Origin of the sequence: Streptomyces sp. NPDC051180, assembly GCF_040689545.1 — a bacterium.
GTDB lineage: Bacteria > Actinomycetota > Actinomycetes > Streptomycetales > Streptomycetaceae > Streptomyces.
The window spans coordinates 282,009-335,756 of sequence record NZ_JBFBBC010000005.1 but is presented as its reverse complement, the minus strand read 5'-3'; the positions used below and the strand labels follow the sequence as shown (position 1 = coordinate 335,756).

Here is a 53,748-nt window from a genome sequence, read left to right as displayed (position 1 = left end):
CGGATACGCCTTCCACGTCTACGACTTCCGGGGCAAGGAGGCGCTCTTCGGGCTCGTCCTCCTCGGCGTGCTCGTCCCCACCACCGCGCTCGCCCTGCCGATGTACCTCCTCGCCAGCGAGGTCGGGGTCGTCAACACCTACTGGGCCGTGCTGATCCCCGTCCTCGTCAACCCCTTCGGCGTCTACCTCTCCCGGGTCTTCTGCGCCGGCTACATCCCCGACGAGGCCCTGGAGGCCGCCCGCATCGACGGCGCCGGCGAACTGCGCGTCTTCTGGTCCATCGGCCTGCGCATGGTCATGCCCGGCTTCGTGACCGTCTTCCTCTTCCAGTTCACCGCCGTCTGGAACAACTTCTTCCTCCCCCTGGTCATGCTGTCCGACCAGAAGCTCTACCCCCTGAGCCTCGGGCTGTACGCGTGGAACAGCAACGCCCACGCCGAACCCGACTTCTACCCCCTCGTCGTCACCGGGTCGCTGCTCGCCGTCGTCCCCCTCGTCGTCGCCTTCGTCTCCCTTCAGCGCCACTGGAAGGCCGGCCTCACCGCCGGCAGCGTCAAGTGAGGAAGGCCGGATCCCCCATGCGCCCCGCCCCCGACCACCGTCCCGCCCTCCTCCTCGCGATGGGCCCCGGCGTTCCCGAACGCCTGCTCACCGACGCCCACCGCGACCGGCTCGCCGCGCTCACCCGCACCGACCCGCACCTCGTCGCCCACGACCTCACCGCCCCCGACGCCCGGGTCGCCGCCGCCCTCGCCGACGCCGAACTCCTCCTCACCTGCTGGGGAGCGACCCCCCTGACCCCCGAGGTCCTCGACCGCGCGCCCCGCCTCAAGGCCGTCGTCCACGCCGCCGGCTCCGTCAAGCACCACATCACCGACGCCTGCTGGGACCGCGGCCTCCGCGTCACCTCGGCCGCCTCGGCCAACGCGCTGCCCGTCGCCGAGTACACGCTCGCCGCCATCCTCTTCGCGGGAAAGCGGGTCCTCGGCTCCGCCCGGCGCTACGCCGAACTCCGCGCCGACCACACCTGGCTCGTCGAGTCCGCCCCCTGGGGCAACTACCGCCGCACCGTCGGCCTCGTCGGCGCCTCCCGCATCGGCCGCCGCGTGATCGACCTCCTGAGCCCCTTCGACATCGAGGTCCTCCTCTACGACCCGTACGTCGACGTCGCCCCGCCCGGCGTGGAACTCGTGACCGACCTCGACGACCTCTGCGCCCGCAGCACCGTCGTCTCGGTCCACGCGCCCCAACTCCCCTCGACCCGGCACATGATCGGCGCCTCACAGCTCGCCGCCATGCCCGACGGCGCCACCCTGATCAACACCTCCCGCGGCTCCCTGATCGACGAGCAGGCCCTCCTCCCCCACCTCGTCTCCGGCCGCCTCCACGCCACCCTCGACGTCACCGACCCGGAACTCCCGCCCCCCGACTCCCCCCTCTACACCCTCCCCAACGTCCTCCTCACCCCCCACGTCGCCGGCTCCCTCGGCAACGAACTCCACCGCATGACCGACCAGGCCCTCGACGAGATCGCCCGCTACGTCCACGGCGAACCCTTCGCCGAGGAGGTCCTCGTCGACGACCTGACGCGCTCGGCCTAGCCGCCCGGTCCCGGTGTCCGCGCTCCCCCTGCCCCCCGCAGGCACCCCACCTAGACTGGAGAGGTCCCACCGCGGTCGGGAGGCGTCATGACGTTCGTACAGATCATCGACTGCAAGACGAGTCGGGTGGACGACCTGAACCGGCTCATGGATCAGTGGGTCGAGCAGACCGAGGGGAAACGGACCGCGACCCACAGCATGGTCGGGAAGGACCGGTCGGACGGCTCGCACATCGTGGAGATCGTCGAGTTCCCGTCGTACGACGTGGCCATGCGCAACTCGCAGCTTCCCGAGACCGACCGGATCTTCCGGGAGATGGTGGCGCTCTGTGACGAGATGCCGACCTTCACGGACCTGGACGTGGTCCGGGACGAGGCGATGTACAAGAACAACGCCCGGCGGCTGCTGGAGATGTTCGCGACGGAGCGGGAGCTGGCGCTGATGGACGAGGTGCTGGCGGAGGGGTACCACGACCACGATCCGACCAACGAGCAGGACGTGATCGGCATGGACGCGGTCCGGCGCGAGGTGGAGATGTGGCGGGGCGGCTTCGACTTCGCGTTCACCGTGGACGACCAGATCGCGGAGGGCGACCGGGTCTGCACCCGCTGGACGTGGAAGGGCAGCCACACCGGCGACTTCATGGGGCTCCAGCCGACCGGCATGGAGGTGACGATGACCGGGACGGTCATCCACCGGTTCCGGGACGACGGGAAGATCGTCGAGGGCTGGTGGCAGTACGACCTGCTGGGGCTGATGGGCCGGCTCGGCGCCATCGAGGGCTAGGGCCGCCGCCCCTCCGGATCCGAGGCGGCGGGTCCCGGGCGCCCCGCCCAGGACGCACCGAGGCCCGGTGCCCCCGCGACGGGGGCACCGGGCCTCGTTACCTGCTGTGGGCTATGCGCCTCAGTGGGAGTGACCGTGGCCGTGGCCGTGGCCCGCGTCCGCCGGCTCCTCTTCCTTCTTCTCCACCACGAGGGTCTCGGTGGTGAGCAGGAGGGAGGCGATGGAGGCGGCGTTCTCCAGGGCGGAGCGCGTCACCTTGACCGGGTCGATGACGCCGGCCTTGACCAGGTCGCCGTACTCGCCGGTCGCGGCGTTGAAGCCCTGGCCCTTGTCGAGCTCCGCCACCTTCGAGGTGATGACGTAGCCCTCGAGGCCGGCGTTCTCGGCGATCCAGCGCAGCGGCTCGACGGCGGCACGGCGGACGACCGCGACACCCGTGGCCTCGTCGCCGGTCTTGTCGAGGTTGCCCTCGAGGACCTTGACGGCGTGGACCAGAGCGGAGCCACCACCGGAGACGATGCCCTCCTCGACCGCGGCGCGGGTCGCGGAGATGGCGTCCTCCAGACGGTGCTTCTTCTCCTTCAGCTCCACCTCGGTGGCGGCGCCGACCTGGATCACGCACACGCCGCCGGCCAGCTTCGCGAGGCGCTCCTGGAGCTTCTCGCGGTCCCAGTCGGAGTCCGTGGACTCGATCTCGGCCTTGATCTGGTTGACGCGGCCCGCGACGTCCTCGGAGTTGCCGCCACCGTCGACGATGGTGGTGGAGTCCTTGGTGATGGTCACGCGGCGGGCGGTGCCCAGCACGTCCAGACCGGCCTGGTCGAGCTTGAGGCCGACCTCCTCGGCGATGACGGTGGCACCGGTGAGGGTGGCCATGTCGCCGAGCATCGCCTTGCGGCGGTCGCCGAAGCCGGGGGCCTTGACGGCCACCGCGTTGAAGGTGCCGCGGATCTTGTTCACGACCAGGGTCGACAGGGCCTCGCCCTCGACGTCCTCGGCGATGATCAGGAGCGGCTTGCTGGCGCCGGCCTGGATGACCTTCTCCAGGATGGGCAGCAGGTCCTGGATCGAGGAGATCTTGCCCTGGTTGATCAGGATGTACGGGTCGTCGAGGACGGCCTCCATACGCTCCTGGTCGGTCACCATGTACGGGGACAGGTAGCCCTTGTCGAAGGCCATGCCCTCGGTGAAGTCGAGCTCCAGGCCGAAGGTGTTGGACTCCTCGACGGTGATGACACCGTCCTTGCCGACCTTGTCCATGGCCTCGGCGATGAGCTCGCCGACCTGCTGGTCCTGCGCGGAGAGCGCGGCGACGGCGGCGATGTCGGACTTGTCCTCGATCGGGCGCGCGGTGGCGAGCAGCTCGTCGGAGACGGCCTTGACGGCGGCGTCGATGCCCTTCTTCAGGGCGGCCGGGGAGGCGCCGGCGGCGACGTTGCGCAGACCCTCGCGGACCAGGGCCTGGGCGAGCACGGTGGCGGTGGTGGTGCCGTCACCCGCGATGTCGTTGGTCTTGGTCGCCACCTCCTTCACCAGCTGGGCGCCGAGGTTCTCGTACGGGTCGTCGATCTCGACCTCGCGGGCGATCGTGACACCGTCGTTGGTGATGGTGGGGGCGCCGAACTTCTTGTCGATGACGACGTTGCGGCCCTTGGGGCCGATCGTCACCTTGACCGTGTCGGCAAGCTTGTTGACGCCGCGCTCAAGGGCGCGACGGGCGTCCTCGTCGAACTTCAGGATCTTCGCCATGGGAGCGGTTCAGCCCTCTCGGATTCAGGTGGAACGAACTGCGCCCCGGGGCGCCTGGAAGGGGCCTCGGGGCGCAGCTCAAAGCATCTGCTTCAGGTACTTCGGGTACTTCGGTGAATTACTTCTCGACGATCGCGAGCACGTCGCGAGCCGAGAGGACGAGGTACTCCTCGCCGTTGTACTTCACCTCGGTGCCGCCGTACTTGCTGTACAGCACGATGTCGCCGGTCTTGACGTCGAGCGGCAGACGCTCGCCGTTCTCGAAGCGGCCCGGGCCCACGGCCAGGACGACGCCCTCCTGGGGCTTCTCCTTGGCGGTGTCCGGAATGACCAGGCCAGAGGCGGTGGTCTGCTCGGCGTCGAGCGGCTGGACCACAATGCGGTCCTCGAGCGGCTTGATGGCAACCTTGGAGCTGGTGGTCGTCACGATCCGACCTCCCCCTTCGGAGATCTCACGGGGCTAACTGTCTGAGGTGGCGACCAGGTCGATCCGTCGTCGCGGGTGCCGGACCTGCCTGTCGCTGTGTTGGCACTCTCCAGTGGGGAGTGCCAGAGCCGAGACTATGACCGCGATTAGCACTCGGTCAAGCGGAGTGCCAATTCATCGCTCCGTGGCGTGACCGGCCGGCGTTCCGGCAGGTCGTGCGTCCGGCTCTCGCACCCCCGGGCGTCCGCCGCGTGGGGGACGCCTTCCGGCCTCTCGTCACGCGCCTCCTCGCGGGTCGGTGCGGGCCGGTGGCCGACCCGTTCCACCGCCTTCCGGCCGAGCCGTTCGATCGGGTCGACCGAGGAGGCGCAGGCCGGGAGGGCGAGGAGCGTGCCGGTGACGGCGAGAGCGGCGGTCCACCGCCGCGCCCGGGTCCTCACACGTAGTCCTCCAGCTTCGCGACGGCGTACCCCTTGGAGGTGATCACGTCCATCACCCGCCGGATCATGTCCGGCATGGTGCCCTTCCAGTCCTCCTTGCCGCGGAAGTGGGTGAGCACGATGTCGCCGGGGTGCAGGTCGCGGTCCCACTCGCGCCACTCCATGTGGTCGGGGAACGCCTCGGCGGCCCAGAGCGGGACGGCCTTGACCCCGCAGGACGCGGCCGCGCGCAGGGTGTCCTCGTTGTAGTTGCCGTAGGGAGGCCGGAAGAGCGGCGGCCGCTTGCCGAACTTCTTCTCGATGACCTCCTGCATGCCGCAGATCTCGCGCTTCTGCTTGGCGTAGGAGAGGGCGGGCAGGTAGCGGTGGTTCAGCGTGTGGTTGTGCAGGGAGACGCCGGACTTCTGCATCTTCGCGAAGTAGCCGTAGTCGTCGCTGACGACGTAGTCGCTGAGGAAGGCGCTGTAGGGGATCCGGAGTTCGTCCATCATCCGCAGCAGGGCGGGGTCCTTCTCCGCGCCGTCGTCGATGGTGAGGAAGACGACCTTCTGCTGGGTCGGGACGGTGGTGAAGACGGGCGGGAGGCCCTCGCCGTCGGTCTCGAAGCCCTTGCGGGTGGTGATCTTCGGCTTGACGGCGGGCGGGGCGGGCGCCTCCAGCGGGGTCCGGGTCAGGCCCCACTTCTTGGCGGCGAGCGCGCGGGCGGCGCGCTGCTTGCGGACCTTCTCCAGCTGGGCGTTGAGTGCGCCGGAGGCGCCCTGGACGGCCGGGGCCTGCTGTCCGGCGGCGGGGCCGGGGGCGCCCCGGTCCGGTTCGGCGGCGCCGGAGCAGGCCGTGGCCGTCGCGGCGAGGGCGGCGACGAGGAGGGCGGCCCCGAGGGCCCGAGGACGGGGGTGGGGCGCGCCGATTGCCATCAATTCTTCCTTTTGTCGTACGAGCTGCATGGCGCCGCATCCTGTCAGCGCGGAACCCCCTTCACCCGGCGCGACACCGCCGTACGGCCCCGCCGTCCCCCGGCCGGCCCACAGCGGCGCAGGGCCCACAATGGGACGGGTGACCGACCTCGCCTCCTTCGCCTCCCTGCTCGGCCCCGAGGGCCAGACGCTCCTGACCGCCCTGCGCGACCACGACCCCGCCCAGGAGCTGGCGGTGGTCTCCCGGCTGCGCCGCGACCATCCCGCCGAGCTGGTCACGGCGGCGATCGGCCAGGCACGGCTGCGGCAGCGGGCGGTGGCGAAGTTCGGCGCCGAGGACGCGTACCGCATGTACTTCACGCCGAACGGCGTCGAGCAGTCGACCCGCGCCTCGGTCGGCGCCTACCGGGCGGCCCGGCTGAAGGCGCTCGGCGTCGGCAGCGTCGCGGACCTCTGCTCCGGGATCGGCGGCGACGCGATCGCGCTCGCCCGCGCCGGGATCTCCGTCCTGGCGGTCGACCGCGACCCGCTGACCGCCGAGGCGGTCAGGGCCAACGCGGCGGCGCTCGGCCTCGCGGAGCTGATCGAGGTCCGCTGCGCGGACGTGACCGAGATCGACACCAGCCCGTACGACGCGGTCTTCGTCGACCCCGCGCGGCGCGGCGGGCGGGGCCGGATCTTCGACCCGGAGGCGTACTCGCCGCCGCTGTCCTGGGCCGTCGAGGCGGCCCGCAAGGCCCGGCACGCCGCCCTGAAGGTGGCGCCCGGCATCCCGCACGAGGCCGTCCCCGCGGACGCCGAGGCGGAGTGGATCTCGGACGGCGGGGACGTGAAGGAGGCGGTGCTCTGGTTCGGCACGGAACCGGGCGCCCGGCGCGCCACGCTGCTGCCCTCCGGCGCCGGACTCACCGGCCGGGGACTGTCCGACCCGGCGGTCCGGCCGGTCGGCCGCTACCTCTACGAACCGGACGGCGCGGTCATCCGCGCGCACCTCGTCGCCGAGGTCGCCGAGGAGCTGGACGGCGGTCTGATCGACGAGACGATCGCGTACGTCACGGCCGATTCGCTCGTCCCCACCCCGTACGCCGCGGCCTACGAGATCACCGACGAACTCCCCTTCAACCTGAAGAAGTTGAAGGCGTTGCTGCGGGAGCGGGAGGTCGGCACGCTGACCGTGAAGAAGCGCGGCTCGGCGGTCGAACCCGAGGAGATCCGGCGCAGGGTGAAGCCCAAGGGCCCCAACGCGGCGACGGTGCTGCTCACTCGGGTCGCGGGAGCCCCGACGATGCTGATCGGCCGGCCCGCGGGCGGGGGCCGGTGAGCCGCACCGCGAAGCGGTAGTGGCCGAGGGCCTTCGTCAGGCCGGTGAGCCCGATGACCCAGAGGATCAGGGCGGCGCCCATGCCGTACGCGACCAGGCCGTAGCCCCCGTCCTCCCACCGCGCGCCCGCGGGCACGGCGAAGCCCAGCCAGAGCCCCGTCCCGCACATCGCGAAGGAGAGCAGCAGCCAGCAGGCGCTGAGGGCGGGGGCGCGCAGCCGGGCGTCCGTCGGGCCGTGCCGGTCGAGCGCCGCCCACCGGACGGTCAGCTCGCGGACGGTCCGGTCGCGCCGCAGGCCGCGGACGGTCAGCCAGCCGACCGGGACGAGGACGCCGATGCCGAGGACCGTGGCGAAGACCCCCGTCATGACGGTGAGCGGGTCGGGCGCCGGTCCGCCGAGCGAGGTCAACAGCACGCCGACCAGTCCCCAGCCCAGCTCCAGGAGCGCGCACCACACGAGGAACATCGCGAGCCGTCCGGGGCCCAGCAGGCGTCGTCCCAGCTCGTCGAGTGCGCGCGCCCGGTCGGCGAGCAGCGCCTCGCGGTCGGGCCAGCTGCGGAGTTCGGCGGGCGGGGGCGGCGGGGGAAGGGGCGTGCGCGGGGACATGCCCCGACCCTAAGCGCCGTCGGCCGGCCCCCGCGACGGACTTCCGGGCCTCCGGTCCCCGGGCTCCCCCTCCGCGGCCCGCGCCCGCAGCAGAGCCCGCTCGCTCTCGTTGCGGGTGAGGGCCGCCGCCCGTTCGAACTCGGCGCGCGCCTCCGCCGTCCGCCCGAGCCGTTCCAGCAGGTCGCCCCGGACGCTGGGCAGCAAGTGGTAGCGCGCGAGGGCGGGTTCGTCGGCGAGGGCGTCGACGAGGGGGAGGGCCGCGGCCGGGCCCTCGGTCATCGACACGGCGACGGCGCGGTTCAGTTCGACCACCGGGGAGGGCGCGAGGACGCCGAGCCGGCCGTACAGCGCGGCGATGGTCGCCCAGTCCGTCACCTCGTACGAGGCCGCCCGCGCGTGGCAGGCGGCGATCGCGGCCTGGAGGGCGTACGGGCCGTAGGAGCGCCCGTCCCCGGCCCGCGCCAGGGCCGCGAACCCGCGCCGGATCAGCAGCCGGTCCCAGCGCCGCCGGTTCTGCTCGGCGAGGAGCACCGGCCGGCCGCCGGCGCCGGTCCTGGCGGCCGTCCGGGACGCCTGCAGTTCGAGGAGGGCGGCGAGGCCGTGCACCTCGCTCTCCTCGGGCATGAGGACGGCCAGCCCGCGGGCGAGCCGCAGCGCGTCCTCGCACAGGCCGGGCCGCAGCAGGTCGTCGCCGGCGGTGGCCGCGTACCCCTCGTTGAAGATCAGGTAGACGACCTCCAGGACGGAGCCGAGCCGGGCGGCGCGCTCCTCCCCGTACGGCACCTCGAACGCGACGCCCTCCCGGGCGAGGGTCCGCTTGGCACGGGTGACGCGCGCCGCGACGGTCGCCTCCGGGACGAGGAAGGCGCGGGCGATCTCGTCGGTCCTGAGCCCGCCGACGAGCCGGAGCGTGAGCGCCGCCCGCGCCTCGGCGGAGAGCACGGGGTGGCAGGCGGTGAAGACGAGCCGGAGGACGTCGTCGTCGATGTCGCCGGGGCCGGACGGCTCGGGGTCGTACGACGCCTCCGTGAGCGTCCGGCCGACCTCGGCGAGCTTCCGGGCGTACGTCTCGCGCCGCCGCACCAGGTCGACGGCGCGGTGCTTGGCGGCGGCCGTCAGCCAGGCACCCGGCCGTTCCGGGACGCCCGACCGCGGCCACTGCTCAAGGGCGGAGACGAGGGCGTCCTGCGCGATCTCCTCGGCGATGCCGACGTCGCGGACGATCCTCGCCACGGTGGCGATGATCCGCGCCGACTCCATCCGGAAGACCGTCTCCACCGTGCTCTGCACCGTCACGGGTCACATGACAGCACACCGCGGGTCAGCCCTCCGGCATCTCCTCGACCTCGCGGACCTCCAGGCCGACCTTCCAGTGCGGCGGGTGGACGGCGAGGAAGCGCTTCCCCCACTCGACGGCCTCGGCCATGTCCTTGCACTGGAGCATCGCGTAGCCGCCGACGACCTCCTTGGTCTCGGTGAACGGTCCGTCGGTGTACGACAGCTTCCCGTCCGACCAGGTGATCCGGGTGGCCTCGGCGGTCGGCCGCAGACCGGCGGTGTCCACCATCGCGCCGGCCTTGCCGATCTCCTCGAAGAGCGCGCCCATCCGCTCCTCGAAGCCGGGGTCGGCGCTCTCCATGTCGATGGTGTTCTCCTCGATGCGGACGAGGGACAGGAAGCGGGGCATGACGACTCCTCGGTGGTGCGGTGGCGGGGCCGTTCCCCGCCTTCCACACATACGTCGAACGGGGAGGGGCCGCATCGACACCACGCCAGGAGAAGTTCTAGACGTAGTCCTCCAGGCGGGCCACGGTGAAGCCCTGTTCCTGGATGCGGCGCAGCATGGTCGCCGTCATCTCGGTCATCGTGCGGCCCTTGAGCTCGGAGGGGCCGCGGAAGTGGGCCAGGACGATGTCGCCGGGTCGGAGCTTCCGGTCGCCGCGCTGGTACTGCATGTTCTTGATCTGCATGGACTCGCGCCACAGGACGATCGCGTCGACCCCGCACTCCCCCGCCGCCGCGCGCGTGGCCTCGTTCCAGTTGCCGTACGGGGGTCGGAAGAGGCGGGGGACCTGGCCGTACCGCTCCCGCAGCCGGGTCTGCTGGCCGCATATCTCGCGGCGCTGGGCCTCCTGGGAGAGGGTGCGCAGGTTCGGGTGGGTGAGGGTGTGGTTGGCGAGGCCGTGGCCCTGGGCGACGAGCGGCGCGAAGTACCCGTAGTCGGCGCGGATGGCGGCGTCGGTGAGGAACATCGTGAAGGGGATGTCGAGGTCCCTCATCATCTCGACGAAGGCGGGGTCCTTCTCGGCCCCGTCGTCGATGGTGAGGAAGACGATCTTCTCGCGGGTGGGTATCTCGCTGATGACCGGCACCGGTCCGCCGGGCGGGCGGACCACGGGCTTGACCGCGGGCGGGGCGGGCGGTGCCGCGAAGGGCCGGAGACCCCACTTGCGGTACGCGGCCGCGCGGGCGCCGCCGGCTCCGGGCGCCCGGTGCGCGCCGGCCGCCCCTCCGGCCGACCCGGCGGACGCCCCGTCGGCGCCTCCGCCGGACGCACCGCCGGTCGGGGTGGCCACGGGGGCGGGAGCGGCGGCGGGACCGTCCTCGGCCGTGCAGCCGGTCACCAGGAGGGCGACGGCGGTCAGGGCCGCCCACAGCGCGATCGTCTTCTTCACGCGCTGTGGGATGCCCCCAGCGGTCGAATGGTTGCCCGAAGCTCGCTTATTCGACCGATCCCGTCATGCGGCCGACGTGGCCCTCGGGCCCGAAGGCCGCCTGTGCGACCGCTCGTGCGACCGCCTATGCGACCGATTCGAAGCGCCAGCGGTGGACCGGGCGGGTGATCAGATCGGCGTCCGGCTCCGGCAGTTCGGGCAGCTCGGCGTCGAACGCCTCCGCCTCCCACCAGGTGAGGACGAGGACCCGGTCCTGGGGGGCCCGGAAGATCTCCCGGCGGACCGGCTCCCGGGCGAGGACCTGCGCCCGCGCCCACTCCAGGAGCTCGGCACCCCGGTCCTGGGCGGCCCGCGCCTCCCACATGAGGGTGAGCCTCACGAGTACAGGTTCTCCTTGCTGACCTCGTGCACGTGGTCGTGACCGTGGGCGTGGTCGTGCGCGCTGCCGGGCACGTGCGGGTCGGTCACCGGCAGGGACGAGTCCGCCGACAGCTCCAGGTCGGAGGCCGGCCGGTTGCGGGCCACCATCTCCGAACCGAGCGCCGCGACCATCGCGCCGTTGTCCGTGCACAGACCGGGACGGGGCACCCGCAGCCGGATGCCGGCCCGCTCGCAGCGCTCTTGGGCGAGGGCCCGCAGCCGCGAGTTGGCGGCGACGCCGCCGCCGATCATCAGGTGGTCGACGCCCTCGTCCTTGCAGGCCCGGACGGCCTTGCGGGTGAGCACGTCCACGACCGCCTCCTGGAAGGACGCGGCCACGTCCCGGACCGGCACCTCCTCGCCGGCCGCCCGCTTGGCCTCGATCCAGCGGGCCACGGCGGTCTTGAGGCCGGAGAAGGAGAAGTCGTACGCGGGGTCCCGCGAGCCGCTCAGACCGCGCGGGAACGCGATGGCGGCCGGGTCGCCCTCCTTGGCGAGCCGGTCGATGACCGGTCCGCCGGGGAAGCCGAGGTCGAGCACGCGGGCGATCTTGTCGAACGCCTCGCCGGCCGCGTCGTCGATGGTCGCGCCCATCGGGCGCACGTCGGAGGTGATGTCGGCGGAGAGCAGCAGCGAGGAGTGGCCGCCGGAGACCAGCAGGGCCATCGTCGGCTCGGGCAGCTTGCCGTGCTCCAGCTGGTCGACGCAGATGTGCGAGGCCAGGTGGTTGACGCCGTAGAGCGGCTTGCCGAGCGCGTAGGCGTACGCCTTGGCCGCCGAGACGCCGACGAGCAGCGCGCCCGCCAGGCCGGGGCCCGCGGTGACGGCGATGCCGTCGAGGTCCTTCGCCGAGACGCCGGCCGTCTTCAGGGCGCGCTCGATCGTCGGGACCATCGCCTCCAGATGGGCGCGGGAGGCGATCTCGGGCACGACGCCGCCGAAGCGGGCGTGGGTGTCGACGCTGGAGGCGATGGCGTCCGCGAGGAGCGTGGTGCCGTGGACGATGCCGACGCCGGTCTCGTCACAGGAGGTCTCGATGCCGAGTACGAGCGGTTCGTCAGCAGCCATCAGTCATTCCAGCCATGGTCGGTACGGACATCAGATCTCTGTCCCGGTTCCTTGAACGGTCAGTCGCATCACGAGCGCGTCCACGTTTCCGGGCTGGTAGTAGCCGCGCCGGAAACCGATGGGCTCGAAGCCGAAGCGCTCGTAGAGCTGCTGGGCCCGGGTGTTGTCCACGCGCACTTCGAGGAGGACCTCGTCGCACTCGAAGGCGGTGGCGTGGTGGAGCAGGTCGGTGAGGAGCCGGGCGCCGAGCCCGGTCCCCCACTGGTCGCGGGAGACGGCGATCGTCTGCACGTCGCCGAGTCCGCCGGCGGCGGCGAGTCCCGCGTAGCCGACGAGCCGCTGCCCGCCGTCCCCGTCGGGGGTCTCCGCGACGATGTAGCGGCGGGTGGCGCCCGGCCCCCGGGAGTGCGCCAGCTCGGACCAGAACATCCCCGCGGACCAGGCGTCCTCGGGGAAGAGCTCCGCTTCGAGGGCGAGCACGGGGGCGATGTCCCACCAGCGCATCTCCCGCAGCACGGCGGTCACTGGGGGGTGACCACCTTGTAGTTCTTCGGCACCTGCGCGTCGGGGCGCCGCAGGTACATCGGCAGCGGGTCGAGGAAGCCGTCCCCGCCGGCGGCGAGCCGCTCGGCGGCGAGGGCGGCGAGCGCCGCGGCCGACTGGTGCTCGGGGTCGCGGGCGTCGGGGAAGGCGTCGGGGTAGAGACGGGCGCCCGCGCCGACGACCGGGAGGCCGGCGAGCCGCTCGGCGATGTCGGCGGGCCGGTCGACGGCCGCGTCGGTCACCCGGGTGCGGGAGTCGTCGTAGCGCGCCCAGTAGACCTCCTTGCGCCGCGCGTCCGTGGCGACGGCGAAGGGCTCGTCGAGGCCGGCGGCGTAGGCGAGGCCGTCGAGGGTGCACAGTCCGTGGACGGGCACGCCGAGGGCGGAGGAGAAGGTGGCGGCGGTGACCAGACCGACGCGGAGACCCGTGTACGGGCCGGGGCCGACGCCGACGACGACGCCGGTGACCGCGTCGAGCGCGAGGCCGGCCTCCTTGAGGACCCGGTCGACGGCGGGCAGCAGCAGCTCCCCGTGACGGCGGGCGTCGACCTGGCTCGACGAGGCGACGACGGCCTCGCCGTCGTGCAGGGCGACGGTGACGGCGGGGGTGGCGGTATCCATGGCGAGCAACAGCACGCGAACAGCCTACGGCTCCCGGGCCCGGTGCCCCGAACCTCGGGGCGGCGGCTGCTACCGTCACCCTTCGATACGTTCGTACGAGAGGTGGGCACGGTGGCACGGAGCAGCTCGGGATTCGTGGCCGGGCTCACGGCGGCGGCCGTCGCCGCGGTCGCGTTCCTCGCCTACCAGGCTTCGGCCAGCGCTCCCGCCGATCTCTCGGTGAAGCCCCGGAACCCGGGCGCGTCCGTCCCCTCCGGCTCGCCGACCGGCGGCCCGAAGCGCCCGGCCGCGGACCCGCTGGCGGTGCCGGCGGCCTCGGGCACCGGCGAGCGGGTCGTGTACGCGCTCACCGACCGCCGGGTGTGGCTGGTCGACGCCAAGGGCAAGGCGACCCGCACGTTCGCGGTGATGCCGAGCACCGTGAACCCGCTGCCGGGCGCGTACCGGGTGACCTCGCGCTCGGGTTCGGTCCGCGGCTCGGACGGCGTGCAGATCGAGCACGTGGTCCGGTTCGCGAACAACCAGGACGTGGCGATCGGCTTCAGCGCCGCGGTGGACGGCTCGACGCCGGCCCCCGACCCGACGAAGAAGACCGGCGGGATCCGCATGAAGCGCGCCGACGGCGACGCCCTGTGGACCTTCGCGGTCATCGGCGCGAAGGTCGTCGTCGTCGCCTGAGACGGCCCGCGGCCTCCCGCGCCCGCACCGCCGTCCGCGACGGTGTCCGGGCGGCTCATGGCAGGGTGTCCCGCCGGTCGGGGTGTCCCTGCGGTCGGGTTGTCCCTGCCGGCAGGAGTGTCCCGGCGGTCGGCGTGTTCCTGCCGGTCAGGCCGCTTCGTCGCGCACGGCCGACGGCTCCGCCTCGGCCCGGTCGCGCTCCTCGGCGGTCTTGGCCGGCGGTGTCGAGAGCGCCCGGGCGGCCACGCAGGACGCCAGCAGCTCACTCATCGAGACGTGGTCCCGGCCGGGTTCCGCGCGCTCCGGCGTCGCCATGCATGCCTCCCGTAGGTTAGGTACGCCTAACCAGCTCGTGCGTCCATGTGACCACGGCTCGTACGACCCACGCAACACCTTGCCGACACGTTGTCGGAACCTACGGGCGGCACGCCGCCCGTCCGGCCCCCTCCGTTCAGAGCGCGGCCAGCTCCTCGCCGGCCCAGCGCGCCCCGATCCCGCGCAGCACGACCGTGCGCCGGTCGTCGTCGGTGTCGCCGGTCACCCGGTGGATGAGGAGGTGCAGCCGGTCGTCGGTGAGCTCCTCGACCTTGCCGTCGCCCCACTCGACCACCACCACGGACTCGGGCAGCGAGACGTCGAGATCGAGGTCCTCCATCTCGTCGAGGCCGCCGCCGAGGCGGTACGCGTCCACGTGCACCAGGGCCGGGCCGCCGACCAGGGACGGGTGGACGCGGGCGATGACGAACGTCGGGGAGGTGACGGCGCCACGCACGCCGAGCCCCTCGCCGAGGCCGCGGGTGAGCGTGGTCTTCCCGGCACCGAGTTCGCCGGTGAGCATGACGAGGTCTCCGGGGCGGAGGATCTTCGCGAGCCGGCGGCCGAGCTCCTGCATCTGCTGCGGGGAGTCCACGGAGAGGGTCGCGCCGGAGACGGGCGGGTGCGCTGCTTCCATACCCGCAAACTTAGCTCTTGCGGGCGTCCGCCCTCACCGCGGCCGGGCCGCCTCCGGGACCGCTCCGGCCCGCACGAGCAGGTCGGCGAGCCGGTCGGTGACCGCCTCGGGGTGCTCCAGCATCACCAGATGGCCGCCGTCGGGGACGATGACCAGCTCCGCGTCCGGGAGCAGGTCGCCGATGGCCTCGGTGTGGGAGCTGGGGGTCACCAGGTCGTTGTCGCCGGCCAGCGCCAGCACCGGAACGTCGCGGAAGGCGGCGAGGGCCGCCGCCTTGTCGTGCTCGGCGAAGGCCGGGTAGAACGCGGCGACCACGTCGATCGGGGTCGACTCGATCATCCGCTCGGCGAACCGGGCCACCGCCGGGTCCACGTCCTTCGAGGAGAAGGAGTACTTCTTGATCAGCCCGGCGAAGAGGTCGGCGGTCGCCCGCCGCCCGCGCTCGACCAGCTCCGCCTGGGAACCCAGCGCCCGCAGGACCCCCGGCAGGACCCGCCGGACGGCGTTGACCCCGGCGATCGGCAGCCCGTAGGACACCTCGCCCAGCCGGCCCGCCGAGGTGCCCACGAGGGCGACGCCGACCACCCGGTCGCGGATCAGCTCCGGCCACCGCTCCGCGAGCGCCATCACCGTCATGCCGCCCATCGAGTGCCCGACGAGCACCAGCGGGCCCTCGGGCGCCGCCGCGTCGATGACCGCCCGCAGGTCCCGGCCCAGCCGGTCGATGGTGACGGGCACCGCGTCGGGACCCGTCTGGGCCACCCCCTGGCCCGACCGGCCGTGGCTGCGCTGGTCCCAGTGGACGCTGCGGACGAGACCGCGCAGCGCGGCCCGCTGGAAGTGCCAGGAGTCCTGGTTGAGGCAGTAGCCGTGGCTGAACACGACCGTGACGGGGGCGGGTTCCTTCCGCCCGAAGAGCCGGCGGCGGCGGCCGGCCGGCGGATCCGGCTCGACCTCGTCCACCTCGTAGTACAGGACGGTCCCGTCGTCGGCGGTCGCCCGGCCGGGCGTGCCGCGCAGACCGCCGTACGGCTCGGTGGCGTCCAGGGCCAGTCGCGCCTTCTGCCGTACGGACCGGCCCACCGTGAGCCGCTCGACCGCGACTCCGGCGGCCGCGCCCGCGGCGAGCACGCCTATCGCGGCACCGGCGAAACCCGCCCGCCGCCAGCTGCTGGTCTCGCCCACGCCATCCCCCTCGTGCGTCGCTACGCGTCCAGATAGACGCGCGGCACGCGCGCGCCGATCCGGGTGACGATCTCGTACGCGATGGTGTCGGCCGCCACCGCCCAGTCCTCGGCCGTCGGCTCGCCCCGCTCCCCGGAACCGAAGAGCACCGCCTCGGTGCCCGGCTCGGGGGTGTCGCCGCCCAGGTCGACCACGAACTGGTCCATGGCGACCCGCCCGGCGACCGTACGGACGGTGTCGCCGACCAGGACGGGCCCGCGGCCCGACGCGTGCCGGGGGACGCCGTCGGCGTACCCCAGGGGGACGAGCCCCAGCGTGGTCTCGCGCTCCGTGACGTAGTGGTGCCCGTAGCTCACCCCGTGACCGGCCGGCACCTCCTTGACCAGCGCGATGCTCCCCTTCAGCGCCATGACGGGCCGCAGGCCGAGCTCGGCGGAGGTGCCGAGCTCCGGGCTCGGCGACACGCCGTACATCGCGATGCCGGGCCGGACCAGGTCGAAGTGGGCCTCGGGCAGGGTGAGGGTGGCCGGCGAGTTGGCGATGTGCCGCACCTCGGGCTCGACGCCCGCCTTCTCCGCGAGGTCCAGCATCGAGCGGAAGACGTCGAGCTGCGCGGCGATCGACGGGTGGTGGGGCTCGTCCGCACAGGCGAAGTGCGACCACAGCCCCGTCACCTTGACCAGGCCCTGCGCCTCCGCCTTCAGGGCCTCGGTGACGAGCTCCGGCCAGTCGGCGGGCTGACACCCGTTGCGCCCGAGCCCGGTGTCGGCCTTCAGCTGGATCCGCGCGCGCCGGCCGGTCGCCTCCGCGGCGGCGACGACCTCCCGCAGCGCCCACATCCCGCTCACGGACATGTCGAGACCCGCCTCGATGCCCCGGTCCCACGGGTCGCCGGGCGTCCAGAGCCAGCACATCACCGGCACGTCCGTGATCCCGGCGGCCCGCAGCGCCAGCGCCTCCTGCGGGGTGGCCGTGCCCAGCCAGTCGGCGCCGGCCTCCAGCGCGGCCCGGGCGCAGGGCACGGCGCCGTGTCCGTACGCGTCGGCCTTGACCACGGCCATGAGCCGGACGTGGGGGGCGACGCGGGCGCGCAGCGTGCGGACGTTCGCACGCAGCGCACCGAGGTCGATCTCGGCGCGGGCTCTGCGGGGCGGCGGTGTCTCAGTCATCGCGCCCAGTCTCTCAGGTGTCAGCTGCCCGGCCGCTTCCCCCAGATGTAGACCCGGTCACCCTTCTTGAGGACGCCCCAGAGTTTCTCCGCGTTCCGGTAGCTCAGATTGACGCAGCCGCGGCTGCCGGTCGGCGTGGCGAGCTGCCCGTACACGGCGTGGAACGCCTGGCCGCCGTCGAAGAACTGGGCGAACGGCATGGGAGTGTCGTAGAGGGACGACCAGTGGTCCTTGTGGCGCCAGTACACGGACTTCCAGCCCTTCCTGGTCGCGTACCCGGGCCGCCCGCTGCGGATGTTCACCACGGGGAAGGTCACCTTCTTCCCCTTCCGCACCCACATCAGCTGCCGGTCCAGGTCCACGCACGCCACCGGGTACGTCCTCACCGGGCACCGCTTCGCCGGGTCCAGCGACCTCCGCGCCGCCAGCAGCTCCGCCCTCGCCCACGTCACCGGCCCCGCGTACCCGTTCGCCGGCTTGATCCGCTCCTTCACCTGGAAGGCCCGGATCGCCCTGCAGTCCGCCGCGGACTGCCTCCCGTCCGCCTTCAGCCCCAGCAGCCGCTCCACGCGCCGCTGGTGCCTCCCCGTGCTCGCCGTGCAGGCCGCGCCCACCGCGCTCCTCGGCAGGTACTCCACCTCCCCCTCCTCCCCGGCGTCGGGGAGCGGCACCGGGACCTCCCCCTCCGGATCCAGCGGCGGCAGCACCTGGTCGGGCGTGTCCATCGGGTACTCCGGCCTCCCGCCCCCCTCCACCCCGGGCACCAGCTCGACGTCCGCCTGCTCCCCGGACCCGGGCCCCTCGGCCACGGGCACCGGGACCGCGGGCGCCGCCGCGGCGGCCCCCACCGGCCCCCAGACCATCACCGCGGCCAGCACCCACACCATCTGCGCTCTGCGCCTTCTCCCATTGATCACCCCACCCACCCCATCCCCCCGCCGCCCGCCCCGCGCGCCGGACGCCGCCTCTGGCCCAACGACTTCCCCCGACCGGGGCCCCGGGCAGGGTCGGGCCGGGCAGGGTCGGGGTTACGAGGCGGGCCGGTCGGGGGTCGTCACGTCGTGCCAGGCCGGCCGGAGCGCGTCGGCGACGTCGCCCGCCGTGATCGGCGCGGAGTGCGCGGAGGCCCGGCGGGCGGCGAGGCCGTGGAGGTAGGCGCCGCAGGAGCCAGCGTCCAGGGCGGGGAGCCCGGCGGCGAGGAGGGAGCCGCAGAGGCCGGACAGGACGTCGCCGCTGCCCGCGGTGGCGAGCCACGGGGTGCCGGTCGGGTTGACCCGTACGGGACCGGCGTCCGGGCCGCACACGAGCGTCGTGGAGCCCTTGAGCAGGACCGTCGCGCCGAAGCGGGCCGCGAGCGCGCGGACGGCTTCGAGCCGCCCCGCCTCGACCGTCTCCCGGGCGACGCCGAGGAGCGCCGCCGCCTCGCCCGCGTGCGGGGTGAGGAGGGTGGGCGCGGTGCGGCCCCGCACGACGGCCGGGTCGAGACCGCGCAGTCCGTCGGCGTCGACCAGGACGGGGACGTCGGTGGCGAGGACCTCGGCGACGACGCCGGTGTCGTCGCCGATGCCGGGACCGACGACCCATGCCTGGACCCGGCCCGCCCTGGCAGGCGGTCCGGCGTGGACCAGCGTCTCGGGGTGGGCGGCGATCACCGCGTCGGCGGCGGGCCCGACGTACCGGACGGCCCCGGCGCCGCCCCGCAGCGCCCCGGCCACGGCGAGGACGGCCGCGCCGGGGTAGCGGGCGGAGCCGGCGACGACGCCGAGGACACCGCGGCGGTACTTGTCGCTCTCGGCGCCGGGCGACGGCAGCAGCCGGGCGACGTCCTCGTGCTGGAGCGCCTCCAGCTCGGGGACGCCCGGCAGGACGGGCCCGAGGCCGATGTCGACGAGCCGCAGCGCCCCGGCGTACTCGCGTGCGGGGTCGACGAGCAGCCCCGGCTTGTACGTGCCGAAGGTGATCGTGGCGTCGGCCCGCAGCGCCTCCCCGCCGACCTCGCCGGTGTCGGCGTCGACCCCGCTGGGCAGGTCGACGGCGACGACGACCGCGCCGGAGCCGCGCGCGGCCCGGGCGACGGGGACGGCGTCGGGGCGCAGGCCGCCGTGTCCGCCGATGCCGGTGATGCCGTCGAGGACGAGGTCGGCGGCGGCGAGGGCGTCGAAGGGGTCGTCGGTGGTCCGGCCGCCCGCCGCCCGGAGGGCCGCGAGCCCGCCCTCGTGGGCCCGGGCCCCGAGCAGCACGGCCGTGACGCCGGCGCCGCGCCGGGCGAGCCGCGCGCCGGCGTACAGCGCGTCGCCGCCGTTGTCGCCGCTGCCGACGAGGAGGACGACCCTGGCCCCGTACACCCGCCCCTTGCCGAGGAGGGAGAAGCAGGCCGCGGCGAGTCCGGCGGCGGCCCGCTGCATGAGGGCGCCCGCGGGCAGGCGGGCCATGAGGGCGGCCTCTGCGGCCCGTACGGTCTCGACGCGGTGAGCGGTTCGCATGGTCCGCAGTCTGCCGCAGTCCCCGGGCACCCGCCCGGGACGAACCGCCGACGGCCGGGGCGGGCCGGGAGGCCCCACCCGCCGCCCTGCACCGACGAGGCCGGACCCGGCCCGTCGCCCCGGACCGGCAGGGGCCCGGCCGTCCGAGGACGGCCGGGCCCCTGGTGCCCCCGCGGGAGCGTCAGCCCTCGGCGATCACCACGGCCGAGGCCACCCCCGCGTCGTGGCTCAGCGAGACGTGCCAGTGCCGGACGCCGAGGTCCGCCGCACGGGCGGCCACGGTCCCCCGGACGCGCAGCCGCGGCTGACCGGTGCCCTCGACGTACACCTCGGCGTCCGTCCAGAGCAGCCCGCCCGGCGCCCCGAGCGCCTTCGCCAGTGCCTCCTTCGCGGCGAACCGCACCGCGAGCGAGGCCGGGCCGCGCCGCTCGCCGCTGGGGAGCAGCAGCTCGCTCTCGACGAAGAGGCGCTGGAGCAGCCCGGGCGTGCGCTCGATCGACGCGGCGAAGCGGTCGATCTCCGCCACGTCGATCCCCACCCCGATGATCATCTGTTACCTCACTCCACGGTCACGGATTTGGCCAGGTTGCGCGGCTGGTCGACCTCGTTGCCCCGCGCGGTGGCGAGCTCGCAGGCGAAGACCTGGAGCGGCACCGTGGAGACCAGCGGCTGGAGCAGCGTAGGCGTGGCCGGGATCCGGACGAGGTGGTCGGCGTACGGAACGACGGTCTCGTCGCCCTCCTCCGCGATGACGATGGTGCGCGCGCCCCTGGCCCGGATCTCCTGGATGTTGGAGACGATCTTGTCGTGGAGGACCGAGCGGCCCTTGGGCGAGGGGACGACCACGACGACGGGCACGTCCTCCTCGATGAGGGCGATCGGCCCGTGCTTGAGCTCTCCCGCGGCGAAGCCCTCGGCGTGCATGTACGCCAGTTCCTTGAGCTTCAGGGCGCCCTCCAGGGCCACCGGGTATCCGACGTGCCGGCCGAGGAACAGGACGGTGTCCTTGTCGGCGAGGGAGCGGGCGAGGGCCCGTACGGGCTCCATGGTCTCCAGGACCCGCTCGACCTCGTCGCCGATGCGGGCGAGCTCGCCGATGACGGCGTGGATCTCGTCGCCCCACTTGGTGCCGCGGACCTGTCCCAGGTAGAGCGCGAGGAGGTAGCAGGCGACGAGCTGGGTGAGGAACGCCTTCGTCGACGCGACGGCGACCTCGGGTCCGGCGTGCGTGTAGAGCACGGCGTCCGATTCCCTGGGGATCGTGGAGCCGTTGGTGTTGCAGACGGCGAGCACCTTGGCGCCCTGCTCGCGGGCGTGGCGCAGCGCCATCAGGGTGTCCATGGTCTCGCCGGACTGGGAGATGGCGATGACGAGGGTCCGCCGGCCGAGGATCGGGTCGCGGTAGCGGAACTCGCTGGCGAGCTCGACCTCGCACGGGATGCGGGTCCAGTGCTCGATGGCGTACTTGGCGATCATCCCGGCGTGGAAGGCGGTGCCGCACGCGATGATGACGATCTTGTCGGCCTCGCGGAGCACGGTGTCGGGGATGCGCACCTCGTCGAGGGTGAGCCGGCCGGCGGCGTCGATCCGTCCCAGGAGGGTGTCGGCGACCGCCTTGGGCTGCTCGGCGATCTCCTTGAGCATGAAGTAGTCGTAGCCGCCCTTCTCGGCGGCGGAGGCGTCCCAGTCGACGTGGTAGGCGCGCACGTCGGCCGGTGCCCCGTCGAAGTCGGTGACGGTGACGCCGTCCCGGGTGAGTTCGACGACCTGGTCCTGGCCGAGCTCGATCGCCGAGCGGGTGTGGGCGATGAAGGCGGACACGTCGGAGGCGAGGAAGTTCTCGCCCTCGCCGACGCCGACGACGAGGGGCGAGTTGCGGCGGGCGCCGACGACCACGTCGGGCTGGTCGGCGTGGACCGCGACGAGGGTGAACGCCCCGTCGAGGCGCCGGCACACCAGCCGCATGGCCTCGGCGAGGTCGCCCGCGGAGGAGAACTCCTCCGCGAGGAGGTGGGCGACGACCTCGGTGTCCGTCTCGGAGCGGAGGTCGTGGCCACGGCCGGCGAGCTCCTCGCGCAGGGCGGCGAAGTTCTCGATGATGCCGTTGTGGACGACGGCGACGCGCCCGGCGTTGTCGAGATGGGGGTGCGCGTTGGCGTCGGTCGGCCCGCCGTGGGTGGCCCACCGGGTGTGTCCGATGCCCACGGAGCCGCCGGCGAGCGGCCGGTCCACGAGCTCCTTCTCCAGGTTGACGAGCTTGCCCGCCTTCTTGGCCGCGGCGAGCCCCCCGTCGGAGAGCACCGCGACACCGGCCGAGTCGTAACCCCGGTATTCGAGCCGCTTGAGGCCCGCGACCACTACGTCAAGTGCCGACTGCCCGCCGGCATATCCCACGATTCCGCACATGGCGGCAGCCTAGGGGGTGTCTTGTCGATCGGGCCGGATCAGGGAGCGGTGTCTGGTGCCGTGGCTCGCAAGGCGGAGGAGGGAGCCAACGCGGAGCGTCGGCGACCGACGACAACGCGGCGAGGCATGGTGCCAGGCGCCGCGAGCCCGGCCCGATCGGCAAGACACCCCCTAGGACGGATGCCGGCCGGAGGGCCGGAGTCGGGCCGGTTCGACGGCCGCGCGTCGGACCGGGGCCGGGGGGGGCGCCCCGGCCGCCGGGTGGCTCAGCCGAGCTTGGCGGCCTGGGCCTCGACGACGGGCGTCGGCAGCTCCTTGACGCCGCCGGGCGCGAAGCTGATGGTCGAGAACGAGGCGAGCGCGTTCCCCTTGCGGAAGACGACGAGCTTGCTGACGAACGGCTCGCCCTCCATGTCGGTGGTGACGGTGAAGGCGACCGCCTCGTCGCCCGCGGTGACGCTCTCGGCGGCGACCTTGGCGACCTTCGTCCTCTCGGCGCCGTGGACCACGGAGAAGCCGCCGGCGCACTCGGTGCCGGCCGCCTTCACCGAGGCGAAGGCGGACTGGGCGCCCTGACCGTCGTACGAGCCGAGGGTCACCGCCGTCATCTGCACGCCAAGCGCCCCGAGGACGGCATCCTCCGGCGCGGCCGAGGCGTCCTTCTTCGGCTCGGCGAGCACCTGGCGCGTGGCCGTCGCGGCGGCCGAGCCGGGCGAGACGAAGGACATGGCGTGGGCGATCGGCACGCAGGCGGCCTTGTCGGAGGTGACCTTGTCGGCCGTGACGACGTCCTCGGCGTCGGCCTTCTGCACCTGGTAGCCCTTGAGGTCGGCCGTCCCGACGACGAGCTTGTCCAGCTCCGCCGCGGACAGTGCCTTCGCCGGGGGCGCGGCGGCGGTGGCGGAGGCGCTGGGCGCGGCGGTCCCGCCCGCCTCCTTGCCGTCGCTCTTCCCGCCGCCGCACGCGGTGACGAGCAGGGCGAGGGAGACGGCGGTGGCGGCGACGGCGGCGGTTCTGACGGACGTACGCATCGGTGGTGACTCTCTGTCTCTCGTGGTTCCTCAGCGTGCCGCCGGCGGCGGCTCCCCCCGCGTGAAGGACGGGAGCCCACGCGGCATCAGCATGATCGCCCCGGGACGGTGGCCGGACAACGGCTTTTGCGGCGTGACCGACCCCACCATCCACGGACGCCGCCGACCCCCGACAATGGCGGGGTGATCACTTCGCCGCCACGAAGCTCCAACGGAGACGGCCGCCGCGACGGCGCCGCGCACGGACCCGGCCACCGCCGGCCGGCCGAGGCGACCCCGTACGTCGACTTCACCCGGGCCGAGTGGAGCGCCCTGCGCGACAAGACGCCGCTTCCGCTCACCGCCGACGAGGTCGAGCGGCTGCGCGGTCTGGGCGACGTCATCGACCTCGACGAGGTCAGGGACGTCTATCTGCCGCTCTCCCGGCTCCTCAACCTGTACGTGCAGGCCACCAGCGGTCTGCGCGGCGCGCTCAACACCTTCCTCGGGGAGAGCGCCGAGCAGCCGGGCACGCCGTTCGTCATAGGGGTCGCCGGTTCGGTGGCCGTCGGCAAGTCGACGGTCTCCCGCCTCCTCCAGGCCCTGCTCGCCCGCTGGCCGGAGCACCCCCGGGTGGAGCTGGTGACCACGGACGCCTTCCTCTATCCGATGGAGGAGCTGAAGGCGCGCGGCCTGATGTCCCGCAAGGGCTTCCCCGAGTCGTACGACCGCCGGGCGCTGACCCGGTTCGTCGCGGACATCAAGGCGGGCAAGGACGAGGTCACGGCCCCGGTCTACTCGCACCTGATCTACGACCGGGTGCCCGGCGAGCGGCTCGTCGTACGCCGTCCCGACATCCTCATCGTGGAGGGGCTGAACGTCCTCCAGCCGGCCCTGCCCGGCAAGGACGGCCGCACCCGGGTGGGCCTGGCCGACTACTTCGACTTCTCGGTGTACGTGGACGCGCGCGCGGAGGACATCGAGCGGTGGTACCTCAACCGCTTCCGCAAGCTCAGGGACACCGCGTTCCAGAACCCGTCCTCCTACTTCCAGCGCTACACCCAGGTCTCCGAGGAGGAGGCGCTCGACTACGCCCGCACCATGTGGCGGACCATCAACAAGGTGAACCTGCTGGAGAACGTGGCCCCGACCCGCGGCCGCGCGACGCTCGTCGTCCGCAAGGGCTCGGACCACAAGGTGCAGAAGCTGAGCCTGCGCAAGCTCTGAGGTCCGTAAGCTCGGCCCATGCTGCATCTGCGGATCATCGTCCCTGCGGACCGCACCGCCGCCGCGGTCGAGCTGATCGAGTCGACGGTCGGCACCACGCACCTGGTGGTGCTGCCGGGCGTGGCCAGGGAGCCCGTCGGCGACCTGGTCCTGTGCGACACGGCCCGCGAGGCGGCCGACGAACTGCTGCACAAACTGCGGGAGATGGGAATCGACCGGGACGGGTCGATCGCGGTGGAGAGCATCGACCTGTCGATGTCCACGCGGGCGGACACGGCCGAGGAGGAGGCCCCGGGCGAGGGCGCGGACGCCGTCATCTGGGAGCAGCTGGCCGAGGCGACCCACGAGGAGTCGACGCTCTCCTTCACCTATCTGTCGTTCATGGGGCTCGCGACGATGATCGCGGCCTGCGGCGTCGTCCTGGACAACGCGATCCTGATCGTGGGCGCCATGGCGGTCGGGCCGGAGTTCGGGCCTCTCGCCGGGGTGTGCACGGCGATCGTGCAGCGGGCGCCGAGACTGGCGGCCCGCTCGCTGATCGCGCTGCTCATCGGCTTCGCGACGGCGATCCTGACGACGACCCTGTTCAGCGTGGTGATGGACTGGATGGGCCTGTTCAGCCAGTCCATGCTCGACGCGGACCGTCCGCAGACCAGCTTCATCTGGCAGCCCGACCTGTTCTCCTTCGTGGTGGCGCTCCTCGCGGGCGCGGCCGGCACCCTCTCGCTGACCTCGTCCAAGTCGGGCGCCCTGGTGGGCGTGGCGATCTCGGTGACGACGGTCCCGGCGGCGGCGAACGCCGCGGTGGCGCTGAGCTACGGCGAGTACGCGCAGATGAGCGGGTCCATCGGGCAGCTGCTGCTCAACCTGCTGGGGATCATGCTGGCGGGTACGGCGACCCTGGCCCTGCAGCAGCGACTGTGGCGGACCCACCGCGGGCGGCTCAAGCGCCGGCTGCGCAGGGGCTGACACCGGCCCGGCCGCCTCGTACGAAAGGGCCCGCCGCACCGTGGATCCGGTGCGGCGGGCCCTCACGCGTCTGCATGACGGTGCCTCAGAAAGGTTATCCCAGCGCGGACTTCACCGCGTCCGCGAGGCGCTGCGCGACCGCGCGGGCCTGCTCGATGTCGGCCGCCTCGACCATGACGCGGACCAGCGGCTCGGTGCCGGAGGGGCGCAGCAGGACGCGGCCGGTGGCGCCGAGCTCCTGCTCGGCGGCGGTGACCGCGGCGGCGAGGTCGCCGGAGGTCGCCACCCGGGACTTGTCGACGTCGGGGACGTTGATGAGGATCTGCGGCAGCCGCTCCATCACGCCGGCGAGGTCCGCGAGGGACTTGCCGGTGGCCGCGACGCGGGCGGCCAGCATGAGGCCGGTGAGGGTGCCGTCGCCGGTGGTGGCGTGGTCGAGCACGATGACGTGGCCGGACTGTTCGCCGCCGAGGGCGAAGCCGTTCTCCTTCATGGACTCCAGGACGTAGCGGTCGCCGACCGCGGTCTGGACGAGGGTGAGGCCCTCGCGCTCCATGGCGAGCTTGAAGCCCAGGTTGGACATGACGGTCGCGACGACGGTGTCGCCGCGCAGCGTGCCGGCCTCGCGCATGGCGAGCGAGAGCACGGCGAGGATCTGGTCGCCGTCGACCTCGTTGCCCGCGGCGTCCACGGCGAGGCAGCGGTCGGCGTCGCCGTCGTGGGCGATGCCCAGGTCGGCGCCGTGCTCGACGACGGCGGCGCGCAGCGGGCCGAGGTGGGTGGAGCCACAGCCGTCGTTGATGTTGAGGCCGTCCGGCTCGGCGCCGATGGTGACGACCCGGGCGCCGGCGCGGGCGAAGGCTTCGGGCGAGACGTGGGCGGCGGCGCCGTGGGCCTCGTCGAGGACGATCGTGAGGCCGTCGAGCCGGTTGGGGAGGACGGACATCAGGTGCGAGACGTACGTCTCGAAGCCCTCGTCGTAGTCACGGACGCGGCCGACGCCGGAACCGGTGGGGCGCTCCCAGGGGGCGCCGGTGCGGTGCTCCTCGTACACGGCCTCGATCTTGTCCTCCAGCTCGTCGGCGAGCTTGTGGCCGCCGCGGGCGAAGAACTTGATGCCGTTGTCGGGCATGGCGTTGTGGCTCGCGGAGAGCATCACGCCGAGGTCGGCGCCGAGGACGCCGGTGAGGTGGGCCACGGCCGGGGTGGGCAGCACGCCCACGCGCAGCACGTCGACGCCGGCGCTGGCCAGCCCCGCCACGACGGCCGCCTCCAGGAACTCTCCGGACGCGCGGGGGTCACGCCCGACCACGGCGGTCGGCCGGTGGCCCTCGAAGGTGCCCGCCTCGGCCAGCACGTGCGCCGCCGCGACCGACAGGCCGAGCGCCAGCTCCGCCGTCAGGTCCGCGTTGGCAACGCCGCGTACGCCGTCCGTGCCGAAGAGTCGTCCCACAGCTGTCCTCCGAGAAATACGTGCCCGAGCCGAAAAGAAAGAGGTTATGAAAAAACGTACGCCCCGACGGCACGGGCAGTGCCGCCGGGGCGTACGAGAACAGTCCGAGCAGGCGATTAACGCTTGCTGTACTGCGGGGCCTTACGGGCCTTCTTGAGACCGGCCTTCTTGCGCTCGACCGCACGGTCGTCGCGGGAGAGGAAGCCGGCCTTCTTCAGCGCCGGGCGGTTGTTCTCGACGTCCGCCTCGTTCAGCGCACGGGCCACGCCGAGGCGCAGGGCGCCGGCCTGACCGGAGACACCGCCACCCGCGATGCGGGCGATGACGTCGTAGCGGTTGTCGAGCTCGAGCACCTTGAAGGGCTCGTTGACTTCCTGCTGGTGCACCTTGTTGGGGAAGTAGTCCTCAAGGGTGCGACCGTTGATCTTCCACTTGCCGGTGCCCGGAACGATCCGGACGCGGGCGATGGCGTTCTTGCGACGGCCCAGGCCGGCGGCCGGCTGCGGGTCGCCGAAGCGGGACGCGAGCGACTCGGAGGTGTACTCACCCTCGACGAGCTCGGTCTCGGTGGTGTACTCCTCGACGCCCTCGAACTCGTCGACGGGGGTCTCGGGGGTGGTCTCGGCCACGATGCTCCTCAGATTTCTTTCGTTCTTAGGGGGTGTGGCCGGAACTACTGCGCGACCTGGGTGATCTCGAACGGAACCGGCTGCTGCGCAGCGTGCGGGTGGTTCTCGCCCGCGTAGACCTTCAGCTTCGAGATCATCTGACGGCCCAGGGAGTTCTTGGGGATCATGCCCTTGATGGCCTTCTCGACGGCCTTCTCGGGGTTCTTGTCCAGCAGCTCGTCGTAGCGGACGGAGCGCAGACCACCCGGGAAGCCGGAGTGGCGGTACGCCAGCTTCTGGGTCTTCTTGTTGCCGGACAGGTGCACCTTGTCAGCGTTGATGATGATGACGAAGTCGCCCATGTCCATGTGCGGGGCGTAGACCGGCTTGTGCTTGCCTCGCAGGAGGTTCGCAGCCGTGGTCGCCAGACGGCCCAGGACAACGTCCTGCGCGTCGATGATGTGCCACTGGCGAGTGACATCGCCGGGCTTGGGGCTGTACGTACGCACTTCGTAGCCTTCGCTTCTTCAGTGGATGGAGTCCAGACACACCTGAAGCGATCATGCAGCTGGGGCCTGCACTGCCGGGAACATCGCCCGTATGCGAGCCACTGGTAACTGCTCCAGGGAACCTGCGTGAGGCTTCTCCGTCGGAGGACGACGAAGCCCACACGCATAACAAACCGCAACAGTACCCGCGCCGCCCCCGACGGGTCAAAACGCCCCGAGACCCGCGGCAGCCCCGCCGCGGGCTACCGACCACCGGCCGCCCCGCCGCCGGCCGCCCGGCCGCGGGCTCCCGAGGTCAGCGCTCCCGCTCGACCCGACGCTCGTCCCACACCGGCTCGGTCGTCTCCCGTACGACGCCGTCCGATCCGAAGACCAGGAAGCGGTCGAAGGACTTCGCGAACCACCGGTCGTGCGTGACGGCCATCACGGTCCCGTCGTAGGACTCCAGGCCGTCCTGGAGGGCCTCGGCCGACTCCAGGTCCAGGTTGTCCGTCGGCTCGTCCAGGAGCAGCGCGGTGGTGCCCGCGAGCTCCAGGAGCAGGATCTGGAAGCGGGCCTGCTGGCCGCCCGAGAGCTTGTCGAAGGGCTGGTCGCCCTGGCGCTCCAGCTCGTACCTGCGCAGCACGGACATGGCCTGGCCGCGGTCCTTGGCGTGCTCCGTCCACAGGATGTCGACGAGCGGCCGGCCGGCCAGCTCCGGGTGGGCGTGGGTCTGCGCGAAGTGTCCCGGCACGACCCGCGCGCCGAGCTTCCAGACGCCCGTGTGGGCGACCGACTCGTCGCCGGCGAGCAGCCGCAGGAAGTGTGACTTGCCCGACCCGTTCGAGCCGAGGACCGCGACCCGCTCCCCGTAGAAGATCTCCAGCGAGAACGGCTTCATCAGACCGGTCAGCTCAAGGTTCTCGCAGGTCACGGCACGCACACCGGTCCGGCCGCCGCGCAGCCGCATCCGGATGTCCTGCTCGCGCGGCGGCTCCGGCGGCGGACCCGCCTCCTCGAACTTCCGCAGCCGGGTCTGCGCCGCCGCGTACCGGGAGGCCATGTCATGGCTGACGGCCGCCGCCTGCCGCAGGTTGAGGACCAGCTTCTTCAGCTGGGCGTGCTTCTCCTCCCAGCGCCGCTTCAGCTCCTCGAAGCGGGCGAACCGCTCCCGGCGCGCCTCGTGGAACGTGTCGAAGCCGCCACCGTGCACCCACACGTCCGAACCGGCCGGGCCGGGCTCGACCGCGACGATCTTCTGCGCGCCCCGGGAGAGCAGCTCCCGGTCGTGGGAGATGAAGAGCACGGTCTTGCGGGTCTCCCGCAGCCGCTCCTCCAGCCACCGCTTGCCGGGCACGTCGAGGTAGTTGTCCGGCTCGTCGAGGAGCAGCACCTCGTCGGGGCCGCGCAGCAGCGACTCCAGGACGAGCCGCTTCTGCTCGCCGCCGGAGAGCGTCCGCACCTGCCGGAACTGGGCCTTCTCGTACGGCACGCCGAGCGCGGCCATGGTGCAGATGTCCCAGACGGTCTCCGCCTCGTAGCCCTGCACCTCGGCCCAGTCGCTGAGGGCCTGCGCGTACTTCATCTGCGCGGCCTCGTCGTCGACGGTCATGATCAGGTGCTCGGCCGCGTCGACCGCCTTCGCGGCCTCCCGGATCCGGGGCTGGGCGACCGAGACCAGCAGGTCGCGGACGGTCGACTCGTCCCGTACGGAGCCGACGAACTGCGGCATCACGCCGAGCCCGCCGCTGACGGTGACGGTGCCGCCGTGCGGCTGGAGCTCCCCGGAGATCAGCCGGAGCAGTGTGGTCTTGCCGGCGCCGTTGGCCCCGACGAGGGCGACGACGGCGCCCTCCCCGACCCGGAAGGAGGCGTCCCCGAGCAGGACCCTCCCGTCGGGAAGGTAGTACTCAAGATGCGCGGCCTCGACATGTCCCATGGGGTGCATTGTCGCCGCCCGCGTCCGCTCCGCCCAACCGGTTTAGGATGCGCGGCATGAGCTTTGGGGGACCGCAGTGGCCGCAGGAGCCGCAGCAGCAGGGGCAGCAGGGGTACGGACAGCAGCCCGGGCAGGGACAGCAGGGGTACGGCGGACAGCAGGGGTACGGGCAGCAGCAGCCGTACGGCGGGCAGCAGGGGTACGGTCAGCCGAACCCCTTCCCCGGCGCGCAGGAGCCCTTCCCGGGCGCCCAGGGCGGCGGTCCTACCCCTGACTGGGGCGCCCTCGCCGACGCGTCCGCCCACCGGGGCCGCCGCAAGCGCTGGCTGCTGATCGGCGGCGGGGTCCTGGCCACCCTGGCGGTGGGTGCGATCGTCGCCACCGCGGTGGTCGCGACGAACAAGAACAACGACGCGTCGAAGAACGGCGGCGGGGACCCCACCGGCGCGGTCTCCCCCACCGGCACGCCCACCCCGGAGCCGACCTTCTCCTCGGTGGCACCGCCGCCCCCGCCGAACCCGATGGACTACATCTCGGACCCGAAGAAGGACAAGGCCCCGCTCTCCGCCGAGGGCCTCTTCCCCGGCAAGCAGCTGACCTGGAACAAGCGCCCCTACAAGAAGGGCGCGACCTCGGCGACGACGAACTGCGCGGCGGTCACCCAGGGCGGCCTCGGCGCCGTCCTGAAGAACAACGGCTGCCAGCGGGTGCTGCGCGCCACCTACGTGAAGGACGGCGTGGCGATCACCGTCGGCGTCGCCGTCTTCCCCTCCGAGGCGGCCGCCCTCAAGGCGAAGACCCAGGCCACCGGCGGCATCGCCCCGCTCGTCGGCGCCGGCGTGGGCGACTTCTGCCACGCCACCGTCTGCCTGCGCCGCTCGAACTCGATCGGCCGGTACGCGTACTTCACCCAGGCCGGTTTCACCGACGGCAAGAAGGTCACCAAGGCCGACCAGCCCGTCTTCCGGGCCAGCGACGACCTCGGCACCTTCGCCTTCAACCAGATCTACGCCCGCGGCCGCGCCCAGGCATCAGCAGCAGCCGGCGCTCCCGGGGAGTGACCGCTTGTTCCTGGCCTCCACGCTGCGGGCGGCCAGGAGCTCGTCAGCCGGGTAGCCGACCTCTTCGAGGGTGAGGCCGTGCGGCCGTACGACGTGCACGGCCGAGTCCCGGACGCCGGCGGCGAGCACCTTGCCCGGCCAGTCCGCCGGACGGTGGCCGTCGCCCACGAACAGCATCGCGCCGACCAGCGAGCGGACCATGTTGTGGCAGAAGGCGTCCGCCTTGACGGTCGCCTCCAGGATCCCGTCGTCCCGCCGCTCCCAGCGCAGCTCCTGGAGGGTGCGGATGGTGGTCGCGCCCTCGCGCTTCTTGCAGTACGCGGCGAAGTCGTGCTCGCCGACGAGGGCGGCGGCCGCCTCGTTCATGGCGTCCATGTCGAGGGCCCAGTCGTGCCACAGGACGTGCCCGCGCAGCAGCGGGTCGACGCCGCCGGGGTCGTCCGTGACCCGGTAGGCGTACCGGCGCCAGATCGCGGCGAACCGGGCGTTGAAACCGGCCGGCGCCTCCTCGACCCGCCACACCCGGACGTCGTGGGAGAGCCGTCCCGCGAGCCGCCGCAGCAGCTTGTCGCGGTGCTCGGCCCACAGCTCCAGGGGCAGGTCGACGTGGGCGACCTGGCCGCGGGCGTGCACCCCGGCGTCGGTCCGGCCCGCGACGGTCAGCTCGTACGTCTCCTTGGAGCGGGTCACGGTCCGCAGGGCGTCCTCGATGTCCCCCTGCACGGTCCGCCGCCCCTGCGACTGCTTGGCCCAGCCGGAGAAGTCCCTGCCGTCGTACGACAGGTCAAGCCGTACCCGTACGTATCCGTCCTGCACGTCGTCGCTCACGCGGAAATCCTCTCAGAGACACGGGAGCGGGCCCGCACCCCAGGGGGTACGGGCCCGCACACGAGAAACGTCGGGAACGCTTACGCGTCCTTCGACTCCTCGGCCGGAGCCTCGGCGGCCGCGTCGGCCTCCTTGACGGCGCGCACGGTGGCGGCCTCGGCCTCGGCGACGGTCGCCTTCTTGGCGATCTCGCCCTCGACCAGCTCGATCACGGCCATCGGGGCGTTGTCGCCACGACGGTTGCCGATCTTGGTGATACGGGTGTAGCCACCCGGACGCTCCGAGTAACGCGGGGCGATCTCGGTGAAGAGGGTGTGGACGATCCCCTTGTCGGTGATCGACTGCAGCACCAGGCGACGGTTGTGGATGTCGCCCTTCTTCGCCTTGGTGATCAGGCGCTCGGCGACCGGACGCAGGCGACGGGCCTTGGCCTCGGTCGTGGTGATGCGGCCGTGCTCGAAGAGCGACTTCGCCAGGTTGGCGAGGAGCAGCTTCTCGTGCGCGGCGGAACCGCCGAGGCGGGCACCCTTCGCGGGACGCGGCATGGTGTTTCTCCTTGTGATCTGCACCGGCCGTGTGAGGTACCGATGTCAGTGTCCGAGCGGGCGGTCACCCGTCGGAGATCCGGGTCCCCGAAGGGGCCCGGAGAAGGGCGCGGGGACCGTGCGACGAAGCACGATGCACCCGCACCCGGGTACGGACCGTGAGGCCCGAGTTCTCAGTACTGCTCGGTCTCGACGAAACCGGCGTCCGCGTCGTCGTCGGCGCCGAAGGCGTCGGCGGCGGCGGTCGGGTCGAATCCGGGCGGGCTGTCCTTGAGGGCCAGGCCCATGCCGGCCAGCTTCGCCTTGACCTCGTCGATCGACTTCGCACCGAAGTTGCGGATGTCGAGCAGGTCGGCCTCGGAACGCGCCACGAGCTCACCCACGGAGTGGATGCCCTCGCGCTTGAGGCAGTTGTACGAACGAACGGTGAGCTCGAGCTCCTCGATCGGCAGCGCCAGGTCGGCGGCGAGGGCGGCGTCCGTCGGGGACGGGCCCATGTCGATGCCCTCGGCGTCGATGTTGAGCTCGCGCGCCAGACCGAACAGCTCGACCAGGGTCTTGCCGGCGGACGCCATGGCGTCACGCGGGCGCATGGCCTGCTTGGTCTCGACGTCGACGATCAGCTTGTCGAAGTCGGTGCGCTGCTCGACACGGGTCGCCTCGACCTTGTACGTGACCTTGAGCACCGGGGAGTAGATGGAGTCGACCGGGATACGGCCGATCTCCTGGCCCGCCTGCTTGTTCTGCACGGCGGAGACGTAGCCGCGACCGCGCTCGACGGTCAGCTCCATCTCCAGCTTGCCCTTGCCGTTGAGCGTGGCGAGGACGAGGTCGGGGTTGTGCACCTCGACACCGGCCGGGGGCGCGATGTCGGCGGCGGTGACCAGACCCGGGCCCTGCTTGCGCAGGTACATCACGACCGGCTCGTCGTGCTCCGAGGAGACGACCAGCTGCTTGATGTTGAGGATGAGGTCGGTGACGTCCTCCTTGACACCCGGCACGGTGGTGAACTCGTGCAGGACGCCGTCGATGCGGATGCTGGTGACAGCGGCACCCGGGATCGAGGAGAGGAGGGTACGGCGGAGGGAGTTGCCGAGGGTGTAACCGAAGCCCGGCTCCAGCGGCTCGATCACGAACCGGGAGCGGAACTCGTCGACGACCTCTTCGGTCAGCGACGGACGCTGAGCGATCAGCATGTCTCTTTGTCCTTCAGTCGTGGACGCCCACTATTTGACGCCCGACGGATCACTTCTCGTACTGCAAGGGTACGGGCGGCACGGTCCGAAGAGCCGTACCGCCCGAAGTCCTGAACAAGCAGCCGTGCGTCAGACGCGGCGGCGCTTGGGGGGACGGCAGCCGTTGTGCGGCGTGGGGGTGACGTCCTGGATCGAACCGACCTCGAGGCCCGTGGCCTGGAGGGAGCGGATCGCGGTCTCACGGCCGGAGCCGGGACCCTTGACGAAGACGTCGACCTTGCGCATGCCGTGCTCCTGCGCGCGGCGGGCGGCCGACTCGGCGGCCATCTGCGCGGCGAAGGGGGTGGACTTGCGCGAGCCCTTGAAGCCGACGTGGCCGGCGGAGGCCCAGGAGATCACGTTGCCCGAGGGGTCCGTGATCGAGACGATCGTGTTGTTGAACGTGCTCTTGATGTGCGCGTGGCCGTGAGCGACGTTCTTCTTTTCCTTGCGGCGCACCTTCTTGGCAGCGCCCTGACGACCCTTGGGGGGCATCTATAACTCCTACGGGAGGTGGTCGGTCCTACAGCGAAGACCGCTTGGTCAAGCGTCCGCTGAGGACTACTTCTTGCCCGGCTTCTTCTTGCCGGCGATGGCGCGACGCGGGCCCTTGCGGGTACGAGCGTTCGTGCTGGTGCGCTGGCCGCGGACGGGCAGGCCACGACGGTGGCGGAGGCCCTGGTAGCAGCCGATCTCGACCTTGCGGCGGATGTCGGCGGCGATCTCGCGACGGAGGTCACCCTCGGTCTGGAGGTTGGCGTCCACGTACTCGCGGATCTTGACGAGGTCTTCCTCGGCAAGGTCGCGGACACGGGTGGACGGGTTCACACCGGTCGAGGCGAGGATCTCCTCGGACCGGGTACGCCCGATGCCGAAGACGTAGGTGAGTGCGACCACCACACGCTTTTCGCGCGGGATGTCAACACCGGAAACGCGTGCCATTCAATGGCTCCTGTGTTCTCGGGGGTCTGCTGCAGAACCGTTCCCGGCTGCCGTATGAGGTACAGGTCGGGTCCCCGGCCCCCGCCGGAGGTGCCGTCAACCGTGGGACACGGTCGGACGGGCTCTGCGTATGTACGTATTGCTATGCGTCGCGCGAAGAACTGCGAAATGCAGGTCGGTCGGCGTGCGTCAGCCCTGGCGCTGCTTGTGGCGCAGGTTGTCGCAGATGACCATGACCCGGCCGTGACGGCGGATCACCTTGCACTTGTCGCAGATCTTCTTGACGCTCGGCTTGACCTTCATGGGATGTGAGGTTCTCCGGGTCAGTGCCACCACCCGCGCACGAAGGCGGGGTGCGGGCAAGATCTACTTGTACCGGTAGACGATCCGGCCACGCGTCAGGTCGTAGGGAGAGAGCTCCACCACGACCCGGTCGTCCGGAAGGATTCGGATGTAGTGCATCCGCATCTTGCCGGAGATGTGCGCGAGGACCTTGTGACCGTTCTGGAGCTCCACCTTGAACATGGCGTTCGGGAGGGACTCGATCACGGTGCCCTCGATTTCGATGGCACCTTGCTTCTTGGCCACGCTTCGCCTTTCGAATCGGCTACCTTGATCGACTCTCGACGCCGCATGCGGACACACGGGTACACGAGAGCCGACGCATCAGTCTACGTCAGGCCCCAGGAAAAGACGAATCGGGAAGTCTGCCCACGCGAGGAGATCCTTACGCAAGCCACCACGCCGAACTCACGAAGCCTTTTCCGCGCCTACGCCAGCGGGTCCGGCGCCGCCGTGACGCCCAGCTCCGCCAGCTTCGCCTTGCCTCCGTCGACCGCGGTCAGGACCAGCGGGCCCTCCTCCGTCAGCGCGATGGAGTGCTCCCAGTGCGAGGACCAGGTGCCGTCGGTGGTGATGACGGTCCAGTCGTCCTTGAGGACCTCGGTGTGCGGGGTGCCGAGGGACACCATGGGCTCGATGGCGAGGCAGAGGCCGGGGACCAGCTTGGGGCCCTTGCCGCGCTTGCGGGAGACGTAGTTCAGGAGGTGCGGGTCCATGTGCATCTCGGTGCCGATGCCGTGGCCGCCGTAGTCCTCGATGATCCCGTACCGGCCGAGGCTGTGGTCGCCGACCGCGGGCCGCGGCTGGCGCTTGATGTACGTCTCGATCGCCTTGGAGATGTCCACCAGCCGGTTGCCGAGCTTCATGGCCGCGATGCCGGCCCACATCGACTCCTCGGTCACCCGGGAGAGCTCGACGAGCTCGGGCGCGTGCCCGGTGCCCACGAACGCCGTGTACGCCGCGTCACCGTGCCAGCCGTCGATGATCGCGCCGGCGTCGATGGAGATGATGTCGCCGTCCTTGAGGACGGTCTTGTCGTCGGGGATGCCGTGGACGACGACCTCGTTCACCGAGGTGCAGATCGTCGCGGGGAAGCCGCCGTACCCGAGGAAGTTCGACTTCGCCCCGTGGTCGGCGATGACCTTCCGCGCGACCTCGTCCAGGTCCTTCGTCGTGGCGCCCGGGACGGCCGCCTCACGGGTCGCCGCGTGGATGGCGGCGACGACCAGGCCCGCCTCGCGCATCTTCGCGATCTGCTCGGGGGTCTTGATCTGCACCATCGTGGCCGGGGCCTTTCCATCGAGAACGGGGAACAGAACAACGATACGGCCGCGGCGCCCCCGAGGGGCACCGCGGCCGTATCGAACGAACGGGGGTTACTTCTTGAGCGCGGCCATCGCCTTCGCCGTGACCTCGTCCACCTTGCCGAGCGCCGAGATCGTCACGACCAGGTTCTGCGCCCGGTAGTAGTCGATGATCGGCTCGGTCTGCGTGTGGTAGACCTCCAGGCGCTTGCGGACCGTCTCCTCGGAGTCGTCCGCACGCTGGTACAGCTCGCCACCGCAGACGTCGCAGACGCCCTCGGCCTTCGGAGCGTTGTACTCCACGTGGAAGACGTGCGCGCTGTCGTTGCGGCAGATGCGGCGACCCGCGATCCGCTTCACGACCTCGTCCTCGGGGACCTCCAGGTCCAGCACCGCGTCGAGCTGCATGTCCTCGGCCTTCAGGACCACGTCCAGGGCCTCGGCCTGAGCCACGTTGCGGGGGAACCCGTCCAGCAGGAAGCCGTTGACGGCGTCCGGCTGCTCCATCCGGTCCTTGGCCATCCCGATGGTCACCTCGTCGGGCACCAGGTCACCGGCGTCCATGAACGCCTTGGCCTTGAGACCCAGCTCCGTGCCCTGAGAGATGTTGGCACGGAACAGGTCACCCGTGGAGATGTGCGGGATGTCCAGGTTCCTGGCAAGGAACGCGGCCTGCGTACCCTTGCCGGCACCGGGCGGTCCGACGAGGACGATTCGCATCAGCGGAGGAACCCTTCGTAATTGCGCTGCTGGAGCTGGCTCTCGATCTGCTTCACGGTCTCCAGCCCCACACCCACGATGATGAGGATGCTCGTCCCACCGAAGGGGAAGTTGGCATTGGCGCCACCGAAGCCTGCCAACGCCATCGTCGGCACAAGAGCGATCAGACCCAAGTACAGCGAGCCCGGCCAAGTGATCCGGTTGAGCACGTAGCTCAGGTACTCGGCAGTAGGTCGACCAGCCCGGATACCCGGGATGAAGCCACCATACTTCTTCATGTTGTCGGCGACTTCCTCGGGGTTGAACGAGATCGCCACGTAGAAGAAGGCGAAGAACACGATCAGGAGGAAGTAGGCGGCGATGTAATACGGGTGGTCACCCTTGACGAAGTGGGCTTCGATCCAGGTCTTCCACCCCGCGGTGGAGTTCGAGAACTGCGCGATCAAGGCCGGGATGTAGAGCAGCGACGAGGCGAAGATGACAGGAATCACACCCGCCTGGTTCACCTTCAACGGGATGTAAGTGGACGTTCCGCCGTAGGAGCGCCGACCGATCATGCGCTTCGCGTACTGCACCGGGATGCGGCGCTGGGCCTGCTCGACGAAGACGACGAGGGCCACCATCACGAAGCCGATGAGGATGACGGTGCCGAACTCGATCCAGCCCTTGGCGAGCTTGCCGCTCTCCTTGATGGCCCAGAGGGCACCCGGGAAGCCGGCGGCGATCGAGATGAACATCAGGATGGACATGCCGTTGCCGATGCCGCGGTCGGTGATGAGCTCACCGAGCCACATGACGACGCACGTGCCGGCGGTCATCGTGATGACCATCGTGGCGATGGTGAAGATCGACGGGTCCGGGACGACCTGGTCGGCCACCGAGCAGCCGCTGAAGAGCGCACCGCTCTTGGCGGTGGCGACGAGACCGGTGCCCTGGAGGATGGCGAGCGCGACCGTCAGGTAACGGGTGTACTGCGTGATCTTGGCAGTGCCGGACTGACCCTCCTTCTTGAGGGCCTCCAGGCGCGGGATCACGACGGTCAGCAGCTGCAGGATGATGCTCGCCGTGATGTACGGCATGATGCCGAGCGCGAAGATGGTGATCTGCAGCAGCGCGCCGCCACTGAACATGTTGACCAGGCCGAACAGGCTGTTGTTGCCCTCGCTGGCCTGCTTGACACACTGCTGGACGGCCTCGTAGCTGACGCCGGGGACCGGGATGTGGGCCCCGAGGCGGTACAGCACGATGATGCCGAGCGTGAAGAGCAGCTTCTTGCGCAGGTCGGGCGTCTTGAACGCCCGGGCGAACGCGGTGAGCACGGTGCCTCCTGCGACCCCCGCGCTATGCGTCAAGGGTGACGGTCTTGAGGTTCGACGATTGGGTATCGGTCATCAATTCCGTGCGGGCATACCGCACGGAGCCTAGACAGTGCACGCCACCTTACCGGCGACCGTGCCCCCCTAGGAACGACCAATCGGGGATGCCCCATTTGAGAGGCATCCCCGATCGGATGTTCAAGCCATCGAGTCGTCTCAGACGAGCTCGGTGACGGTGCCGCCGGCGGCGACGATCTTGTCCTTGGCGGAGCCGGAGACGGCGTCAACCGAAACCTGCAGCGCCACGGTGATCTCGCCGGTGCCGAGCACCTTGACGAGCTGGTTCTTGCGAACCGCGCCCTTGGCGACCAGGTCGGCCACCGTGACCTCTCCACCCTCGGGGTAGAGAGCGCCGAGCTTGTCCAGGTTCACGACCTGGAACTCGGTGCGGAACGGGTTCTTGAAGCCCTTGAGCTTCGGCAGACGCATGTGGAGGGGCATCTGCCCACCCTCGAAGCGCTGCGGAACCTGGTAACGGGCCTTCGTGCCCTTGGTACCACGACCGGCCGTCTTACCCTTGGACGCCTCACCACGACCGACACGGGTCTTCGCGGTCTTGGCGCCCGGGGCGGGACGGAGGTTGTGGGCCTTCAGCGGGTTGGTCTCCGCCATGTCAGTCAACCTCCTCGACCGTCACGAGGTGGCGGACGGTGTGCACCATGCCGCGGAACTCGGGGCGGTCCTCCTTGACAACCACGTCGTTGACCTTCTTGAGGCCAAGCGAACGCAGGGTGTCGCGGTGGTTCTGCTTGCTGCCGATGTACGACTTCGTCTGCGTGACCTTGAGGCGAGCCATTACGCACCCGCCCCGGCACGCGCACGGAGCAGAGCCGCGGGAGCGACGTCCTCGAGGGGCAGACCACGGCGAGCCGCGATCTCCTCGGGACGCTGCAGGCCCTTGAGGGCCTCCACGGTCGCGTGCACGATGTTGATCGCGTTGTCGGAGCCGAGCGACTTCGACAGGATGTCGTGAACGCCGGCGCACTCGAGCACGGCACGCACCGGGCCACCGGCGATGACGCCGGTACCGGGGGAAGCCGGCTTGAGCAGGACGACGCCCGCGGCCTTCTCGCCCTGGATCGGGTGAGGGATGGTGCCCTGGATGCGCGGAACCTTGAAGAAGTTCTTCTTGGCTTCCTCGACACCCTTGGCAATGGCCGCGGGAACTTCCTTGGCCTTGCCGTAACCGACACCTACGGTGCCGTCACCGTCGCCCACCACGACCAGCGCGGTGAAGCTGAAGCGGCGACCACCCTTGACAACCTTGGCGACGCGGTTGATCGCGACAACGCGCTCAACGTACGCGGTCTTCTCGGCGGCAGCGCCACCGTCGCGGCCCTTCCGGTCCCGCCGCTCGCCGCCACCGGCACCGCTTCCGCGGCGCTGGGGTCCAGCCATTGGATTACCTCTCTCTGTTACGTCCGTTAGTCCCGGAACCGGGGCTTAGAACTTCAGCCCGGCTTCGCGGGCGGCGTCAGCCAGAGCGGCAATGCGCCCGGCGTACCTGTTGCCACCACGGTCGAACACGACAGCCTCGACACCGGCGGCCTTGGCGCGCTCGGCGACCAGGGAACCGACCTGCTTGGCCTGCGCGGACTTGTCACCCTCGCCGCCGCGGATCGACGCGTCCAGGGTCGACGCGGACGCAAGGGTGTGGCCCTTGAGGTCGTCGATGACCTGAGCGGTGATACCGCGGTTGGAACGCGTCACGACGAGGCGCGGACGCTCCGCCGTACCCGACACGTTCTTGCGGATGCGGATGTGGCGGCGCTTCTTGGCGGCACCCTTGTAGGCGTCACCCTTGGCGATCTTCACACCGTATGCCATGGCTTACTTACCAGCCTTTCCGACCTTGCGGCGGATGACCTCACCCGCATACTTCACGCCCTTGGCCTTGTAGGGGTCGGGCTTGCGAAGCTTGCGGATGTTGGCGGCGACCTCGCCGACCTTCTGCTTGTCGATGCCCTCGACCGAGAACTTGGTCGGCGACTCGACCTTGAACGAGATGCCCTCGGGCGCCTCGACCAGGATCGGGTGGCTGTAGCCGAGCTGGAACTCCAGGTTGGAGCCCTTCGCGGCAACGCGGTAACCGACACCGCTGATCTCGAGCGCCTTGACGTAACCCTGGGTCACACCGGTGATCATGTTGGCCACCAGCGTGCGGGACAGGCCGTGCAGGGCCTTGTTCTGACGCTCGTCGTTCGGACGGTTGACGTTCAGCACGCCATCCTCGCCCTTAACGATCTCGATCGGCGCGGCGACGGTGTGGCTCAGGGTGCCCTTGGAACCCTTGACCGTGACCGTGCGGCCCTCGATGGTGACGTCCACGCCGGCGGGAACCTGGATAGGCAGCTTGCCAATACGCGACATTAGCTATTCCTCCGTTCCCGACTACCAGACGTAGGCGAGGACTTCCCCACCTACGCCCTTCTTGCCTGCCTGCTGGCCGGTCAGGAGACCGTGGGACGTGGAGATGATCGCCACGCCCAGGCCGCCGAGGACCTTCGGCAGGTTGGTGGACTTCGCGTAAACCCGGAGGCCGGGCTTCGAGATCCGCTTGATGCCCGCGATGGAGCGCTCACGGTTCGGACCGAACTTGAGCTCGAGGACGAGGTTCTTGCCGACCTCGGCGTCCTCGACCTTCCAGCCCGTGATGAAGCCCTCCTGCTGGAGGATTTCCGCGATGTGAGACTTGATCTTGCTGTGCGGCATCGTCACGGAGTCGTGGTATGCCGAGTTCGCGTTACGCAGACGAGTCAGCATGTCCGCGATCGGATCAGTCATGGTCATGAATTGGCCTTCGGCCTCTCTCGCCGGGGTTTCCTGTATGCGCCATCCCTCTCCCCACACAGGGGCGGGACGGGTGCGGCGCGGGGACCTACGGCGTAGTAAGTCGTACGGGCGGCGGACGCCCAACCCCACTAGCCTAAGGCATGCGGGGGTGGGCTTCCGCCGACCCAATGCTTACCGAGAGTCTCCGGATACCCCTAACGTCCTATGGACGGAAGGGAGTTACCAGGAGCTCTTGGTCACGCCCGGCAGCTCGCCACGGTGAGCCATCTCACGAAGGCACACGCGGCACAGGCCGAACTTGCGGTACACGGAGTGGGGACGACCACAGCGCTGGCAGCGCGTGTAGCCACGCACGCCGAACTTGGGCTTGCGGGCAGCCTTCGCGATGAGAGCCTTCTTCGCCATCTCGCTTACGCCTCCTTGAACGGGAAGCCGAGGTGACGCAGAAGGGCACGGCCCTCGTCGTCGTTGGTCGCCGTGGTCACCACGGTGATGTCCATACCCCGGACACGGTCGATCTTGTCCTGGTCGATCTCGTGGAACATGACCTGCTCCGTGAGACCGAAGGTGTAGTTGCCACGCCCGTCGAACTGCTTGGGGGACAGACCACGGAAGTCGCGGATGCGCGGAAGCGCGAGCGACAGGGTGCGGTCGAGGAACTCCCACATGCGGTCGCCACGGAGGGTGACGTGCGCACCGATCGGCTGGCCCTCACGCAGCTTGAACTGCGCGATGGACTTGCGGGCCTTGGTGATGGCTGGCTTCTGACCGGTGATGGTGGTCAGGTCACGGACGGCACCGTCCATGAGCTTCGAGTCACGGGCGGCGTCGCCGACACCCATGTTGACCACGATCTTCACGAGGCCGGGGATCTGCATGACGTTCTCGTAGGAGAACTCCTCACGCAGCTTGCCCGCGATCTCCTCGCGGTACTTCGTCTTGAGACGCGGAGTGGTGGTAGCCATCAGATGTCCTCACCCGTCCGCTTGGCAACGCGGATCTTGTTGCCCTCGTCGTCGAAGCGGTAACCGACACGCGTGACGACCTTCTTGCCGTCCTTCTCCACGACCAGCTGGACGTTGGAGACGTGGACCGGAGCCTCGGTCGTGACGATGCCACCGGCCTGCGACGGGCCGGCCTTGGTGTGCTTCTTGACCCGGTTGACACCCTCGACGAGGACGCGGTTCTCGCGGGGGAAGGCCGTGATGACCTTGCCCTGCTTGCCCTTGTCCTTACCGGTGATGACCTGGACCAGGTCGCCCTTCTTGATCTTCATGCTTACAGCACCTCCGGCGCGAGCGAGATGATCTTCATGAACTTCTTCTCGCGCAGCTCACGGCCGACCGGGCCGAAGATACGGGTGCCACGAGGGTCGCCGTCGTTCTTGAGAATGACAGCGGCGTTCTCGTCGAAGCGGATGTACGAGCCGTCCTGGCGGCGGCGCTCCTTGACGGTGCGAACGATGACCGCCTTGACGACGTCACCCTTCTTCACGTTGCCACCGGGGATCGCGTCCTTGACGGTGGCGACGATGACGTCACCGATGCCCGCGTAGCGGCGACCCGAGCCACCGAGAACACGGATGCAAAGGATCTCCTTGGCACCAGTGTTGTCGGCGACACGCAGTCGCGACTCCTGCTGGATCACGTCTATCTCCTGATTTGTCTGCCGGTTCCCGGCCGGGGCTTCGCATGGAAGCCCCGGCCGAGCCTGGCGGAACGAACTTGAAGGGTTACCCCTACAAGAATTACTTGGCCTTCTCGAGGATCTCGATGACGCGCCAGTGCTTCGTGGCGGACAGCTTCCGGGTCTCCATCAGGAGGACGCGGTCGCCGATGCCGGCAGCGTTCTGCTCGTCGTGAGCCTTGAGCTTGTTCGTACGGCGGATGACCTTGCCGTACAGCGCGTGCTTGACGCGGTCCTCGACAGCGACGACGACGGTCTTGTCCATCTTGTCGCTGACGACCAGGCCCTCGCGGACCTTGCGAGCGTTGCGCTCGGTCTTCTCAGTCACGTTGCTCTCGCTCATCAGGCGTTCTCCACCGTCTCGATGCCCAGCTCACGCTCACGCATCAGGGTGTAGATCCGGGCGATGTCCTTACGGACGGACTTGAGCCGACCGTGGTTCTCGAGCTGGCCCGTCGCCGCCTGGAAGCGGAGGTTGAACAGCTCTTCCTTGGCCTCGCGGAGCTTGTTGAGAAGCTCCTCGTTGCCCAGCTCGCGCAGCTCGGACGCCTTGGTACCGGCCGACATCACAGCTCACCTGCTTCGCGCTTCACGATCTTGCACTTCATCGGCAGCTTGTGGGCCGCACGGGTGAGGGCCTCGCGCGCGATCTTCTCGTTCGGGTAGGACAGTTCGAACATCACCCGACCCGGCTTGACGTTCGCGATCCACCACTCCGGAGAACCCTTACCGGAACCCATGCGGGTCTCGGCGGGCTTCTTCGTCAGCGGGCGGTCCGGGTAGATGTTGATCCAGACCTTGCCGCCACGCTTGATGTGGCGGGTCATCGCGATACGAGCCGCCTCGATCTGGCGGTTGGTCACGTACGCCGGCGTGAGGGCCTGAATGCCGTACTCGCCGAACGCAACCTGCGTACCACCCTTGCTGGCGCCGGAGCGCTTCGGGTGGTGCTGCTTGCGGTGCTTGACCCTACGGGGGATCAGCATTTCGGTCAGGCCTCCGTTCCGGTGCTCTCAGCCGGAGCGGCAGCGGCGGCGGGAGCGTCGGCCTTGGGGGCCTCGGCAGCCGGCGCGGACTGCTGCTGCGGCTTGCGGCCGCGGCCGCCACGCTCGCCACCGCGGCCACCACGGCCGGCCGGGCGGTCGCCAGCGCCGGCACCACGGGCCGGGCGGTTACCCGCACGGGCCGCAGCGTTCTCGGCGCGGACCTCGGCGATGTTCTTGACGTCGCCCTTGTAGATCCAGACCTTGACGCCAATGCGACCGAAGGTCGTCTTGGCCTCGAAGAAGCCGTAGTCCACGTTCGCGCGGAGCGTGTGCAGCGGCACACGACCCTCGCGGTAGAACTCCGAGCGGGACATCTCGGCGCCGCCGAGACGACCGCCACACTGGATCTTGATGCCCTTGGCGCCGGCCTTCATCGTGCCCTGCATGCTCTTACGCATGGCGCGACGGAAGGAGACGCGGGAGGAGAGCTGCTCGGCAACGGCCTGAGCAACCAGCTGAGCGTCCATCTCGGGGTTCTTGACCTCGAGGATGTTCAGCTGGACCTGCTTGCCCGTGAGCTTCTCGAGGTCACCGCGGATGCGGTCGGCCTCGGCGCCACGGCGGCCGATGACGATGCCGGGACGCGCGGTGTGGATGTCCACCCGCACGCGGTCACGGGTGCGCTCGATCTCAACCTTCGAGATGCCGGCGCGCTCCATGCCGGACGTCATCATCCGACGGATGGCGACGTCTTCCTTGACGTAGTCCTTGTACAGCTTGTCGGCGTACCAGCGGGACTTGAAGTCCGTGGTGATGCCGAGCCGGAACCCATGCGGGTTAACCTTCTGGCCCATTACCGGGTTCCTTCCTTGCTGCTGACGACCACGGTGATGTGGCTGGTCCGCTTACGGATCCGGTAGGCACGGCCCTGAGCACGCGGACGGAACCGCTTCAGGGTCGGGCCCTCATCCACGTACGCCTCGCTGATGACCAGCGAAGAGGCGTCGGTGTGGTCGTAGTTGTGCGCGGCGTTGGCAATGGCGCTGTCCAGCACCTTGCCGACCGGCACGCTCGCGGCCTGCGGGGCGAAACGCAGGACCGCCTGAGCCTCCGTGGCATCCATGCCACGGATAAGGTCCACCACGCGGCGGGCCTTCATGGGCGTGACGCGGATGTACCGCGCCTGGGCCCTGGCTTCCATGGTTGTCCTTCCAGTGTCTGTCATGGTCATTCCACCCCGCTACTAGCGGCGCTTCGACTTCCGGTCGTCCTTCACGTGACCCCGGAAGGTGCGCGTCGGCGAGAACTCGCCGAGCTTGTGGCCGACCATCGACTCGGTGACAAACACCGGAATGTGGGTCTTGCCGTTGTGCACCGCGATCGTGTGGCCGAGCATGGCCGGGATGATCATCGAGCGACGGGACCAGGTCTTGATGACGTTCTTGGTACCGGCTTCGTTCTGGGCGTCCACCTTCTTTACGAGGTGGCCGTCAACGAAGGGTCCCTTCTTGAGACTGCGCGGCATCTAAACCCGCTCCTAGCGCTTCTTGTTCGTCTTGCGGCGGCGGACGATGTACTTGCTCGAAGCCTTCTTCGGCGAGCGAGTACGACCCTCCTTCTGACCCCACGGGGAGACCGGGTGGCGACCACCGGAGGTCTTGCCCTCACCACCACCGTGCGGGTGGTCAACCGGGTTCATCGCCACACCGCGGACGGTCGGGCGGACGCCGAGCCAGCGCTTGCGGCCGGCCTTGCCCCAGTTGATGTTCGACTGCTCGGCGTTGCCGACCTCGCCGATCGTGGCGCGGCAGCGGGCGTCGACGAGACGGATCTCACCGGACGGCATACGAAGGTGGGCCATCGTGCCCTCCTTCGCCAGCAGCTGCACGGAGGCACCCGCGGAGCGGGCGAACTTGGCGCCACCACCGGGACGGAGCTCGATCGCGTGGATCGTGGTACCGACCGGGATGTTGCGGAGCGCCAGGTTGTTGCCGGGCTTGATGTCCGCGCCGGGGCCGTTCTCGACGCGGTCACCCTGCGTCAGACCCTTGGGGGCGATGATGTAGCGCTTCTCGCCGTCCACGTAGTGGAGCAGCGCGATGCGCGCCGTGCGGTTCGGGTCGTACTCGATGTGCGCGACCTTGGCCGGCACGCCGTCCTTGTCGTGACGACGGAAGTCGATCACACGGTAGGCGCGCTTGTGTCCACCACCCTGGTGGCGAACGGTGATCCGACCGGTGTTGTTACGGCCGCCCTTGCTGTGCAGGGGGCGAACCAGCGACTTCTCCGGCGTGGACCGCGTGATCTCGACGAAGTCGGCAACGGAGGAGCCACGGCGGCCCGGCGTTGTCGGCTTGTACTTGCGGATTCCCATTTCTCAGTCCTCGTCCGATTCCGGACGATCCAGACCGCCCTTAGGCGGTCGGACCGCCGAAGATGTCGATACGGTTGCCCTCGGCAAGGGTCACGATGGCGCGCTTGGTGTCCTTGCGCTTACCGAAACCGGCCTTGGTGCGCTTGCGCTTGCCCTGGCGGTTGATCGTGTTGACCCCGGTGACCTTGACCGAGAAGACCGCCTCGACGGCCTGCTTGATCTGGGTCTTGTTGGAGCCAGGCGCGACGATGAACGTGTACTTGTTCTCGTCCAGCAGGGCGTAGCTCTTCTCCGAGACGACCGGCTTGACGAGAATGTCGCGCGGGTCCGAGAAGGTCTTGCTGGTGACGACGGCCTCAGTCATCAGGCGTCGCTCCCTTCGGTCTCAGCGGTCTGGGGGCCAGACACGAAGGACTCGAGGGCGGCCTGGGTGAAGACCACGTCGTCAGAGACGATCACGTCGTACGTGTTGAGCTGGCCCGGCTCCAGGATGTGCACCTGGGGCAGGTTACGAGCGGACAGCCACGCGGCCTCGTCGGAGCGCTCGGCGACCAGGAGCAGGTTCTTGCGCTCCGAGATCTTGCCGAACAGCGTCTTCGCGGCCTTGGTGGAGACCTCGCCCTCGACCACGCCGGTGACGACGTGGATGCGGGAGTGGTTCGCCCGGTCCGAGAGGGCACCGCGGAGGGCGGCGGCCTTCATCTTCTTCGGGGTCCGCTGCGAGTAGTCACGCGGCACGGGACCGTGCACGACGCCACCACCGGCGAACTGCGGGGCGCGGGTCGAACCCTGACGGGCGCGGCCGGTGCCCTTCTGGCGGTAAGGCTTCTTGCCACCACCACGGACTTCGCCACGGGTCTTGGTCTTGTGCGTGCCCTGACGGGCCGCGGCCAGCTGCGCGACGACGACCTGGTGGATCAGCGGAACGCTGACCTTGGCGCCGAAGATCTCCGCGGGGAGCTCGACGGTCCCGGCCTTGTCGCCTGCCGGCGAAAGGATGTCAATGGTGCTCATCGGTTCCTCAAACCCCCTTGGCCGCGGTGCGGACCAGGACGAGGCCACCGTTGGGGCCGGGGACGGCGCCCTTGATGAGCAGCAGACCCTTCTCGGCGTCAACGGCGTGGACGGTCAGGTTCTGGGTGGTCACACGCTCGTTGCCCATGCGACCGGCCATGCGCATGCCCTTGAAGACGCGGCCCGGGGTGGCGCAGCCACCGATCGAACCAGGCTTGCGGTGCACGCGGTGGGCACCGTGCGATGCCTTGCCACCACGGAAGTTGTGGCGCTTCATGACACCGGCGAAGCCCTTGCCCTTGCTCTTACCGGTGACGTCGACCTTCACGCCGGCCTCGAAGAGCTCGGCGGTGATCTCCTGGCCGAGCGTGTACTCGGAGGCGTCGGCGGTGCGGAGCTCCACCAGGTGGCGGCGCGGGGTGACGTCGGCCTTGGCGAAGTGGCCCTTGAGGGGCTTGTTCACCTTGCGCGGGTCGATCTCGCCGAAGGCGATCTGGACCGACTCGTAGCCGTCGACGTCGTTCGTACGCACCTGGGTCACGACATTCGGGCCGGCCTTGACGACGGTCACCGGGACGACCCGGTTGTTCTCGTCCCAGACCTGCGTCATGCCGAGCTTCTCGCCCAGGATGCCCTTGATGTTCTTAGCCATCTCGCGCGCCCTCAGAGCTTGATCTCGATGTCGACGCCCGCCGGAAGGTCGAGACGCATGAGCGAGTCAACCGTCTTCGGCGTGGGGTCGAGGATGTCGATGAGGCGCTTGTGCGTGCGCATCTCGAAGTGCTCGCGCGAGTCCTTGTACTTGTGCGGCGACTTGATGACGCAGTACACGTTCTTCTCAGTGGGCAGCGGCACCGGGCCCGCGACCGACGCACCAGTGCGGGTCACCGTCTCGACGATCTTCTTCGCCGAGGAGTCGATGACCTCGTGGTCGTAGGCCTTGAGCCGGATGCGGATCTTCTGTCCCGCCATGGCTACTAGTAGTCCTTTGTCTCGTAACGCTCTGGCACCCCGGTCGGTTCGCGTCCTACCTCCGACCCACGCGGTCGGGCGTGTCGCACTCCCTCTACGCAGAAATCCCTGAGGATTTCCCAACCAAGGGGGTGCGGTCACCATGACCGCGAGTCGGGGGCGGAACACCCACCGGGAGCCTGGCCGGCACCCCGCTGACACTTCCCAGAAGATTCCCGTACGTCCGCCCCTGATCAGGGGCGACGAGTACTGTGGGACTCGCTTCCGGTCCTCCCGACGGGAGGCGTGCAGCATCGGCACTCAACCGAGCAACCCCGACAGTCTGCCATACGCGACCTTCTCGCCGCCAATCGGGAGCGAAGACTGTACCCCACGTCACGTGAGGCCAAGCGTCGAGGCGCACCCGGCGGCCTCCCGGGTCCTCCTCAGCCCAACCTCCGCGCCCGCTCCGTGAGATGACGGCGCTCCGGCGCGCTCGTCGTCCGGCGGGCCGCCTCCCGGTACGCCACGGCCGCCGCCCCTCCGTCGCCGAGGAGTTCGAGCAGGTGGGCCCGGGTGGCGAGCAGCCGGTGGTTCCGGGCCAGCCGCGCGTCCGCCGCCAGCTCCTCCAGCAGGTCGAGGCCGGCCCGGGGCCCCTGGACCATCGCGACGGCGACCGCCCGGTTGAGGGTGATCATCGGGTTCGGCCCGGTGCGTTCGAGGAGGTCGTACAGGGCGAGGATCTGGGGCCAGTCGGTGGCCTCGGCGGTCGGGGCCTCGTCGTGCACCGCGGCGATAGCCGCCTGGAGCTGGTACGGGCCGACCCTGCCCCGGGGCAGGGTGCCGCTGATCAGCGCGACGCCCTCCTCGACGAGCCCGGCGTCCCAGCCCCCCCGATCCTGCTCCGCGAGGGGGATCAGCTCGCCGTGCGGGCCCGTGCGGGCCGGCCGGCGGGCGTGGGTGAGGAGCATCAGGGCGAGCAGCCCCGCCGTCTCGGCGTCCTCGGGGAGCAGCCCGTGCAGGAGCCGGGTGAGCCGGATCGCCTCGGTCGACAGTTCGGGCGCGGTGAGGTCGTCGCCGCCGCTGGCCGTGTAGCCCTCGTTGAAGACCAGGTACAGCACGTGCCGCACCTCGGCGAGCCGGGCCGTGCGGTCCTCGCCCTCGGGCTGCGCCAGCGACCACCCGCCGGCCTTGATCGTCTGCTTCGCCCGGCTGATCCGCTGCGCCATGGTCGGCTCCGGGACCAGGAAGGCGGCGGCGATCTGCGCGGTGGTGAGGCCGCCGACGGCCCGCAGGGTGAGGGCGATCCGGCTGGGCGGCGACAGGTCGGGGTGGCAGCACAGGAAGAGCAGGGCCAGGGAGTCGTCCCGGTCGGCCCCCGGGGCGTCGTCCGCGGCGGGCGCCAGGAGCGCGGAGTCCGGGGTGGCGAGCGCCACGGCGTCCTCGCGGCGGCGCCGGGCGGCCTCGCTGCGCACCAGGTCCACGTACCGGCGGGCGGCCACGGTCAGCAGCCATCCGCGCGGGTGGTCGGGGACCCCGCCGCCGGGCCACTGCTGGGCGGCGGCGAGCAGCGCCTCCTGGACGGCGTCCTCGCACAGGTCGAAGTCGCCGTACCGCCGGACGAGCGCGCCGAGGACCCGCGGCGCGTGGTCGCGCAGCAGGTCCTCGACCTCGGCGGGGCCGCTCACACGTCCGCCGCGGACTCGTGCAGGACCGGCCAGAGCTCGACGGGGTCGACATCGGCGAACGGCATGTCGGCGGCGATCTCCTGGGCCCGCTCCAGGCTGTCGCAGTCCAGCAGGTAGAAGCTGGCCAGGTACTCCTTGGTCTCCAGGTACGGGCCGTCGGTGACGGCCGGCGCGCCGCCCTCGCGGCGGACGAGCTGGGCCGCGGCGGCGTCGGCGAGCCCGTAGGCGCCGACCAGCTCACCGGTCTCCCGGTACCTGCGGTTGAACGCCTCCTGGCGGGCGATCGCCTCGGGCCAGGCGTCGGCCGGGAAGGCGTCCCACTTGGCCTGGTTGCCGTAGATCATCGCGACGTACTTCATCTCGGGTGTCCTCCCCGTCCCGCGCGCCCCACCGGCGCGCTGTCACTCCTGAGTCGGAGCCCGTGGCGCGGGCTCGACATCCGGTCGCGGAACATCTCGAAGATCTTCTCCCGGGAAGGGGTCCCCGCGGGGAAGGGCCCGTTCGTACACAACCACGAGTGCCGTACATCCGTCTTGCAGAGGACCGATGCACCGAAGGGACGGACCCCGCTCGTGACCCCAGCTCCCCGCCGCCGGACGGTGCTCGCCGCAGCCGTCGCGGTCACCGCGGCCGCCGCCGGCTGCTCCGTCCCGGAGCCGCGCCGGGCCGCCCCGACCGCCGATCCCGCGCCGGGCAAGCCGGTCGCGCGGGCCGGTGAACGGCGGGCGCTGCTCATGCAGTTCTCCGCGCACCCGGACGACGACCTGTACTTCATGAACCCGGACACGCAGCGGCTGCTCGACTCCGGGGTCCCGCTGGTCTCCGTGTACGTGACGGCGGGCGAGCACACCGGCCGGAACAGGATCGCGGGGATGCCTCCCGCTCCCCCGGACCGGGCCGCCTACTCCGCCGCCCGCCACCAGGGCCTGCGCCAGGCGTACGCCGCCGCGCTGGGGCTTCCGTTGTTCACGCCCTGGCGCCGGGAGGCGCTCCCGCTGCCCGGCGGGCCGCTCGCGGAGGTCGACACGCTCACGCACGGCACGCGCCGGGTCGAGCTGGTCTTCCTGAACCTGCCCATGCACACCACCCGCCGCTACATGGCGGTCCCCGCGCTCTGGCACGACCGTGCCCTGGAGCTGCGGACGCACCTGTCGGCCGGCTCGCCGGTGACGCGCGCGGGCGGCTACGACTACGACCGGCTGGTCGGCGTGCTGGCCGGGCTGCTGCGCCGCCACCGGCCGACGGTGGTGCACACCCTGGACCCGGACCCGGACCTGCAGCACAGCGACGAGGCGACCCGGCAGCGGGACTCCGAGCAGCCGGGGTACGCCGACCACGGCGACCACACGGCCGTCGCCTCCTTCACCTGGGCCGCGCTGAGCCGCTGGGTCACCGAGGCGGTGCGGGACGGCGACCCGATACCGGCGTTCACCGCGACCGCCTTCCGCGGCTACTACAACCGGCACTGGCCCAAGAACCTCCCGCCGCGGCTGCTCGCGGAGAAGGCCGCTCGGCTCGTGCCGTACGGCGGGGACCCGTCCTGGACCTGCGGGAACCCCTCGGGCTGCGGCGACTACGGGGTCGGCGGCGACCGGCCGCTCACCAACCGCAAGGGCTGGGTCCGCTCCACCCACCACCGCTGGCCGGGGGCCCGCCCGGTGCTCGCCGCGGAGCCGGGCGGCCGGCTCTGCGCGTACGGCGTCCTCGGACTGCGCGCGGTCCGCTGGCGGGAGGAGGGGCCGGTCGGCACCCGCGGCGCGTCGGTGCCCGCCGGCGGCTGGGGAGAGCCGGAGGACCTCGGCGGCGGTCCGCTCGCCCCGGCGCTCGGCTCGGCGGTGCTCGACGACGGCCGGGTGCTGCTCTTCGGGGTGCGGTTCGCGGCCCTCGACGGCCACGGCGGGAGCAACCGGCGCGAGGTGGTGCTCCTCGAACAGCGCTCCCCCGGCGGCCCGTTCCTCGCCTGGCGCGGGCTCGGCAACCCGGAGCACGGGGACGACGACCGGGGGCGCCGGATCGGCGCGCCGGTGGCGGTCGCGGCCCCGGACGGCCGGGTCCACCTCTTCGTGCGCGACGCGTCCCAGGGCGTCTCCACCCGGGTGCGTGCCTCCGACGGCTCCTGGGGCCCCTGGCGGGCTCTGCCGGGGGACGCCGAGGTCCAGGACGGCCTCGCCGTCTCGCTGGACGCGGCGGGGCGGGTGCACCTGTACGCGGCGGGGCGGGAGTCCGTGCGGCACTGGGTGGACGGGCGGGAGCGGACGGAGCGCTCGCCGCTCTCGGGGTCGACGGTGGCGTCGGCCGGCGGCGAGCTGTTCCACCGGCCGCCGGCCGCGGGCGCGCTCCTGGGTCCGGCGGGAGACGCCGGGCTCGACGGCTTCGGGGACGTGGTCGCCGCGACCTCGGCGGCGTTCGGCACGGTGCTGCTCGGCACGGCCGAGGACGGCCGGGTCCGGGTGCGGGCCGGCGGCCGGCTGCGGACCCGGACGGAGGGTCCGCCCGCGGTGTCGGCCGCCCTGCACCTGGACGCGCGCGGGGTCACCGTGGTGGGCCTCGGGCCGAACGGACACCCCTGGAGCTGGCGGCCGTAGGGCCTGCCCTTCGAGGCTCCGCCCCGGGAACGCGAGAAGGCCCCGCACCTTTCGGTGCGGGGCCTTCCCCTTACTGCTCGGCAGCTCCTGGGAGCTACCAGGTCAGTTCAAGATCAGGCAGTGATCTTGACGACCTGGCCGGCGCCGACGGTCCGGCCACCCTCACGGATGGCGAACTTGAGGCCCTCCTCCATGGCGATGGGCTGGATCAGCTCAACGCTCATGGCGGTGTTGTCGCCCGGCATGACCATCTCGGTGCCCTCGGGGAGGGTCACGACGCCGGTCACGTCCGTGGTACGGAAGTAGAACTGCGGGCGGTAGTTGTTGAAGAACGGGGTGTGACGGCCACCCTCGTCCTTCGACAGGATGTACGCCTGGGCCTCGAAGTTCGTGTGCGGCGTGACCGAACCCGGCTTGATGATGACCTGGCCGCGCTCGACGTCCTCGCGCTTGATGCCACGGAGGAGCAGACCGACGTTCTCACCGGCCTGGCCCTCGTCGAGCAGCTTGCGGAACATCTCGATGCCGGTGACCGTGGTGGTGGTCTTCTCGGTCTTGATGCCGATGATGTCGACGGTCTCGTTGACCTTGAGGACACCACGCTCGATACGACCGGTGACGACGGTGCCACGACCGGTGATCGTGAAGACGTCCTCGATCGGCATGAGGAACGGCTTGTCGACGTCACGCTCGGGCTGCGGGATGGACTCGTCCACCGCGTGCATGAGGCCGAGAAGCTTCTCGCCCCACTCCTTGTCGCCCTCGAGCGCCTTGAGCGCCGAGACACGGACGACCGGAAGGTCGTCGCCCGGGAACTCGTACTCGGAGAGGAGCTCACGGACCTCGAGCTCGACGAGCTCCAGGATCTCCTCGTCGTCCACCATGTCGGCCTTGTTCAGGGCGACGACGATGTACGGAACGCCGACCTGGCGGGCCAGGAGCACGTGCTCCTTGGTCTGCGGCATCGGGCCGTCGGTGGCGGCGACCACGAGGATGGCGCCGTCCATCTGCGCGGCACCCGTGATCATGTTCTTGATGTAGTCAGCGTGACCCGGGCAGTCGACGTGCGCGTAGTGACGCGACTCCGTCTGGTACTCGACGTGCGCGATCGAGATCGTGATACCGCGCTGGCGCTCCTCGGGAGCCTTGTCGATCTGGTCGAAGGCCGAAGCCTCGTTCAGGTCCGGGTACGCGTCGTGCAGCACCTTGGTAATGGCGGCCGTGAGGGTCGTCTTACCGTGGTCGATGTGACCGATGGTACCGATGTTGACGTGCGGCTTAGTCCGCTCGAACTTTGCCTTCGCCACTTGATCCTCCTGCGGAGTGGTTCTGTACGCCTTGCTTCATCGGCGCCAGGTGATCTTTGCTGGGATGCCAGTACGCCGGGGCCGATTTCTCGGGGTTCCGAGGTCGAAACCCCGGCGACTGGTGTCAAGCCTAAAGCGTGAACTCGGGAGAGTTACTCGCCCTTGGCCTTCGCGATGATCTCCTCGGCGACGTTCCGCGGAACCTCGGCGTAGGAGTCGAACTGCATCGAGTAGCTTGCGCGACCCGAGGTCTTGCTGCGGAGGTCGCCGAC

Annotated in this window: 68 protein-coding genes (2 of these 68 running past the window's edge); 9 read left to right on the top strand and 59 right to left on the bottom strand. The window is 70.7% G+C overall.

The window, feature by feature from the left end:
- The 3 genes from AB0424_RS12960 to AB0424_RS12950 form a co-directional block, all read left to right on the top strand.
- On the top strand, positions 1 to 562 hold the 3' portion of the coding sequence (locus tag AB0424_RS12960; RefSeq protein ID WP_366304647.1) for a carbohydrate ABC transporter permease. The gene continues 290 nt to the left of window position 1, outside the view; only the last 562 of its 852 coding nucleotides appear in the window; the start codon falls outside the window, past its left edge; the stop codon is at positions 560 to 562.
- Positions 563 to 579: 17 nt separating this feature from the next.
- A complete protein-coding gene (locus AB0424_RS12955) occupies positions 580 to 1,602 on the top strand; it encodes a hydroxyacid dehydrogenase (protein WP_366304645.1) in 1,023 nt (340 codons plus the stop codon).
- Between the two features lie 87 nt (positions 1,603 to 1,689).
- Positions 1,690 to 2,388, top strand: coding sequence for an ester cyclase (locus tag AB0424_RS12950; protein ID WP_366304643.1), 699 nt, complete (start codon positions 1,690 to 1,692; stop codon positions 2,386 to 2,388).
- 120 nt (positions 2,389 to 2,508) lie between these two features.
- Here the strand turns inward: AB0424_RS12950 and groL are convergent, their stop codons facing one another.
- From groL to AB0424_RS12935, 3 genes are all read right to left on the bottom strand, one after another.
- Entirely contained in the window at positions 2,509 to 4,137 is a 1,629-nt protein-coding gene (gene groL / locus AB0424_RS12945) for a chaperonin GroEL (protein WP_366304642.1), read from the bottom strand.
- A 118-nt stretch (positions 4,138 to 4,255) separates the two neighbouring features.
- Positions 4,256 to 4,564 (bottom strand): co-chaperone GroES, encoded by a 309-nt coding sequence (groES, locus tag AB0424_RS12940; protein ID WP_017239619.1) that lies wholly within the window; start codon positions 4,562 to 4,564, stop codon positions 4,256 to 4,258.
- A 436-nt stretch (positions 4,565 to 5,000) separates the two neighbouring features.
- Positions 5,001 to 5,918 carry a polysaccharide deacetylase family protein gene (locus tag AB0424_RS12935; protein ID WP_366304641.1) on the bottom strand — a complete coding sequence of 306 codons (918 nt, stop codon included), beginning with the start codon at positions 5,916 to 5,918 and terminating at the stop codon, positions 5,001 to 5,003.
- A 130-nt stretch (positions 5,919 to 6,048) separates the two neighbouring features.
- Between AB0424_RS12935 and AB0424_RS12930 the strand changes: the two genes are divergently transcribed.
- Entirely contained in the window at positions 6,049 to 7,239 is a 1,191-nt protein-coding gene (locus AB0424_RS12930; protein ID WP_366304639.1) for a class I SAM-dependent methyltransferase, read from the top strand.
- Here AB0424_RS12930 and AB0424_RS12925 read toward each other — a convergent pair.
- From AB0424_RS12925 to tsaB, 8 genes are all read right to left on the bottom strand, one after another.
- Positions 7,178 to 7,846 (bottom strand): hypothetical protein, encoded by a 669-nt coding sequence (locus AB0424_RS12925; RefSeq protein WP_366304637.1) that lies wholly within the window; start codon positions 7,844 to 7,846, stop codon positions 7,178 to 7,180. The genes AB0424_RS12930 and AB0424_RS12925 overlap by 62 nt on opposite strands.
- 9 nt (positions 7,847 to 7,855) lie before the next feature.
- Positions 7,856 to 9,142, bottom strand: a complete 1,287-nt coding sequence (locus tag AB0424_RS12920) for an RNA polymerase sigma factor (protein ID WP_366304635.1) — start codon at positions 9,140 to 9,142, stop codon at positions 7,856 to 7,858.
- A gap of 25 nt (positions 9,143 to 9,167) precedes the next feature.
- The gene (locus AB0424_RS12915) at positions 9,168 to 9,533 is read right to left on the bottom strand and encodes a YciI family protein (RefSeq protein WP_366304633.1); all 366 of its coding nucleotides are present in this window, start codon (positions 9,531 to 9,533) and stop codon (positions 9,168 to 9,170) included.
- Positions 9,534 to 9,630: 97 nt separating this feature from the next.
- Positions 9,631 to 10,521 (bottom strand): polysaccharide deacetylase family protein, encoded by an 891-nt coding sequence (locus AB0424_RS12910; RefSeq protein ID WP_366304632.1) that lies wholly within the window; start codon positions 10,519 to 10,521, stop codon positions 9,631 to 9,633.
- 124 nt (positions 10,522 to 10,645) lie between these two features.
- Complete coding sequence (locus AB0424_RS12905; protein ID WP_366304630.1) at positions 10,646 to 10,900, bottom strand: hypothetical protein; 255 nt, start codon at positions 10,898 to 10,900, stop codon at positions 10,646 to 10,648.
- On the bottom strand, positions 10,897 to 12,009 hold the full coding sequence (gene tsaD / locus AB0424_RS12900) for a tRNA (adenosine(37)-N6)-threonylcarbamoyltransferase complex transferase subunit TsaD (RefSeq protein ID WP_366304628.1): 1,113 nt from the start codon (positions 12,007 to 12,009) through the stop codon (positions 10,897 to 10,899). Before tsaD ends, AB0424_RS12905 begins: the two co-directional genes overlap by 4 nt.
- A 30-nt stretch (positions 12,010 to 12,039) precedes the next feature.
- On the bottom strand, positions 12,040 to 12,513 hold the full coding sequence (gene rimI / locus AB0424_RS12895; protein WP_366304791.1) for a ribosomal protein S18-alanine N-acetyltransferase: 474 nt from the start codon (positions 12,511 to 12,513) through the stop codon (positions 12,040 to 12,042).
- A gap of 17 nt (positions 12,514 to 12,530) precedes the next feature.
- Complete coding sequence (tsaB, locus tag AB0424_RS12890) at positions 12,531 to 13,187, bottom strand: tRNA (adenosine(37)-N6)-threonylcarbamoyltransferase complex dimerization subunit type 1 TsaB (RefSeq protein WP_366304627.1); 657 nt, start codon at positions 13,185 to 13,187, stop codon at positions 12,531 to 12,533.
- A 120-nt stretch (positions 13,188 to 13,307) separates the two neighbouring features.
- Here tsaB and AB0424_RS12885 point away from each other — a divergent pair, with 120 nt between their 5' ends.
- On the top strand, positions 13,308 to 13,850 hold the full coding sequence (locus AB0424_RS12885) for a L,D-transpeptidase (RefSeq protein WP_366304789.1): 543 nt from the start codon (positions 13,308 to 13,310) through the stop codon (positions 13,848 to 13,850).
- Between the two features lie 147 nt (positions 13,851 to 13,997).
- On the opposite strand, the gene AB0424_RS12880 is transcribed toward AB0424_RS12885, so the two are convergent.
- The 9 genes from AB0424_RS12880 to AB0424_RS12840 all read right to left on the bottom strand — a co-directional run bounded on the left by AB0424_RS12880 (position 13,998) and on the right by AB0424_RS12840 (position 23,076).
- Positions 13,998 to 14,165, bottom strand: a complete 168-nt coding sequence (locus AB0424_RS12880; protein ID WP_366304625.1) for a hypothetical protein — start codon at positions 14,163 to 14,165, stop codon at positions 13,998 to 14,000.
- A 136-nt stretch (positions 14,166 to 14,301) separates the two neighbouring features.
- Positions 14,302 to 14,802 (bottom strand): tRNA (adenosine(37)-N6)-threonylcarbamoyltransferase complex ATPase subunit type 1 TsaE, encoded by a 501-nt coding sequence (gene tsaE / locus AB0424_RS12875; protein ID WP_366304623.1) that lies wholly within the window; start codon positions 14,800 to 14,802, stop codon positions 14,302 to 14,304.
- 33 nt (positions 14,803 to 14,835) lie between these two features.
- On the bottom strand, positions 14,836 to 15,987 hold the full coding sequence (locus AB0424_RS12870) for an alpha/beta hydrolase (RefSeq protein ID WP_366304621.1): 1,152 nt from the start codon (positions 15,985 to 15,987) through the stop codon (positions 14,836 to 14,838).
- A 20-nt stretch (positions 15,988 to 16,007) separates the two neighbouring features.
- A complete protein-coding gene (alr, locus tag AB0424_RS12865; RefSeq protein WP_366304620.1) occupies positions 16,008 to 17,156 on the bottom strand; it encodes an alanine racemase in 1,149 nt (382 codons plus the stop codon).
- Between the two features lie 20 nt (positions 17,157 to 17,176).
- Entirely contained in the window at positions 17,177 to 18,043 is an 867-nt protein-coding gene (locus AB0424_RS12860; protein ID WP_366304618.1) for a L,D-transpeptidase, read from the bottom strand.
- Between the two features lie 141 nt (positions 18,044 to 18,184).
- Complete coding sequence (locus AB0424_RS12855; protein ID WP_366304617.1) at positions 18,185 to 19,639, bottom strand: NAD(P)H-hydrate dehydratase; 1,455 nt, start codon at positions 19,637 to 19,639, stop codon at positions 18,185 to 18,187.
- A 181-nt stretch (positions 19,640 to 19,820) separates the two neighbouring features.
- Positions 19,821 to 20,189: a holo-ACP synthase gene (locus tag AB0424_RS12850; RefSeq protein WP_366304616.1), complete on the bottom strand. Its 369-nt coding sequence runs from the start codon at positions 20,187 to 20,189 to the stop codon at positions 19,821 to 19,823.
- An 8-nt stretch (positions 20,190 to 20,197) separates the two neighbouring features.
- Positions 20,198 to 22,045 carry a glutamine--fructose-6-phosphate transaminase (isomerizing) gene (glmS, locus tag AB0424_RS12845; protein ID WP_366304614.1) on the bottom strand — a complete coding sequence of 616 codons (1,848 nt, stop codon included), beginning with the start codon at positions 22,043 to 22,045 and terminating at the stop codon, positions 20,198 to 20,200.
- 266 nt (positions 22,046 to 22,311) lie between these two features.
- On the bottom strand, positions 22,312 to 23,076 hold the full coding sequence (locus AB0424_RS12840) for a hypothetical protein (RefSeq protein ID WP_366304612.1): 765 nt from the start codon (positions 23,074 to 23,076) through the stop codon (positions 22,312 to 22,314).
- A gap of 183 nt (positions 23,077 to 23,259) precedes the next feature.
- Here AB0424_RS12840 and coaA point away from each other — a divergent pair, with 183 nt between their 5' ends.
- Complete coding sequence (gene coaA / locus AB0424_RS12835) at positions 23,260 to 24,282, top strand: type I pantothenate kinase (RefSeq protein WP_366304610.1); 1,023 nt, start codon at positions 23,260 to 23,262, stop codon at positions 24,280 to 24,282.
- Positions 24,283 to 24,300: 18 nt separating this feature from the next.
- A complete protein-coding gene (locus AB0424_RS12830) occupies positions 24,301 to 25,251 on the top strand; it encodes a DUF389 domain-containing protein (protein WP_366304609.1) in 951 nt (316 codons plus the stop codon).
- Between the two features lie 94 nt (positions 25,252 to 25,345).
- On the opposite strand, the gene glmM is transcribed toward AB0424_RS12830, so the two are convergent.
- The 4 genes from glmM to AB0424_RS12810 form a co-directional block, all read right to left on the bottom strand.
- Complete coding sequence (gene glmM / locus AB0424_RS12825) at positions 25,346 to 26,704, bottom strand: phosphoglucosamine mutase (RefSeq protein ID WP_366304607.1); 1,359 nt, start codon at positions 26,702 to 26,704, stop codon at positions 25,346 to 25,348.
- A gap of 116 nt (positions 26,705 to 26,820) precedes the next feature.
- Positions 26,821 to 27,333, bottom strand: a complete 513-nt coding sequence (gene rpsI, locus AB0424_RS12820; protein WP_015035601.1) for a 30S ribosomal protein S9 — start codon at positions 27,331 to 27,333, stop codon at positions 26,821 to 26,823.
- A 44-nt stretch (positions 27,334 to 27,377) separates the two neighbouring features.
- Positions 27,378 to 27,821: a 50S ribosomal protein L13 gene (gene rplM / locus AB0424_RS12815; RefSeq protein ID WP_033201974.1), complete on the bottom strand. Its 444-nt coding sequence runs from the start codon at positions 27,819 to 27,821 to the stop codon at positions 27,378 to 27,380.
- Positions 27,822 to 28,116: 295 nt separating this feature from the next.
- Entirely contained in the window at positions 28,117 to 29,748 is a 1,632-nt protein-coding gene (locus tag AB0424_RS12810; RefSeq protein ID WP_366304604.1) for an ATP-binding cassette domain-containing protein, read from the bottom strand.
- A 47-nt stretch (positions 29,749 to 29,795) separates the two neighbouring features.
- On the opposite strand from AB0424_RS12810, the gene AB0424_RS12805 reads away from it, so the two are divergent.
- The gene (locus AB0424_RS12805) at positions 29,796 to 30,800 is read left to right on the top strand and encodes a hypothetical protein (protein ID WP_366304603.1); all 1,005 of its coding nucleotides are present in this window, start codon (positions 29,796 to 29,798) and stop codon (positions 30,798 to 30,800) included.
- On the opposite strand, the gene truA is transcribed toward AB0424_RS12805, so the two are convergent.
- The 33 genes from truA to AB0424_RS12640 form a co-directional block, all read right to left on the bottom strand.
- On the bottom strand, positions 30,771 to 31,628 hold the full coding sequence (truA, locus tag AB0424_RS12800) for a tRNA pseudouridine(38-40) synthase TruA (RefSeq protein WP_366304601.1): 858 nt from the start codon (positions 31,626 to 31,628) through the stop codon (positions 30,771 to 30,773). The genes AB0424_RS12805 and truA overlap by 30 nt on opposite strands.
- An 80-nt stretch (positions 31,629 to 31,708) precedes the next feature.
- Positions 31,709 to 32,173, bottom strand: a complete 465-nt coding sequence (gene rplQ, locus AB0424_RS12795; protein WP_017239591.1) for a 50S ribosomal protein L17 — start codon at positions 32,171 to 32,173, stop codon at positions 31,709 to 31,711.
- A 173-nt stretch (positions 32,174 to 32,346) separates the two neighbouring features.
- Entirely contained in the window at positions 32,347 to 33,369 is a 1,023-nt protein-coding gene (locus AB0424_RS12790) for a DNA-directed RNA polymerase subunit alpha (RefSeq protein ID WP_024755423.1), read from the bottom strand.
- Between the two features lie 129 nt (positions 33,370 to 33,498).
- Positions 33,499 to 33,903 carry a 30S ribosomal protein S11 gene (rpsK, locus tag AB0424_RS12785; RefSeq protein WP_003956432.1) on the bottom strand — a complete coding sequence of 135 codons (405 nt, stop codon included), beginning with the start codon at positions 33,901 to 33,903 and terminating at the stop codon, positions 33,499 to 33,501.
- A gap of 66 nt (positions 33,904 to 33,969) precedes the next feature.
- A complete protein-coding gene (gene rpsM, locus AB0424_RS12780) occupies positions 33,970 to 34,350 on the bottom strand; it encodes a 30S ribosomal protein S13 (protein ID WP_017239590.1) in 381 nt (126 codons plus the stop codon).
- A 189-nt stretch (positions 34,351 to 34,539) separates the two neighbouring features.
- Positions 34,540 to 34,653: a 50S ribosomal protein L36 gene (gene rpmJ, locus AB0424_RS12775; protein ID WP_003956441.1), complete on the bottom strand. Its 114-nt coding sequence runs from the start codon at positions 34,651 to 34,653 to the stop codon at positions 34,540 to 34,542.
- 63 nt (positions 34,654 to 34,716) lie between these two features.
- Positions 34,717 to 34,938 (bottom strand): translation initiation factor IF-1, encoded by a 222-nt coding sequence (infA, locus tag AB0424_RS12770; RefSeq protein ID WP_003956442.1) that lies wholly within the window; start codon positions 34,936 to 34,938, stop codon positions 34,717 to 34,719.
- Positions 34,939 to 35,120: 182 nt separating this feature from the next.
- Complete coding sequence (gene map, locus AB0424_RS12765) at positions 35,121 to 35,972, bottom strand: type I methionyl aminopeptidase (RefSeq protein ID WP_366304598.1); 852 nt, start codon at positions 35,970 to 35,972, stop codon at positions 35,121 to 35,123.
- A 96-nt stretch (positions 35,973 to 36,068) separates the two neighbouring features.
- Positions 36,069 to 36,716, bottom strand: coding sequence for an adenylate kinase (locus AB0424_RS12760; RefSeq protein ID WP_366304596.1), 648 nt, complete (start codon positions 36,714 to 36,716; stop codon positions 36,069 to 36,071).
- Positions 36,716 to 38,035 (bottom strand): preprotein translocase subunit SecY, encoded by a 1,320-nt coding sequence (gene secY / locus AB0424_RS12755; protein ID WP_366304594.1) that lies wholly within the window; start codon positions 38,033 to 38,035, stop codon positions 36,716 to 36,718. The genes AB0424_RS12760 and secY overlap by 1 nt, the downstream gene beginning before the upstream one ends.
- A 213-nt stretch (positions 38,036 to 38,248) precedes the next feature.
- A complete protein-coding gene (gene rplO / locus AB0424_RS12750; RefSeq protein ID WP_189800377.1) occupies positions 38,249 to 38,704 on the bottom strand; it encodes a 50S ribosomal protein L15 in 456 nt (151 codons plus the stop codon).
- A 1-nt stretch (position 38,705) separates the two neighbouring features.
- Entirely contained in the window at positions 38,706 to 38,888 is a 183-nt protein-coding gene (gene rpmD / locus AB0424_RS12745; protein ID WP_015035589.1) for a 50S ribosomal protein L30, read from the bottom strand.
- The gene (gene rpsE / locus AB0424_RS12740) at positions 38,888 to 39,490 is read right to left on the bottom strand and encodes a 30S ribosomal protein S5 (protein ID WP_015035588.1); all 603 of its coding nucleotides are present in this window, start codon (positions 39,488 to 39,490) and stop codon (positions 38,888 to 38,890) included. The genes rpmD and rpsE overlap by 1 nt, the downstream gene beginning before the upstream one ends.
- A gap of 45 nt (positions 39,491 to 39,535) precedes the next feature.
- Positions 39,536 to 39,919: a 50S ribosomal protein L18 gene (gene rplR, locus AB0424_RS12735; RefSeq protein WP_056651228.1), complete on the bottom strand. Its 384-nt coding sequence runs from the start codon at positions 39,917 to 39,919 to the stop codon at positions 39,536 to 39,538.
- Positions 39,920 to 39,922: 3 nt separating this feature from the next.
- Entirely contained in the window at positions 39,923 to 40,462 is a 540-nt protein-coding gene (gene rplF / locus AB0424_RS12730; RefSeq protein WP_121830637.1) for a 50S ribosomal protein L6, read from the bottom strand.
- A gap of 21 nt (positions 40,463 to 40,483) precedes the next feature.
- Positions 40,484 to 40,882: a 30S ribosomal protein S8 gene (gene rpsH, locus AB0424_RS12725; protein ID WP_015035585.1), complete on the bottom strand. Its 399-nt coding sequence runs from the start codon at positions 40,880 to 40,882 to the stop codon at positions 40,484 to 40,486.
- Positions 40,883 to 41,104: 222 nt separating this feature from the next.
- Positions 41,105 to 41,290 (bottom strand): type Z 30S ribosomal protein S14, encoded by a 186-nt coding sequence (locus tag AB0424_RS12720; RefSeq protein WP_003948630.1) that lies wholly within the window; start codon positions 41,288 to 41,290, stop codon positions 41,105 to 41,107.
- A 5-nt stretch (positions 41,291 to 41,295) separates the two neighbouring features.
- Positions 41,296 to 41,853, bottom strand: a complete 558-nt coding sequence (gene rplE, locus AB0424_RS12715) for a 50S ribosomal protein L5 (RefSeq protein WP_026058276.1) — start codon at positions 41,851 to 41,853, stop codon at positions 41,296 to 41,298.
- A complete protein-coding gene (rplX, locus tag AB0424_RS12710; RefSeq protein ID WP_015035583.1) occupies positions 41,850 to 42,161 on the bottom strand; it encodes a 50S ribosomal protein L24 in 312 nt (103 codons plus the stop codon). Before rplX ends, rplE begins: the two co-directional genes overlap by 4 nt.
- A 2-nt stretch (positions 42,162 to 42,163) precedes the next feature.
- Positions 42,164 to 42,532 (bottom strand): 50S ribosomal protein L14, encoded by a 369-nt coding sequence (gene rplN, locus AB0424_RS12705; RefSeq protein ID WP_003956455.1) that lies wholly within the window; start codon positions 42,530 to 42,532, stop codon positions 42,164 to 42,166.
- A gap of 100 nt (positions 42,533 to 42,632) precedes the next feature.
- Entirely contained in the window at positions 42,633 to 42,914 is a 282-nt protein-coding gene (rpsQ, locus tag AB0424_RS12700; RefSeq protein WP_015035582.1) for a 30S ribosomal protein S17, read from the bottom strand.
- Complete coding sequence (gene rpmC / locus AB0424_RS12695) at positions 42,914 to 43,138, bottom strand: 50S ribosomal protein L29 (RefSeq protein ID WP_017239580.1); 225 nt, start codon at positions 43,136 to 43,138, stop codon at positions 42,914 to 42,916. Before rpmC ends, rpsQ begins: the two co-directional genes overlap by 1 nt.
- A complete protein-coding gene (gene rplP, locus AB0424_RS12690; RefSeq protein WP_017239579.1) occupies positions 43,138 to 43,557 on the bottom strand; it encodes a 50S ribosomal protein L16 in 420 nt (139 codons plus the stop codon). Before rplP ends, rpmC begins: the two co-directional genes overlap by 1 nt.
- Positions 43,558 to 43,562: 5 nt before the next feature.
- Positions 43,563 to 44,411, bottom strand: coding sequence for a 30S ribosomal protein S3 (rpsC, locus tag AB0424_RS12685; protein WP_017239578.1), 849 nt, complete (start codon positions 44,409 to 44,411; stop codon positions 43,563 to 43,565).
- The gene (rplV, locus tag AB0424_RS12680; RefSeq protein ID WP_004571827.1) at positions 44,411 to 44,758 is read right to left on the bottom strand and encodes a 50S ribosomal protein L22; all 348 of its coding nucleotides are present in this window, start codon (positions 44,756 to 44,758) and stop codon (positions 44,411 to 44,413) included. Before rplV ends, rpsC begins: the two co-directional genes overlap by 1 nt.
- A 42-nt stretch (positions 44,759 to 44,800) precedes the next feature.
- A complete protein-coding gene (gene rpsS / locus AB0424_RS12675; protein ID WP_015035577.1) occupies positions 44,801 to 45,082 on the bottom strand; it encodes a 30S ribosomal protein S19 in 282 nt (93 codons plus the stop codon).
- A gap of 12 nt (positions 45,083 to 45,094) precedes the next feature.
- Positions 45,095 to 45,931: a 50S ribosomal protein L2 gene (gene rplB, locus AB0424_RS12670; protein ID WP_030318653.1), complete on the bottom strand. Its 837-nt coding sequence runs from the start codon at positions 45,929 to 45,931 to the stop codon at positions 45,095 to 45,097.
- A gap of 40 nt (positions 45,932 to 45,971) precedes the next feature.
- Positions 45,972 to 46,295, bottom strand: a complete 324-nt coding sequence (gene rplW / locus AB0424_RS12665; protein ID WP_024755407.1) for a 50S ribosomal protein L23 — start codon at positions 46,293 to 46,295, stop codon at positions 45,972 to 45,974.
- Complete coding sequence (gene rplD, locus AB0424_RS12660) at positions 46,295 to 46,945, bottom strand: 50S ribosomal protein L4 (RefSeq protein WP_366304588.1); 651 nt, start codon at positions 46,943 to 46,945, stop codon at positions 46,295 to 46,297. The genes rplW and rplD overlap by 1 nt, the downstream gene beginning before the upstream one ends.
- A gap of 7 nt (positions 46,946 to 46,952) precedes the next feature.
- Positions 46,953 to 47,597: a 50S ribosomal protein L3 gene (gene rplC, locus AB0424_RS12655; protein WP_017239574.1), complete on the bottom strand. Its 645-nt coding sequence runs from the start codon at positions 47,595 to 47,597 to the stop codon at positions 46,953 to 46,955.
- Between the two features lie 11 nt (positions 47,598 to 47,608).
- Entirely contained in the window at positions 47,609 to 47,917 is a 309-nt protein-coding gene (rpsJ, locus tag AB0424_RS12650) for a 30S ribosomal protein S10 (RefSeq protein WP_003948644.1), read from the bottom strand.
- A gap of 425 nt (positions 47,918 to 48,342) precedes the next feature.
- Entirely contained in the window at positions 48,343 to 49,584 is a 1,242-nt protein-coding gene (locus AB0424_RS12645) for a DUF6596 domain-containing protein (RefSeq protein ID WP_366304586.1), read from the bottom strand.
- The gene (locus tag AB0424_RS12640) at positions 49,581 to 49,943 is read right to left on the bottom strand and encodes a YciI family protein (RefSeq protein ID WP_366304585.1); all 363 of its coding nucleotides are present in this window, start codon (positions 49,941 to 49,943) and stop codon (positions 49,581 to 49,583) included. The genes AB0424_RS12645 and AB0424_RS12640 overlap by 4 nt, the downstream gene beginning before the upstream one ends.
- 213 nt (positions 49,944 to 50,156) lie before the next feature.
- Between AB0424_RS12640 and AB0424_RS12635 the strand changes: the two genes are divergently transcribed.
- Positions 50,157 to 52,169, top strand: coding sequence for a PIG-L family deacetylase (locus AB0424_RS12635; RefSeq protein WP_366304583.1), 2,013 nt, complete (start codon positions 50,157 to 50,159; stop codon positions 52,167 to 52,169).
- Positions 52,170 to 52,282: 113 nt separating this feature from the next.
- Here the strand turns inward: AB0424_RS12635 and tuf are convergent, their stop codons facing one another.
- Together tuf and fusA are read right to left on the bottom strand one after the other, a co-directional pair.
- A complete protein-coding gene (tuf, locus tag AB0424_RS12630) occupies positions 52,283 to 53,476 on the bottom strand; it encodes an elongation factor Tu (protein ID WP_033201985.1) in 1,194 nt (397 codons plus the stop codon).
- A gap of 152 nt (positions 53,477 to 53,628) precedes the next feature.
- Positions 53,629 to 53,748: the 3' end of an elongation factor G gene (fusA, locus tag AB0424_RS12625; protein WP_366304581.1), read on the bottom strand. It continues 2,010 nt past the right edge of the window; 120 of the gene's 2,130 nt are visible here — the last part of the coding sequence; the start codon falls outside the window, past its right edge; the stop codon is at positions 53,629 to 53,631.

Coding starts and splice junctions, on each gene's coding strand:
- AB0424_RS12955 (WP_366304645.1), top strand. CDS start 580: ATGCGCCCCGCCCCCGACCACCGTCCCGCCCTCCTCCTCGCGATGGGC.
- AB0424_RS12950 (WP_366304643.1), top strand. CDS start 1,690: ATGACGTTCGTACAGATCATCGACTGCAAGACGAGTCGGGTGGACGAC.
- groL (WP_366304642.1), bottom strand. CDS start 4,137: ATGGCGAAGATCCTGAAGTTCGACGAGGACGCCCGTCGCGCCCTTGAG.
- AB0424_RS12935 (WP_366304641.1), bottom strand. CDS start 5,918: ATGGCAATCGGCGCGCCCCACCCCCGTCCTCGGGCCCTCGGGGCCGCC.
- AB0424_RS12930 (WP_366304639.1), top strand. CDS start 6,049: ATGGGACGGGTGACCGACCTCGCCTCCTTCGCCTCCCTGCTCGGCCCC.
- AB0424_RS12925 (WP_366304637.1), bottom strand. CDS start 7,846: ATGTCCCCGCGCACGCCCCTTCCCCCGCCGCCCCCGCCCGCCGAACTC.
- AB0424_RS12915 (WP_366304633.1), bottom strand. CDS start 9,533: ATGCCCCGCTTCCTGTCCCTCGTCCGCATCGAGGAGAACACCATCGAC.
- tsaD (WP_366304628.1), bottom strand. CDS start 12,009: ATGGCTGCTGACGAACCGCTCGTACTCGGCATCGAGACCTCCTGTGAC.
- rimI (WP_366304791.1), bottom strand. CDS start 12,513: ATGCGCTGGTGGGACATCGCCCCCGTGCTCGCCCTCGAAGCGGAGCTC.
- AB0424_RS12880 (WP_366304625.1), bottom strand. CDS start 14,165: ATGGCGACGCCGGAGCGCGCGGAACCCGGCCGGGACCACGTCTCGATG.
- tsaE (WP_366304623.1), bottom strand. CDS start 14,802: ATGGAAGCAGCGCACCCGCCCGTCTCCGGCGCGACCCTCTCCGTGGAC.
- alr (WP_366304620.1), bottom strand. CDS start 17,156: ATGACTGAGACACCGCCGCCCCGCAGAGCCCGCGCCGAGATCGACCTC.
- AB0424_RS12860 (WP_366304618.1), bottom strand. CDS start 18,043: ATGGTGTGGGTGCTGGCCGCGGTGATGGTCTGGGGGCCGGTGGGGGCC.
- AB0424_RS12855 (WP_366304617.1), bottom strand. CDS start 19,639: ATGCGAACCGCTCACCGCGTCGAGACCGTACGGGCCGCAGAGGCCGCC.
- AB0424_RS12850 (WP_366304616.1), bottom strand. CDS start 20,189: ATGATCATCGGGGTGGGGATCGACGTGGCGGAGATCGACCGCTTCGCC.
- glmS (WP_366304614.1), bottom strand. CDS start 22,045: ATGTGCGGAATCGTGGGATATGCCGGCGGGCAGTCGGCACTTGACGTA.
- AB0424_RS12840 (WP_366304612.1), bottom strand. CDS start 23,076: ATGCGTACGTCCGTCAGAACCGCCGCCGTCGCCGCCACCGCCGTCTCC.
- AB0424_RS12830 (WP_366304609.1), top strand. CDS start 24,301: ATGCTGCATCTGCGGATCATCGTCCCTGCGGACCGCACCGCCGCCGCG.
- AB0424_RS12810 (WP_366304604.1), bottom strand. CDS start 29,748: ATGCACCCCATGGGACATGTCGAGGCCGCGCATCTTGAGTACTACCTT.
- AB0424_RS12805 (WP_366304603.1), top strand. CDS start 29,796: ATGAGCTTTGGGGGACCGCAGTGGCCGCAGGAGCCGCAGCAGCAGGGG.
- rplQ (WP_017239591.1), bottom strand. CDS start 32,173: ATGCCGCGTCCCGCGAAGGGTGCCCGCCTCGGCGGTTCCGCCGCGCAC.
- AB0424_RS12790 (WP_024755423.1), bottom strand. CDS start 33,369: ATGCTGATCGCTCAGCGTCCGTCGCTGACCGAAGAGGTCGTCGACGAG.
- rpsK (WP_003956432.1), bottom strand. CDS start 33,903: ATGCCCCCCAAGGGTCGTCAGGGCGCTGCCAAGAAGGTGCGCCGCAAG.
- rpsM (WP_017239590.1), bottom strand. CDS start 34,350: ATGGCACGCGTTTCCGGTGTTGACATCCCGCGCGAAAAGCGTGTGGTG.
- rpmJ (WP_003956441.1), bottom strand. CDS start 34,653: ATGAAGGTCAAGCCGAGCGTCAAGAAGATCTGCGACAAGTGCAAGGTG.
- map (WP_366304598.1), bottom strand. CDS start 35,972: ATGGTGCAGATCAAGACCCCCGAGCAGATCGCGAAGATGCGCGAGGCG.
- AB0424_RS12760 (WP_366304596.1), bottom strand. CDS start 36,716: ATGCGAATCGTCCTCGTCGGACCGCCCGGTGCCGGCAAGGGTACGCAG.
- rplO (WP_189800377.1), bottom strand. CDS start 38,704: ATGGCGGAGACCAACCCGCTGAAGGCCCACAACCTCCGTCCCGCCCCG.
- rpmD (WP_015035589.1), bottom strand. CDS start 38,888: ATGGCTCGCCTCAAGGTCACGCAGACGAAGTCGTACATCGGCAGCAAG.
- rpsE (WP_015035588.1), bottom strand. CDS start 39,490: ATGGCTGGACCCCAGCGCCGCGGAAGCGGTGCCGGTGGCGGCGAGCGG.
- rplR (WP_056651228.1), bottom strand. CDS start 39,919: ATGGCATACGGTGTGAAGATCGCCAAGGGTGACGCCTACAAGGGTGCC.
- rplF (WP_121830637.1), bottom strand. CDS start 40,462: ATGTCGCGTATTGGCAAGCTGCCTATCCAGGTTCCCGCCGGCGTGGAC.
- rpsH (WP_015035585.1), bottom strand. CDS start 40,882: ATGACCATGACTGATCCGATCGCGGACATGCTGACTCGTCTGCGTAAC.
- AB0424_RS12720 (WP_003948630.1), bottom strand. CDS start 41,290: ATGGCGAAGAAGGCTCTCATCGCGAAGGCTGCCCGCAAGCCCAAGTTC.
- rplX (WP_015035583.1), bottom strand. CDS start 42,161: ATGAAGATCAAGAAGGGCGACCTGGTCCAGGTCATCACCGGTAAGGAC.
- rpsQ (WP_015035582.1), bottom strand. CDS start 42,914: ATGAGCGAGAGCAACGTGACTGAGAAGACCGAGCGCAACGCTCGCAAG.
- rpmC (WP_017239580.1), bottom strand. CDS start 43,138: ATGTCGGCCGGTACCAAGGCGTCCGAGCTGCGCGAGCTGGGCAACGAG.
- rplP (WP_017239579.1), bottom strand. CDS start 43,557: ATGCTGATCCCCCGTAGGGTCAAGCACCGCAAGCAGCACCACCCGAAG.
- rpsC (WP_017239578.1), bottom strand. CDS start 44,411: ATGGGCCAGAAGGTTAACCCGCATGGGTTCCGGCTCGGCATCACCACG.
- rplV (WP_004571827.1), bottom strand. CDS start 44,758: ATGGAAGCCAGGGCCCAGGCGCGGTACATCCGCGTCACGCCCATGAAG.
- rpsS (WP_015035577.1), bottom strand. CDS start 45,082: ATGCCGCGCAGTCTCAAGAAGGGACCCTTCGTTGACGGCCACCTCGTA.
- rplB (WP_030318653.1), bottom strand. CDS start 45,931: ATGGGAATCCGCAAGTACAAGCCGACAACGCCGGGCCGCCGTGGCTCC.
- rplW (WP_024755407.1), bottom strand. CDS start 46,295: ATGACTGAGGCCGTCGTCACCAGCAAGACCTTCTCGGACCCGCGCGAC.
- rplD (WP_366304588.1), bottom strand. CDS start 46,945: ATGAGCACCATTGACATCCTTTCGCCGGCAGGCGACAAGGCCGGGACC.
- rplC (WP_017239574.1), bottom strand. CDS start 47,597: ATGGCTAAGAACATCAAGGGCATCCTGGGCGAGAAGCTCGGCATGACG.
- rpsJ (WP_003948644.1), bottom strand. CDS start 47,917: ATGGCGGGACAGAAGATCCGCATCCGGCTCAAGGCCTACGACCACGAG.
- AB0424_RS12640 (WP_366304585.1), bottom strand. CDS start 49,943: ATGAAGTACGTCGCGATGATCTACGGCAACCAGGCCAAGTGGGACGCC.